Source organism: Bartonella sp. AP9QHHD (genome assembly GCF_042195625.1).
Lineage (GTDB): Bacteria > Pseudomonadota > Alphaproteobacteria > Rhizobiales > Rhizobiaceae > Bartonella.
Genome location: NZ_JBHIOP010000093.1, coordinates 57,672 through 115,342, shown reverse-complemented (window position 1 = coordinate 115,342; position 57,671 = coordinate 57,672). Strand labels below are relative to the sequence as shown.

46 protein-coding genes and 1 pseudogene (2 of these 47 cut by a window edge) are annotated in these 57,671 nt (G+C 37.3%); 27 read left to right on the top strand and 20 right to left on the bottom strand.

The features are described from left to right. The 5 genes from ACFIK4_RS08635 to ACFIK4_RS08615 form a co-directional block, all read left to right on the top strand. Positions 1 to 53: the end of a S41 family peptidase gene (locus tag ACFIK4_RS08635; protein WP_375675757.1), read on the top strand. The gene continues 1,258 nt to the left of window position 1, outside the view; only the last 53 of its 1,311 coding nucleotides appear in the window; its start codon lies beyond the left edge, outside the window; it ends in the stop codon at positions 51 to 53. 39 nt (positions 54 to 92) lie between these two features. Further along, on the top strand, positions 93 to 620 hold the full coding sequence (locus tag ACFIK4_RS08630) for an RNA pyrophosphohydrolase (RefSeq protein WP_375675756.1): 528 nt from the start codon (positions 93 to 95) through the stop codon (positions 618 to 620). 99 nt (positions 621 to 719) lie between these two features. Continuing rightward, positions 720 to 1,280, top strand: coding sequence for an invasion associated locus B family protein (locus tag ACFIK4_RS08625; RefSeq protein WP_273790632.1), 561 nt, complete (start codon positions 720 to 722; stop codon positions 1,278 to 1,280). A 326-nt stretch (positions 1,281 to 1,606) separates the two neighbouring features. Next, positions 1,607 to 1,900 carry a YggT family protein gene (locus ACFIK4_RS08620; protein WP_375611859.1) on the top strand — a complete coding sequence of 98 codons (294 nt, stop codon included), beginning with the start codon at positions 1,607 to 1,609 and terminating at the stop codon, positions 1,898 to 1,900. A 22-nt stretch (positions 1,901 to 1,922) separates the two neighbouring features. Next, a complete protein-coding gene (locus tag ACFIK4_RS08615; RefSeq protein WP_375611858.1) occupies positions 1,923 to 2,237 on the top strand; it encodes a DUF167 domain-containing protein in 315 nt (104 codons plus the stop codon). Positions 2,238 to 2,289: 52 nt separating this feature from the next. Here ACFIK4_RS08615 and ppa read toward each other — a convergent pair whose 3' ends face one another. The 3 genes from ppa to mgtE all read right to left on the bottom strand — a co-directional run bounded on the left by ppa (position 2,290) and on the right by mgtE (position 7,352). Further along, positions 2,290 to 2,820, bottom strand: a complete 531-nt coding sequence (gene ppa / locus ACFIK4_RS08610) for an inorganic diphosphatase (RefSeq protein ID WP_273790629.1) — start codon at positions 2,818 to 2,820, stop codon at positions 2,290 to 2,292. Between the two features lie 68 nt (positions 2,821 to 2,888). Next, positions 2,889 to 4,715 (bottom strand): translational GTPase TypA, encoded by a 1,827-nt coding sequence (gene typA / locus ACFIK4_RS08605; protein ID WP_375675755.1) that lies wholly within the window; start codon positions 4,713 to 4,715, stop codon positions 2,889 to 2,891. 1,260 nt (positions 4,716 to 5,975) lie between these two features. Further along, entirely contained in the window at positions 5,976 to 7,352 is a 1,377-nt protein-coding gene (gene mgtE / locus ACFIK4_RS08600) for a magnesium transporter (RefSeq protein ID WP_375606748.1), read from the bottom strand. 549 nt (positions 7,353 to 7,901) lie between these two features. Here mgtE and ACFIK4_RS08595 point away from each other — a divergent pair. Then, positions 7,902 to 9,926 (top strand): M3 family metallopeptidase, encoded by a 2,025-nt coding sequence (locus ACFIK4_RS08595; RefSeq protein WP_375675754.1) that lies wholly within the window; start codon positions 7,902 to 7,904, stop codon positions 9,924 to 9,926. Between the two features lie 162 nt (positions 9,927 to 10,088). Here the strand turns inward: ACFIK4_RS08595 and ACFIK4_RS08590 are convergent, their stop codons facing one another. Then, positions 10,089 to 11,165 carry an SGNH family hydrolase gene (locus tag ACFIK4_RS08590; RefSeq protein ID WP_375675753.1) on the bottom strand — a complete coding sequence of 359 codons (1,077 nt, stop codon included), beginning with the start codon at positions 11,163 to 11,165 and terminating at the stop codon, positions 10,089 to 10,091. A gap of 14 nt (positions 11,166 to 11,179) precedes the next feature. Continuing rightward, on the bottom strand, positions 11,180 to 12,433 hold the full coding sequence (locus ACFIK4_RS08585; protein ID WP_375675752.1) for a lytic murein transglycosylase: 1,254 nt from the start codon (positions 12,431 to 12,433) through the stop codon (positions 11,180 to 11,182). 265 nt (positions 12,434 to 12,698) lie between these two features. Between ACFIK4_RS08585 and ACFIK4_RS08580 the strand changes: the two genes are divergently transcribed. Beyond that, on the top strand, positions 12,699 to 13,589 hold the full coding sequence (locus ACFIK4_RS08580) for a UTP--glucose-1-phosphate uridylyltransferase (protein ID WP_375638353.1): 891 nt from the start codon (positions 12,699 to 12,701) through the stop codon (positions 13,587 to 13,589). Between the two features lie 39 nt (positions 13,590 to 13,628). Next, a complete protein-coding gene (locus tag ACFIK4_RS08575; protein WP_375613282.1) occupies positions 13,629 to 14,621 on the top strand; it encodes an SIS domain-containing protein in 993 nt (330 codons plus the stop codon). A 277-nt stretch (positions 14,622 to 14,898) separates the two neighbouring features. On the opposite strand, the gene ACFIK4_RS08570 is transcribed toward ACFIK4_RS08575, so the two are convergent. Then, positions 14,899 to 15,258 carry a hypothetical protein gene (locus ACFIK4_RS08570; RefSeq protein ID WP_375611849.1) on the bottom strand — a complete coding sequence of 120 codons (360 nt, stop codon included), beginning with the start codon at positions 15,256 to 15,258 and terminating at the stop codon, positions 14,899 to 14,901. 253 nt (positions 15,259 to 15,511) lie between these two features. Here ACFIK4_RS08570 and ACFIK4_RS08565 point away from each other — a divergent pair, with 253 nt between their 5' ends. From ACFIK4_RS08565 to guaB, 3 genes and pseudogenes are all read left to right on the top strand, one after another. After that, positions 15,512 to 16,897: a sigma-54-dependent transcriptional regulator gene (locus tag ACFIK4_RS08565; RefSeq protein WP_375611848.1), complete on the top strand. Its 1,386-nt coding sequence runs from the start codon at positions 15,512 to 15,514 to the stop codon at positions 16,895 to 16,897. Positions 16,898 to 17,299: 402 nt separating this feature from the next. Next, positions 17,300 to 18,870: pseudogene (locus ACFIK4_RS08560) on the top strand (phospholipase D family protein). Between the two features lie 150 nt (positions 18,871 to 19,020). Then, positions 19,021 to 20,520: an IMP dehydrogenase gene (guaB, locus tag ACFIK4_RS08555; RefSeq protein ID WP_375675751.1), complete on the top strand. Its 1,500-nt coding sequence runs from the start codon at positions 19,021 to 19,023 to the stop codon at positions 20,518 to 20,520. A 178-nt stretch (positions 20,521 to 20,698) separates the two neighbouring features. Here the strand turns inward: guaB and ACFIK4_RS08550 are convergent, their stop codons facing one another. Beyond that, complete coding sequence (locus tag ACFIK4_RS08550; protein WP_273722522.1) at positions 20,699 to 20,845, bottom strand: hypothetical protein; 147 nt, start codon at positions 20,843 to 20,845, stop codon at positions 20,699 to 20,701. Between the two features lie 466 nt (positions 20,846 to 21,311). Here ACFIK4_RS08550 and ACFIK4_RS08545 point away from each other — a divergent pair, with 466 nt between their 5' ends. From ACFIK4_RS08545 to ACFIK4_RS08515, 7 genes are all read left to right on the top strand, one after another. After that, positions 21,312 to 22,598: an RsmB/NOP family class I SAM-dependent RNA methyltransferase gene (locus tag ACFIK4_RS08545; RefSeq protein WP_375627664.1), complete on the top strand. Its 1,287-nt coding sequence runs from the start codon at positions 21,312 to 21,314 to the stop codon at positions 22,596 to 22,598. Positions 22,599 to 22,730: 132 nt separating this feature from the next. After that, positions 22,731 to 24,287: a glutamine-hydrolyzing GMP synthase gene (gene guaA / locus ACFIK4_RS08540; protein WP_375675763.1), complete on the top strand. Its 1,557-nt coding sequence runs from the start codon at positions 22,731 to 22,733 to the stop codon at positions 24,285 to 24,287. Between the two features lie 169 nt (positions 24,288 to 24,456). Continuing rightward, positions 24,457 to 25,179, top strand: a complete 723-nt coding sequence (locus ACFIK4_RS08535; RefSeq protein WP_375611843.1) for a glycerophosphodiester phosphodiesterase — start codon at positions 24,457 to 24,459, stop codon at positions 25,177 to 25,179. A 965-nt stretch (positions 25,180 to 26,144) separates the two neighbouring features. After that, positions 26,145 to 27,479, top strand: coding sequence for a sn-glycerol-3-phosphate ABC transporter substrate-binding protein UgpB (gene ugpB, locus ACFIK4_RS08530; RefSeq protein ID WP_375618067.1), 1,335 nt, complete (start codon positions 26,145 to 26,147; stop codon positions 27,477 to 27,479). 95 nt (positions 27,480 to 27,574) lie between these two features. Next, positions 27,575 to 28,459 carry a sn-glycerol-3-phosphate ABC transporter permease UgpA gene (gene ugpA, locus ACFIK4_RS08525; RefSeq protein ID WP_375627662.1) on the top strand — a complete coding sequence of 295 codons (885 nt, stop codon included), beginning with the start codon at positions 27,575 to 27,577 and terminating at the stop codon, positions 28,457 to 28,459. 10 nt (positions 28,460 to 28,469) lie between these two features. Further along, positions 28,470 to 29,321, top strand: coding sequence for a sn-glycerol-3-phosphate ABC transporter permease UgpE (gene ugpE, locus ACFIK4_RS08520; RefSeq protein ID WP_375613289.1), 852 nt, complete (start codon positions 28,470 to 28,472; stop codon positions 29,319 to 29,321). Between the two features lie 2 nt (positions 29,322 to 29,323). Beyond that, positions 29,324 to 30,370 carry a sn-glycerol-3-phosphate import ATP-binding protein UgpC gene (locus ACFIK4_RS08515; protein WP_375613290.1) on the top strand — a complete coding sequence of 349 codons (1,047 nt, stop codon included), beginning with the start codon at positions 29,324 to 29,326 and terminating at the stop codon, positions 30,368 to 30,370. A 1,923-nt stretch (positions 30,371 to 32,293) separates the two neighbouring features. On the opposite strand, the gene ACFIK4_RS08510 is transcribed toward ACFIK4_RS08515, so the two are convergent. Genes ACFIK4_RS08510 through ACFIK4_RS08500 form a run of 3 tightly spaced genes read right to left on the bottom strand, consistent with a single transcriptional unit; the run spans position 32,294 to position 34,847 of the window. Further along, positions 32,294 to 33,211 carry a metal ABC transporter solute-binding protein, Zn/Mn family gene (locus tag ACFIK4_RS08510; RefSeq protein ID WP_375613291.1) on the bottom strand — a complete coding sequence of 306 codons (918 nt, stop codon included), beginning with the start codon at positions 33,209 to 33,211 and terminating at the stop codon, positions 32,294 to 32,296. A gap of 10 nt (positions 33,212 to 33,221) precedes the next feature. After that, on the bottom strand, positions 33,222 to 34,091 hold the full coding sequence (locus ACFIK4_RS08505; RefSeq protein ID WP_375613292.1) for a metal ABC transporter permease: 870 nt from the start codon (positions 34,089 to 34,091) through the stop codon (positions 33,222 to 33,224). 3 nt (positions 34,092 to 34,094) lie between these two features. Then, positions 34,095 to 34,847 carry an ABC transporter ATP-binding protein gene (locus tag ACFIK4_RS08500; RefSeq protein WP_375613293.1) on the bottom strand — a complete coding sequence of 251 codons (753 nt, stop codon included), beginning with the start codon at positions 34,845 to 34,847 and terminating at the stop codon, positions 34,095 to 34,097. Between the two features lie 680 nt (positions 34,848 to 35,527). Between ACFIK4_RS08500 and nrdH the strand changes: the two genes are divergently transcribed. The 4 genes from nrdH to nrdF are packed head-to-tail and all read left to right on the top strand — an operon-like array spanning position 35,528 to position 39,268. Continuing rightward, positions 35,528 to 35,752: a glutaredoxin-like protein NrdH gene (nrdH, locus tag ACFIK4_RS08495; RefSeq protein WP_005774163.1), complete on the top strand. Its 225-nt coding sequence runs from the start codon at positions 35,528 to 35,530 to the stop codon at positions 35,750 to 35,752. Further along, positions 35,752 to 36,150 carry a class Ib ribonucleoside-diphosphate reductase assembly flavoprotein NrdI gene (nrdI, locus tag ACFIK4_RS08490; protein WP_375613294.1) on the top strand — a complete coding sequence of 133 codons (399 nt, stop codon included), beginning with the start codon at positions 35,752 to 35,754 and terminating at the stop codon, positions 36,148 to 36,150. The genes nrdH and nrdI overlap by 1 nt, the downstream gene beginning before the upstream one ends. Beyond that, entirely contained in the window at positions 36,132 to 38,282 is a 2,151-nt protein-coding gene (gene nrdE / locus ACFIK4_RS08485) for a class 1b ribonucleoside-diphosphate reductase subunit alpha (protein WP_375638354.1), read from the top strand. The genes nrdI and nrdE overlap by 19 nt, the downstream gene beginning before the upstream one ends. An 11-nt stretch (positions 38,283 to 38,293) precedes the next feature. Then, positions 38,294 to 39,268 (top strand): class 1b ribonucleoside-diphosphate reductase subunit beta, encoded by a 975-nt coding sequence (gene nrdF, locus ACFIK4_RS08480; RefSeq protein ID WP_273722534.1) that lies wholly within the window; start codon positions 38,294 to 38,296, stop codon positions 39,266 to 39,268. Here nrdF and prmC read toward each other — a convergent pair. The 4 genes from prmC to secA all read right to left on the bottom strand — a co-directional run bounded on the left by prmC (position 39,265) and on the right by secA (position 44,574). After that, positions 39,265 to 40,131 carry a peptide chain release factor N(5)-glutamine methyltransferase gene (gene prmC, locus ACFIK4_RS08475; RefSeq protein ID WP_375613295.1) on the bottom strand — a complete coding sequence of 289 codons (867 nt, stop codon included), beginning with the start codon at positions 40,129 to 40,131 and terminating at the stop codon, positions 39,265 to 39,267. The genes nrdF and prmC overlap by 4 nt on opposite strands. After that, positions 40,128 to 41,204: a peptide chain release factor 1 gene (prfA, locus tag ACFIK4_RS08470; protein ID WP_375668321.1), complete on the bottom strand. Its 1,077-nt coding sequence runs from the start codon at positions 41,202 to 41,204 to the stop codon at positions 40,128 to 40,130. Before prfA ends, prmC begins: the two co-directional genes overlap by 4 nt. A 222-nt stretch (positions 41,205 to 41,426) precedes the next feature. Next, complete coding sequence (locus tag ACFIK4_RS08465) at positions 41,427 to 41,918, bottom strand: Fur family transcriptional regulator (RefSeq protein WP_375611830.1); 492 nt, start codon at positions 41,916 to 41,918, stop codon at positions 41,427 to 41,429. Continuing rightward, on the bottom strand, positions 41,857 to 44,574 hold the full coding sequence (gene secA / locus ACFIK4_RS08460) for a preprotein translocase subunit SecA (RefSeq protein WP_375675750.1): 2,718 nt from the start codon (positions 44,572 to 44,574) through the stop codon (positions 41,857 to 41,859). Before secA ends, ACFIK4_RS08465 begins: the two co-directional genes overlap by 62 nt. Positions 44,575 to 45,009: 435 nt before the next feature. Here secA and ACFIK4_RS08455 point away from each other — a divergent pair, with 435 nt between their 5' ends. From ACFIK4_RS08455 to mutT, 3 genes are all read left to right on the top strand, one after another. Next, entirely contained in the window at positions 45,010 to 45,963 is a 954-nt protein-coding gene (locus ACFIK4_RS08455; protein WP_375611828.1) for a peptidylprolyl isomerase, read from the top strand. A 129-nt stretch (positions 45,964 to 46,092) separates the two neighbouring features. Then, the gene (gene argJ / locus ACFIK4_RS08450) at positions 46,093 to 47,325 is read left to right on the top strand and encodes a bifunctional glutamate N-acetyltransferase/amino-acid acetyltransferase ArgJ (protein ID WP_375613298.1); all 1,233 of its coding nucleotides are present in this window, start codon (positions 46,093 to 46,095) and stop codon (positions 47,323 to 47,325) included. Positions 47,326 to 47,450: 125 nt separating this feature from the next. After that, complete coding sequence (gene mutT / locus ACFIK4_RS08445; protein WP_375627652.1) at positions 47,451 to 47,864, top strand: 8-oxo-dGTP diphosphatase MutT; 414 nt, start codon at positions 47,451 to 47,453, stop codon at positions 47,862 to 47,864. An 898-nt stretch (positions 47,865 to 48,762) separates the two neighbouring features. Here mutT and ACFIK4_RS08440 read toward each other — a convergent pair. The 4 genes from ACFIK4_RS08440 to ACFIK4_RS08425 all read right to left on the bottom strand — a co-directional run bounded on the left by ACFIK4_RS08440 (position 48,763) and on the right by ACFIK4_RS08425 (position 53,278). Beyond that, positions 48,763 to 49,626, bottom strand: coding sequence for an NlpC/P60 family protein (locus tag ACFIK4_RS08440; RefSeq protein ID WP_375611871.1), 864 nt, complete (start codon positions 49,624 to 49,626; stop codon positions 48,763 to 48,765). A gap of 159 nt (positions 49,627 to 49,785) precedes the next feature. Beyond that, positions 49,786 to 51,153 (bottom strand): M17 family metallopeptidase, encoded by a 1,368-nt coding sequence (locus ACFIK4_RS08435; protein ID WP_375675749.1) that lies wholly within the window; start codon positions 51,151 to 51,153, stop codon positions 49,786 to 49,788. Positions 51,154 to 51,166: 13 nt separating this feature from the next. Further along, complete coding sequence (gene coaA / locus ACFIK4_RS08430; RefSeq protein WP_375627680.1) at positions 51,167 to 52,165, bottom strand: type I pantothenate kinase; 999 nt, start codon at positions 52,163 to 52,165, stop codon at positions 51,167 to 51,169. 123 nt (positions 52,166 to 52,288) lie between these two features. Next, on the bottom strand, positions 52,289 to 53,278 hold the full coding sequence (locus tag ACFIK4_RS08425; protein ID WP_375627650.1) for an asparaginase: 990 nt from the start codon (positions 53,276 to 53,278) through the stop codon (positions 52,289 to 52,291). Between the two features lie 220 nt (positions 53,279 to 53,498). On the opposite strand from ACFIK4_RS08425, the gene hslV reads away from it, so the two are divergent. Together hslV and hslU are read left to right on the top strand one after the other, a co-directional pair. Then, positions 53,499 to 54,080 carry an ATP-dependent protease subunit HslV gene (hslV, locus tag ACFIK4_RS08420; RefSeq protein ID WP_012754621.1) on the top strand — a complete coding sequence of 194 codons (582 nt, stop codon included), beginning with the start codon at positions 53,499 to 53,501 and terminating at the stop codon, positions 54,078 to 54,080. After that, positions 54,081 to 55,391 (top strand): ATP-dependent protease ATPase subunit HslU, encoded by a 1,311-nt coding sequence (gene hslU / locus ACFIK4_RS08415; protein ID WP_375611822.1) that lies wholly within the window; start codon positions 54,081 to 54,083, stop codon positions 55,389 to 55,391. A gap of 19 nt (positions 55,392 to 55,410) precedes the next feature. Here the strand turns inward: hslU and ACFIK4_RS08410 are convergent, their stop codons facing one another. Together ACFIK4_RS08410 and pnp are read right to left on the bottom strand one after the other, a co-directional pair. Next, a complete protein-coding gene (locus tag ACFIK4_RS08410; RefSeq protein ID WP_375668317.1) occupies positions 55,411 to 56,406 on the bottom strand; it encodes a class I SAM-dependent methyltransferase in 996 nt (331 codons plus the stop codon). Between the two features lie 72 nt (positions 56,407 to 56,478). After that, positions 56,479 to 57,671, bottom strand: partial view of a polyribonucleotide nucleotidyltransferase gene (pnp, locus tag ACFIK4_RS08405; protein ID WP_375638359.1) — the 3' portion only. 1,000 nt of this gene lie beyond the right edge of the window; 1,193 of the gene's 2,193 nt are visible here — the last part of the coding sequence; its start codon lies off the right edge, out of view — the gene reads right to left on this strand; the stop codon is at positions 56,479 to 56,481.

Here is a 57,671-nt window from a genome sequence, read left to right as displayed (position 1 = left end):
AAATGTCAAATGCAGCATTTCCACCAGATCCCAATAAGGATGTATTACAGTGAGAATTGATATCTATAGCTTGCGATTTTGAGGAATATTAAATGGATGCAGGTATTAATTTGAAGATTCTTCCATATCGCAAATGTGTTGGGATTGTTGTCTTTAATCATGAGGGGAAAGTGTGGGTTGGGCGTCGTTTAATGATGCCCATTCATGCAGATGCAGATATTGACATATCTCATCGTTGGCAGCTTCCTCAAGGAGGGATTGATGAAGATGAAAAACCATTAGATGCGGCATATCGTGAACTTTATGAAGAAACGGGTATTCGATCTGTAAAGTTGATTAAAGAAGCACAAAATTGGTTCCATTATGATTTTCCACAAGAACTTATTGGGTGCACATTAACAAATAAATATCGTGGGCAAATACAAAAATGGTTTGCTTTCCAGTTTACAGGAAAGCTTTCTGAAATTGCGATTAATCCGCCACCAGATGGCAATAAAGCGGAATTCGATCAATGGAAATGGATTGATCTAGAAACCCTTCCGTTGATTGCTGTTTCTTTTAAAAAGCACGTTTATACGAAAGTTGTCAGCGAATTTCGAGGTAGCCTTAGACCATTATAAAAGCTATATGATTATGAGAAAGCTTTTTTTATTAAGATGCTTTATATTATAATAAATAATAAACATGTTTATCTTTTATGTAAAGAACAGGAATATAAAATGAAAAAGTTATTTAATTTACTTATAGTTTTTACTCTCTTGAGTATTTCATCTGTTGCATTTGCAACAAGTTCAAAGCCTCCTGCATCAAAAGATGCGGCAGCGACATTGCCAAATGGAGCTTCTTCTTTGACTGAAACCTACGGTTTGTGGACTATTAACTGTGGTATACAAGAAGGGAAAAGAATTTGTTTTATGCACCGTCAAGAAGTAAATGAGCAGGGGCGTGTTGTTGTGGCTATGGGCCTTACTCTCGATGCTGAGGGTGTTGTATCTGGTAATTTAACAGTTCCTTTTGGCATTTTGGTTTCTAAACCTGTTCGTTTACAAGTTGATGAGGGAAAAGCTGTTATCGAAACCGGTATCCGGACTTGTGTACCAGCAGGTTGTGTGGTTCCTGTCGTTTTTGACAAAAATCACGTAGCAGCTTTACGTTCTGGAAAACAGTTAAAGTTGGCGATGACAATTGCTGCTGCAGGTGAACCAGCTTTGAATGATTTATTTGTTCAGCTAGATGGTTTTAGCAGTGCTCTTAATCGTTTGACTGCTTTGCAGAAATAATTTTAAAACTAAAAGCGGCCTTTAAAAGGCCGTTTTTAGTTTGTTTGTTTTTTATAATTAATAATTAAAACGATGAGATTTAAGATTAATCCTATAAGGGATATTCAGATTTTTTGCCGTTTCTTCTATTTTATGTGCTATTTTTAATTTTGATATTTGTTTTCTAACTGCATCGTCATTAAATAGAGAGATGAAGAATTTAGATGTCTGGTTTTTATTCAAGAAAAAAGAGTATTGAAATATAAAACCATTTTTTGATACACAGACCTGCTTTAATGAAGGTTTTCTATACGCTCTTCTGTTTCCTTGATTGAAAGGGATGACGCATGATTTATGCATTGCTTCGAACGATTGATTTGATTTTTGAGATTTATATTGATATTTTAATCGCGAGTGTCATTTTTTCTTGGCTTTATGTCTTTAATATCATAAATTCGCGCAATCGCTTTGTTGTTTTGATAGGAAGCTTTCTATATCGTCTTACAAATCCCGTTCTAAGCCGTATCCGGCAAATTTTACCAAATTTTGGAACGATTGATATTTCACCTATTGTAGTGTTCATTATTATTTATTTTATTCGTACTTTTATGTGGCGCGTTTACGCAAACATGTATGTATAGAAATATTACTTGAGGCGAATACATGTTTTATCAAGTTGATAAAAATAACTTGATTTTGTTTGTATATCTCATTCCAAAATCATCTGTTGACAAAATAATAGGGGTTGAATGTAGGGATGGTGAAAAACAATATCTGGTTATACGCCTTCGTGCTGTTCCTGAAGATGGAAAAGCGAATAAAGCTCTCATTAAATTTCTTGCGAAGCAGTGGAGAATCCCATCTTCTTCTATTTCTCTGAAAAACGGTGCAATATCTCGCTACAAACAACTTTACTTTTCAACACATTTAGAAGAGCTAAAACAGATATGGCAATCCTTTAGAGATTACATCTCGTAGAAAAAATAAATAACAAAGCCTATAAAAAATAGGCTTTATTCTATTAAAATCGTTATATTTTTTTATTGCGCTCAACAGCTTGCTTAATTAATTCATGCGCAAAGTTTTTATCACGCCATCCTTCAATTTTAGCCCATTTTCCAGGTTCCAGATCTTTGTAATGTTTGAAGAAATGTTCAATTTGTTTGAGTGTAATCTCGGGCAGGTCTGTATAGTCATGAATATTGATATAGCGTTTTGTTAATTTTGTAGTGGGAATGGCAATAATTTTTTCATCTTTACCACCATCATCTTCCATCATTAGAGCTCCGATGGGGCGAACATTGATAACACAACCAGGCATAAGTGGACGGGTATTACAGATAAGGACATCAATAGGATCACCATCATCTGAAAGCGTATGAGGGACAAAACCGTAATTTCCAGGATAAACCATTGATGTATGAAGAAAACGGTCAACAAATAATGCACCCGACTTTTTATCCATCTCATATTTTATTGGTTGACCACCAAGGGAGACTTCCACAATAACGTTAATATCTTCTGGTGGATTTTTGCCTACGGGTATTTCCTTAATATTCATAGAGACATCCTTTCTGGAATATAGTGAGGCTCAATACAATTAAATATTTTACCAAAGAGATTATGAAATTAACTTGAAATTGATGTACGTGTTTTTTCAAAACGTTTACGTTCATTAGGATCAAGATAGAGTTTGCGGAGACGAATATTTTTAGGGGTTACTTCCACAAGTTCATCATCTTGTATCCACGATAAGGCGCGTTCTAATGTCATTTTAATGGGAGGCGTTAACTTTACGGCCTCATCTTTTCCAGAAGCGCGCATATTGGTGAGTTTTTTCCCTTTTAAGACATTGACTTCTAAGTCATTATCTCGTGAGTGGATGCCAATAATCATACCTTGATAGACTTTCACACCCGCATCGATGATCATAGGTCCACGATCTTCAAGATTAAAAAGAGCATAAGCGACAGATTCACCGTTGTCATTTGAAATCATAACACCATTAACACGACCAGCAATGTCTCCTTTATAAGGTTCATAAGCATGGAAAAGGCGATTCATAATTGCTGTACCACGTGTGTCCGTTAAAAGTTCAGATTGATAACCAATGAGTCCTCGGGTTGGTGCATAAAAGACAAGGCGGACACGATTACCTCCAGAAGGACGTAACTCCACCATTTCGCCTTTACGTTCAGACATTTTTTGTACAACAATACCGGAATATTCTTCATCAACATCGATAACAACTTCTTCGATTGGCTCAAGAGTTATTCCATTTTCATCTTTTTGCATAACAACACGTGGGCGTGAAACACTAAGTTCAAATCCTTCACGGCGCATATTTTCAATGAGAACTGCAAGCTGTAATTCTCCTCGTCCTGAAACGTAGAAAGAATCTTTATCGGCTGATTCTTCAATTTTAAGAGCGACATTGCCTTCTGCTTCTTTTAACAATCGGTCACGAATGACACGGCTTGTTACTTTATCGCCTTCAGTTCCAGCAAGGGGACTATCGTTGACGAGAAAACTCATAGTAACAGTAGGAGGATCAATTGGTTGGGCAGTAAGGGGTTCATTGACAGTAGGATCACAGAAAGTATCAGCTACGGTACCTTTTTGCAGACCTGCAATCGCAACAATATCACCAGCACTTCCTTCTTCAATAGGTTGCCGTTCTAAGCCACGAAACGCTAAAATTTTTGAAATACGCCCAGTTTCTAAAAGTTTTCCATCTTGTCCAAGAACCTTGACATTTTGATTGGGTTTCAAAGAGCCAGAATGAATCCGTCCTGTAATAATTCGTCCCAAAAACGGATCCGCTTCAAGAATAGTTCCAATCATGCGAAACGGTCCTTCTGCTACACTAGGAGAAGGGACATGCTGCGTCACAAGATCAAATAAAGGACCTAATCCCTGATCTTTTGGTCCTTCAGGGGCTTCCGCCATCCATCCATCGCGTCCAGATCCATAAAGAATAGGAAAATCAAGCTGTTCATCGGTTGCGTCAAGAGCAGCGAAAAGGTCAAAAACCTCATTAATGACTTCATCAACGCGTGCATCCGGTCGGTCAATTTTATTAATAGCAACAATAGGGCGCAATCCTACTTTCAATGCTTTGCCAACGACAAATTTTGTTTGTGGCATCGGTCCTTCAGCAGCATCAACAAGTACAATGGCTCCATCAACCATATTGAGGATGCGTTCAACTTCTCCACCAAAGTCGGCGTGTCCTGGTGTATCAACAATATTAATTCGAGTATCTTTCCAAACAACAGATGTCACTTTCGCTAGGATTGTAATTCCGCGTTCTTTCTCAATATCGTTTGAATCCATCATACGTTCGCTTGTACGCTGATTATCACGGAAGTTTCCTGATTGCTTGAGAAGCCCGTCTACAAGCGTTGTTTTCCCATGGTCAACGTGGGCAATGATGGCAATGTTACGCAATTGCATAAATTTTCTTCTTTTCGTTTAATGAAATTTCATTTGAGGTAAAGTCTTTACATTCTTTGCCTGACTATTAGAAAACCTTTTACATGTTTTTTTATAATTTTGGAAGATGGAGGCAATATTTTTATGGCAAAACTATTTATCCAAGTCTTTAAGGCTCTATTAAGCTTCAATTTCTGAAGCTTCGTAAAAGTTTTTATAGTACGTATGTTCTATTCTCGAGCTAAGAATTATCCAAAAAATCACCGTCAACTTGATTTTTATCAATATGACACAAGGAATTTATATGAGCTCTTGTAAGAGTAAGTATAAAGCTAGCCATATTATTGTTGTTGTTTTGCAAAGAGATTAATAAAAATCCGGAATATCTCTCAATCCATAGCCAATTTATTGACAACTGTACAACATTCTTATTCTAAATAAAGCTTTTTCTTATTCTATAACTTGTCAATCAAAATCCAGATTTAATGCAATCGTGTATTTGAGGTAAATATTGAGACGATTAAGAATTTTATAAGAAGTTCTAACTTTTGTATGCCAGATTAGGGCAAGAGTTATATCTGTTTGATTTATTTATGAACCCGGAATACAGTCTTATTTAGAAAGAATATGAAGGCATCCAAAGAAAATTCCCATCTTTGCTGTTAATCCAATTTATAATTTCAAAAGCATCTAAAGTAATATCTTTTAAACCATGGAGATAGTGCATTGCCTTACTTTTGTTAATTGCACTCTCTAATAGGAGTATGCTTTTCATGCCAAACAGAACACTTTAAACAGAATATACTTTTTGTTGCATATTCATGTACTTAAGAGAGATTGCTTAACGTACACTACATCCATTCCATGATAGAGCTCATAAATGATATAATATACGCGAATAGTATACTATTAACGCCTTTGTGAAGAAATATAAAGCCTGTTGAGTATCATCATGATTATTCTTTCTCAGCTGTCAATATTGCGCCAGTTTTTGATACGAGAGAGAGAGGATATAAGAAGTATTTTATTTTTTCTTGAATAGTTTTTAGACATACACCGATCTCGTTTGTGACTGGCAAGAAGATGACTTTAATCGATTTAATATGAGAAGCTTTATGATGAGGTAAAATTACGTTATTCGGAGCTGTTATTCAAAAAAATAATAAATTATCTATAGAGCGGTGCGCTAGAAAATAAATAATAAAGCTTATTCTCTTATGGAAAGAATCTTAGGTTACATGACAAGATTTTTCCATAAGTAAGAGTTTTTACTTTACATGTTTAAAGAAGAGTTCCTGACAAAATGAGAGAAGCTACAGAAAAATAGATTATAATGCCCATGACATCTACTAAAGTTGCCACAAAAGGAGCAGAAGCACTTGCTGGATCAAATTTTAAACCTTTAAGAATAAAAGGCAACATAGATCCAGAAAGAGAACCAAAGGTAACGATTCCAACTAAAGCTGTACCCACTGTTGTCGAAATAGCAATCCAATGTTGGCCATAGTCGTAGATACCTAGTTTTTGCCAAAGAGCAATGCGCGTAACACCAATAATTCCTAGTAAGAGACCAAGGGATAGTCCTGTTGGAATTTCACGAATGATCACTTTCCACCAGTCTTTCAACGTGAGTTCACGTAAAGCCAATGCACGGATAATAAGGGATGTAGCCTGTGAGCCGGAATTTCCTCCTGAGCTCATAATGAGAGGTATGAACAGTGTAAGAATAATCGCTTTTTCGAGTTCTGTTTCGAAATGTTGCATAGCGCTTGCTGTCAGCATTTCACCGATAAAGAGTAAAGCGAGCCAGCCTCCGCGTTTTTTCATCATTTCAGGAAACTTAATTTGCATATAGGGCTTATTAAGTGCTTCCATACCCCCAAATTTATAGGCATCTTCATTCATTTCATCGACCATAGTATCAAGCACGTCATCAACGGTTACAATGCCAATGACATGGTTACTTTCATCAACTACAGGCACAGAGAGAAGATCATGGCGCTGGAAAAGGCGTGCGATATCTTCATGATGTGTGAAAGGTGATATTGTAATGGGCGAGTCATGGGTAGGGACATTAAGAATTTGTTCATCAGGTGAGGCAAGAATAAGGTTACGCAGGGAAACAGCTTTGAGAAGAGTACCTGTTTTGGGGTCAATTACATAGCTGGTATAAACTGTTTCACGTGTTCGCTCGACCTCACGAATGTGATCCAAAGTTTTTTGTATGGTCCAGTTTGAAGGAACGGCTATAAACTCTGTTGTCATCAGTGCTCCTGCTGTATGATCAGGATAACTGGTGAGTTTTTTAAGTTCAGCGCGCGTTAAGGGGTTAAGCAAGGCATAAAGTCGTGTGCGGGTTTCCTTATCCATTTCTTGAAAGACGTCTGCAGCAGCATCGGCAGACATGCCATCAAGAATTTCAACAGCACGATTTATAGGGAGAAGTTCTAGGATGGCAGCAGGTTGCTCAAGCTCTGGTTTATCAAAAAGTTCGATAACATAATCAAGAGGCAGAAGACTAAGAATAGTTACACGTTCCATGATATCGAGGTCATTGATGATATCAATAGAGTCTGCAAAATGCTGGTTCTTTAACTTTTCAGCGAGAGCTTCAGGAGAAAAATTTTTGAAGTCGAAGGCCGTTTTGATTTCAGTCATGATAAAGTACCTCCTGAAGAGTTGGAGAGTTGTAAATCTAGATAATAGATGAGATAAAAACAAAAGTTTATGGAAGATTTAAAAAAAACTCCCCAGCTATATTCCCAATTGTTAATATTTGAAGTAAAGTCAAGGGTAAATTATAAGTTATAAACAAGTTTCTGAATCACTAAAACGAGAATACAGCTTAATTTGAGGATAATATAAAAACGTAAATGTAAAAATCAGTTCTGATTTTACCATCATTTCTTTAATGTAGTTTGCGATTTTCAAAAGAATCTAAAGCAATATTTTATAAAGAGTGGAGATTATGCTTTTCTCCAAGTGTTTTTGTTAATATGCAATTCTATTGTGATGTGCGAGCGAATAATCTTTATTGCTTCAATATAATATGGTTTGAATGAAAGAACTTTACGATTTTCAGGTTTTTTATTCAATAGGGTTTTGAAAGGTAGTTTTGAAACTCACGAAATAGTTTTAGTATGTTATCAATTTGTGTCGTAAAGATAATTGTTACAGTTTAAATTTATAATGGAGACATAAAGTATTATGACAAAAGCAGCAGTGCTGGACTGGAAGGGATTTTTAGGTCTTCCTGATTTTTCTTCTATAAGTGACGAAGATTTTAAACCCGCTTTTGAACAGGCACTTCAAGAAGCAGAAGAAGAACTAGAGGCAATTGCGATGGTGCAAGAACCACCAACGCTTGAGAATTTTTTGCAGCCTTTTGAGCTTTGCGGCAAAGCGCTTGATCGTGTCTGTTCAATATTTTTCTTACGCACCAGTGCTCATACGAATGTATTAATTCAACAGCTAGAGCAAGAGTTCGTTGTAAAACTTTCTCGTTATTCTTCAAAAATGATGATGGATGCGCGGATATTTGCGAAAATAGATATGCTTTATAAACAGTCGCAGTTGGGCACATTTGAGAGTGAAACAACACGTGTTCTTGAATTATGGTGGAAAAAGTTTGTTTGTCATGGGGCAAAACTCGATGAAAAAGCTAAGAAACGGCTTTTGGAAATTAATGAAAGACTTGCTTTTTTAAATGCTACTTTTGGACAAAATGTCTTAAATGATGAAGCTGAATGGATTCTGTTTTTAAAACAAACAGACTTATCTGGTTTACCGCAAGATCTCATTGCTTCAATGAAGGAAATTGCGTGTGAAAGAGGCAATGAAGAAGCGTATGCATTAACACTAGCACGTTCGATTGTTAAACCTTTTTTAAAATTCTCTGATCGTCGTGATTTGCGTGAGGTTGTATTCCAAGCTTGGGCTAAACGTGGTGAAAATAATAACAAGAATGATAATAAAACAATTATTGTAGAGATTGTTGCGCTTCGAGATGAGCAGGCTAAATTATTGGGATATAAATCTTTCGCAGATTTGAAGCTCGATAATACTATGGCTAAAAGTGTTGATTCCGTTATGGATTTGCTTATGCCTGTATGGAAGCGCGCAAGAGCGAAAGCTTCTACTGAGCAAATTGACTTACAAAATTTTGCCAACAATCAGGGCAGCAATGAATCTTTAGCTGCTTGGGATTGGCGTTATTATGCTGAAAAGCTTCGCACTGAAAAACTTTCTTTCGATAGCGCTGAGATTAAATATTATTTTCAGCTTGATCTTATGATTAAAGCGGCTTTTGGGGTAGCCGAAAAACTCTTTAGCATTACATTTGAAGAAAAAAACGCTGTTACACTTTGGCATCCTGATGCACGTTTGTGGGAAGTAAAAAAGTCTGATGGAAGTCTACTTGGGCATTTTATTGGTGATTATTTTGCACGTTCTTCAAAACGCTCCGGTGCGTGGATGAGTAGTTTGCAATCACAACATAAATTGGATGGCGGACAAAAGCCTATTATCTACAATGTTTGTAATTTTGCTAAACCACCTAAAGGGGAAGTTGCTCTTTTATCACTTGATGATGCACGTACGCTTTTCCACGAATTTGGACATGCATTGCATGGTTTGCTTTCTGATGTCACATGGCCATCTGTGTCGGGAACATCTGTTTCACGTGATTTTGTTGAGCTACCTTCTCAACTTTACGAACATTGGTTAACAGTACCAGAGATATTAAAATCTTATGCTATACATACAAAAACAGGCCATCCTATGCCACAAGAGTTGATAGATAAAGTCTTAGTAGCACAGACATTTAATGCAGGATTTTCTGCCGTTGAATTTATCTCATCAGCTTTAGTGGATATGGCTTTTCATCAAGGCGAAACAGTCACTGATCCAACAGTGTTTGAACGCCAAGAATTAGAAAAGCTGCAAATGCCTGATACAATTATTATGCGTCATCGTCCCCCACATTTTATGCACGTGTTTGCGGGGGATGGTTATGCATCTGGTTACTATTCTTATATGTGGTCGGAAGTCCTTGATGCTGATGCTTTTCAAGCTTTTGAAGAAACGGGAGATGTTTTTAATTCAGAGCTTGCTGATAAGTTGAAACGTTTTATTTACTCCGCTGGAGGAAGTCGTGATCCAGAGGAGCTTTATAAAGCTTTTCGGGGACGAATGCCTTTACCAGAGGCAATGATTAACAAACGTGGACTATAAGATACAACGGTATGGTTAACACCCTGCCGTTTTCATATTATTCGAAAGGTACAGTTGCGATTTATGCAAATTTTCTCTTCATTATAGCTCTGTAAACAGAGTTTTTTATCTTATTCGCTTTTTGTTTATAGAGGAAAATAGATTTTGTATTTTAAATAGACATTATGGAAAAGAAAAATTATCAGCTCGATCTTTTTGATGCCCATTTGGTGGAAACCATGATTTTTTTATAAAACTTGACTTTCTTTTGCCTAAAAGGTGAGTGTTTTTTTGTGCCATATCATCGAGGCTCATTGGAGGCTGACGCATAATTTTACTCCGCTCTTGATACTCTGATTCTTGTATAAGTTTTTGAATAACTTGATCGGTTGAGTAAGAATTTTCATGAGAAAAGGCATAAAAATTTGAAATATTTTTCAATGTTTTTTCTAAATAAGAGGCAAGTTTTTTCTTTCCTTCAGGGGTGAAATGCATGCCATTATTGGTGCGTAATTTGGTTATTTTTCCATTAATATCATAGCCTGAAAAAGAAAAATTTCCTGTCTCATCACTAAAGCCGCTCCAGATATCGAGAAAATACCCTCCTGCTGTTTCTGTTTCTTGTTTATAGAGCGCATTAAAAATTCTCATTTTTTGTGTCAAAAGATCATTTCCAAAAGAAGGTTGACCTATCCATATCCATGATTTTCCAGAGGCGTGAAGACTTTCAGCAATTTCGATAATTCTTTGTTTGTAGATGCGCATCCATTCTGACTGATCTGTGTTAATCATGTTATGAGAGTCTGTGATGGGTTGATTATCATTTGCACCGATCATCATGATAATAACATCGGGGCTATTTTGATCAATGAGTTTAGAAATATTGCTTTGCCAAGAATAATAATCCGTTCGAACTAAGCCGGAAGCTGGCATCGTGTTGTTCATGATAACGATATCGCTATTATTTATAAAAAATTTCTTAAGTGCATCAGCAACAGCAGAAGCTGCAAAATCCCCTATGACAAGAATGCGCTTTGCATTCTCATTTTTTAGCTTTTGTATGTTTTTTTGTGTTACGATCTTTTTTTGCGGCTTGTCTATTTTTTGTTCTATAATTTGCGGTGGCTGCTGTGTCTGTTTGTTTTGTTGTGACAACCATTTGAAGAAGTTCGTTGCTTTACTTGGGGATGGCTGTAAGATCCCCACAATAGAAAGTGAAAACAGCAATAATGTCAAGTATATCAGGCGAGAAAGAGACAAAACCTTATTCTCCATTATTGTTTGCGAAGGAGAAAAAGCACTTGAGATGATGGATATCCATTTGCTTTTAGTCCGTGACGGAGTTGAAAAGCTTTAATTGCTTTGCGAGAAGCTGTTCCGATTTTTCCATCAACATTCCCTTTATAATAGCCCAGTGTCTTTAAGCGCGATTGCAGTTCTTTACATTCTTGGAAAGTAATAGATTGAAAAGGTCTTTGCCAATCATTTACCAATCCAGGATGTCCAGCAATGCGATCAGCAAGAAGGCCAACAGCAAACGCATAACGATCTGCATTATTATAATGTTTCAGAACAAGGAAATTTTTTGTGACTAAAAATATAGGTCCTTTTGCTCCATCTGGATATTTTAATATTGCTTGTTCAGCTGATGTAGGAAGAGGGTGCCCATTTGCGTGTTTTACACCTAATTTTTTCCATTGTTCAAAGGAATACCAGCCTTCAGGAAGGTTTTTCCCCTGCGGCACTTTTACCTCTACTCCCCAAATAAGATTAGGTTGCCAGCCATTTTTGTGGAGAAGGTTAGCAGCAGTAGCCAGAGCATCTGGAACAGAGTTCCAGATATCACGCCGTCCATCTTGGTCCATATCAACTGCATAGGCGAGATAACTGCTTGGAATAAATTGTGTATGCCCCAATGCACCGGCCCAAGATCCAGTGAGTTGAGAGCGTTTAATTTCGCCACTTTGTAGAATTTTCATAGCAGCAATCAGCTGTGTATATGCATATTTTGCACGTTTTTTATCAGCATAGGCTAAAGTTGCAAGAGAGCGAATGGTATCACGCATTACACTTTTATTAGCTAAAACCTTCCCATAGTTGCTTTCCATTGACCAAATAGCAAGCAGAATATTGCGATCAACACCAAAACGTTTTTCAATTTGAAGAAGCCATTTGTTCCATTTTTGAGTTTGGCGCCGTCCTTCCTCAATTGCAATATCATGGACACGATTATCGAAATAGTTCCATGAAGGAGCAACAAATTCCGGTTGGTATGCGGCGCTTTTTAGAACTTCTGGATCAATGGCATTAACACCTTTAAACGCCATATGAAACGTAGAAGGGGTAATATTGTGAGCAATAGCTATTTTTTTAAATTCTTTAATCCAGAGTTTAAATCCGCTATCAGCATATGAAAGGGGTGCAAAAAACATTAAAAAAGCAGAAAAAATAACGGCAGAGACAGTGAAAAGAGTTCTCCAAGCTATTGACTTCTCTAAAAAGAGAGTCTTCAATTCTGTTTTTTGCATTTTGAAATCCCCATTAATATTCAATTCATTAGATGTGCAATAACTTTATTTTGTATTTAGTTTAATCGATAATATGATCAAGAAGAGGAAAAAACTGGAATAAATAATACGTTTTAATCCTTTCAATAAATTCTCAGACTCTTTTTACATTTTTATTGCTCATTATAATGATAATCAAAACAATAAGATATCTTTTTTACCATTTCGTAAAAACATATGATAAATAAAACAAAAAAGTTATATGAATTCATTGAGGAGGGTGAGTGTGCGTAAAATCCGGAAAGCAGTATTCCCAGTAGCAGGTCTTGGGACGCGTTTCCTTCCTGCGACAAAAACGATTCCTAAAGAAATGCTAACAGTTGTTGATAAACCTGTTATTCAATATGTTGTGGATGAGGCGAGGGAAGCTGGTATTGAGCATTTTATTTTTGTGACTGGACGTAACAAAGCAGTCATTGAGGATTATTTTGATGCGCAAGTTGAATTATACACGATACTTGCTGAATGTGGAAAGAAAGAAGATCTTGCACACTTATACCGTTTACAGCCATTACCAGGGTCAACTTCTTTCACTCGGCAACAGCAACCTTTGGGATTAGGGCATGCTCTTTGGTGTGCACGTGAATTAGTTGCAGGGGAACCTTTTGCTTTGTTATTACCGGATATGTTGATACAAGCGAAAAAGGGCTGTCTTTCTGAAATGATGAGCCTTTATGAAAAGGTGGGTGGGGGAAATATTATAGCAGTTCAGGAATGCGATCCTAGAGAAACACATAAATATGGTATTGTTGGGAAAGGCAAACAGATTGCAAATGGTTTTGAAATCACAAAAATGGTAGAGAAACCAGCACAAGGTACGGCACCATCAAATTTGTACATCAATGGACGTTATATTTTGCAGCCAGAAATTTTTAATATTCTTTCCACTCAAGAACGGGGAACAGGAAATGAAATTCAATTAACAGATGCTATGATACGGCTTTCAAATGAGCAAGATTTTTGGGGTTTGCAAGTAAAAGGGCGCACTTTTGATTGCGGTTCTAAAGCTGGTTTTATTGAAGCCAACGTTGCATTTTCTTTGGCACGCGCTGATATGCACAGCCACGTTTCTGCTTCATTGAAAAATTTACTAGAAACCATTAATGTCGAAAAGTGATATAGATCTCTCACTTAATTTTATTGGTCGAATTTGATTATGACAATATCGTCTCCTCATATGGCTTTGCAAGGTGCAGTAGCATCAGCGCTTAAAACACTTGCTAGTGAAAAGCAGGGGCTTGAAGCTCTTGAAAAAGCTCTTCTGGAAAGTCTTTCTTCTTCTTTTGAAGCGGCTGTTCAAACTATTAGAAATGCTCGTGGACATGTGGTTATTACTGGTCTTGGAAAAAGTGGTCATATAGGGACAAAAATTGCAGCAACCTTAGCCTCAACTGGAACACCTGCCTTTTTTGTTCACGCTGCAGAAGCCAATCATGGTGATCTTGGTATGATTGGCTCTGATGACGTTATTCTTGCTTTATCATGGTCTGGTGAAACTCAAGAGTTAAGTGGTATTATAAGTTATGCGGCGCGTTTTCGTATCCCCCTTATTGCGATGACATCAAGTAAGCACTCTGTGTTAGGACGACAAGCTGATATTGTACTATTATTACCAAAGATAGAAGAGGCTTGCCCCCATGGTTTAGCCCCTACAACTTCAACAATTATGCAATTGGCAATGGGAGATGCATTAGCGGTTTCTCTTTTAGAAATGCGTGGTTTTACCGCAACGGATTTCAAAATATATCATCCTGGTGGTTCTCTTGGTGCAAGCCTTAAATACGTGTGTGATATTATGCATGAGGGTGATAATATTCCTTTGGTTATGCAGGGAACAGCTATGACTGAAGCGATGAATGTTTTGGTGGAAAAACATTTTGGTTGTGTTGGTGTTGTGAATCAAGAAGGTGAACTAATCGGAATTGTAACTGATGGCGATCTTGCACGTAACATTCATTTTAATTTATCAAAATTTAATGTTGACGAGGTGATGACCAAAGCTCCTAAAGTTGTAAAGCCAAATACACTTGTTGGTGCAGCAACAGCTTTTATTAATGATCATCAGATTGGTGCATTTTTTGTGGTTGAAGATAAAAAACCGATAGGAATTGTTCATTTTCATGATCTTTTGCGCATTGGCGCTGCTTAGATTAAAGTTCCCTATCAAATAAAATGTTATTTTAGGTTGAAATAGATTGAATGATACAAAGTTACAATTTTATTGTGAGGTGGCTTTACTGATATTTTGTGGAAGAAAATGATTATTTTACGCATTTCATAATGTTTAGAAAATTTTCAGGGTAAAGATTATACCAGCCTCTTTGCGTATTTTAGAGAGGATTTTCTATCAGGAGGAGAAAGGATATCGCCTCCTGCTTAATGTGTGTGCTCCCTCTGTTCTTAAGAGAGGTTTCCCTTGTACTTTGTTAAGATTTCCGCTTAAGGAAAAACTGTGCTCCTGTATGTGAGGTGCAGAGAAGTTGTGTGGCGTCATATGACATTGTACAATTGACTCTAGAAATTGTTCCACGGAGAATAGAGCGTATTTCAATTTCTATATTTTGGGCATTGAGATAATTATATGCTCCTTCTGATAGTTTTTCTTCTGTATCTGCTGCATGCGTTTCAAAAACACCATTGTGGAAAGAAGAAATAATACCATTCTCATCAACCCATTTTCCATCAATTCCAGTTGGCATATTTGAGTTATAATATCGCGAAAAGTTACAGGCACTTAACAGCAAGGCGGTAATTGTAAGACATAAAATATGATAGGTATGTTTCATTTATTGCACTCTATTTAGATTATTTTGCTCTCTAGTTTCTATAACATTATTAAATTACCCCATGAGTCAATATGAAAAATTTGATAAAAATCAATGAAAAAGCAAAAAAATGGAAAAAAATGCCTTAATGTTGTATTTAATTGACAGCTTGATGAATTTCGTAAGTGAAACACAAGAGGTAAAATATTTCTTATGGTTTACAACAATTTTTATATTAAGCTGCTAAGTAGTCTCAAAGGAGATTATTGACATTATGGTTGGTCCCATTCTTGTTGCGAGTGAAGATTATGGAAGACGTATAGAACTTTCTTCTATGCTGCGAGGTTTTGGTTATCGTGTCATTGAAGCAGAAAATGGTCTCCGTACGATTGATCTTTTACACAGGCGTAAAAACATTGTGCTTGCACTCCTTGATGTCGTTATGAGTGATTTGAGTGTGAGCGATTTGATTAAAATGATTAGAGTTGCTGGTGTTTCTGTTCCTATTGTCGTTATAGCACAACAAGAGAATCAGCATTTACTCCAGAAAGCTTTAACAGCTGGAGCTATTGATTATTGGATCCATCCAGTAACATTATTACGTGTAAGAGTTACTTTGGATATCCTTGCTCTTATTTCTGCCTTGGAGCATGAGGTTCGAGATATTCGGCGAAAAAAAGAGAATCATTTACGGTTTTCTGATCTTTGCGTAAAAAGTAGAGCTATGCAGATAGTATTAGAACAATCGAGACAAGCAGCAACTTCTTTACAGAATCTTTTGATAGAGGGAGAAGCTGGAACAGGACGTGAGACATTAGCTCGGATTATTCATCATGAGGGATTATTTTCGGAGGGTGTTTTTGTTCGCTTTCAATGTTCAGCCATCGTTGATCCAGAAGAAGAAAATCAGCAGTGGTTTAAAGAATTCCTACCATTGGTTTCTTCTCTTGAAAAAGGGACACTTTGCCTTTGTGATATTGATCGACTTGAGCCCATACAGCAAAAACGGTTTGCTCATTACCTTAAAGAAAGGGAAAGGGATACAAAAGGAGATTTTTTTCCTTTTCGGATCATCGCTATTTCAACATCGCGTTTAAAGGACTTGGTTAATGAGAACTTTTTTTTGCATAGTTTGTTTGAACAATTTTCTCACTTGTCTATTAGCGTTCCTGCTTTACGAGAATTAAGGGATGATTTTCCAGAGATCACACAACGTTTGATTGATCGCATTATCACAGAAACAGGGCGATCACATGTCCATGGTTTAGCAGGCTCTGCTCTTTCCTTGCTTATGCAGTATGATTGGCCTGGCAATAGAAATGAGCTTGAAACCTTTTTATTTCGTGCGATTTTACTCAGTGAAGGACCGTTATTAACTGTTCGAGATTTTCCGCAATTAATGGGAAATTCATTAATGAATGTTCCCAATATCATTGAGGGTAATATGCAAGAAGATAATGAGCAAGAATCGATAAAATTTTTGAATACTGATGGGCATGTACGTACTTTTGCAGAAATGGAGCATGATATTATAGAGAAAGCGATTAAACATTATAAAGGACATATGAGTGAGATTGCGCGTCGCCTTCATATTGGTCGCTCTACACTTTATAGAAAAATGGAAGAATTGAGAGCAATAAGAAATCAAGAACGAAAGTAAATTCATAACAAATTTCTCTTCATGACAAGCAAGCGTTTCAAAAAATAGAGTGAATTTTGATAAAGTCCGTGGGGGAAAGCTGAAGAAAACAATCATTTATTGTAAAATTTATCTATAGTGGATGATTTTGTTGATTTAAATCAAATATAAATTTTATGTGACTATTTTAATCGTTTGTTTCAATTTATACAATTTTAGTTAAGTTTACATTTATTAAAACAGAGAAGCATTTTTAAAAACTTTTAAATACTACCGCTAAAATTTTTGTATCATCAATATTAAATTTATACTCTCTTAAGCAAGAAGTGGCATTTTATCTGCTATACGATTAAGATAAAGTGATTAGTGTTATCGTTTGCATTACTGATGATGTGATAGTTTAAAATAGAAAGTTTGCCCTCTTTGACTCTTTTACAGATTGTTATTGGTTTTGTCCTCTTTTTTTTATTGCATCTATGTTGGCAATCTACACCTATGGGCGTTTTGTGAAAAATGCTAGGGGGAAATGTTCTTATGCGTTACCTCTTCAGAAAGATGAAACTAAGCTTGATCGTATCGTCAGTCAATTAGCTGAGAAAGAAAATGGATTGGGGATTGATAAAGATGCCCTTTCCCTCATTATCAGCAATTTGGATGCGTTTTGTGTTCGGGCAATAGGAGCTGCAGAGGCTGGGCGTAGCCTTGATCTGATGTATTATATTTGGGATGATGATTTAACGGGGCGCCTATTATTAAGTGAAATAGTTGAGGCAGCTGATCGAGGGGTTCGGGTACGGCTTCTTTTGGATGATATTAATGCTCAGGCACGTGATCCAGCTTATATTGCGCTAGATAAACATCCTCACATTGAGGTGAGAATGTTTAATCCAGGGCGATCGCGTAAAGGTGGTTTACGCCGTGGTTTAGAAATTATATTACGGGCAATTACTGTAACACGTAGAATGCATAATAAAGCTTTTATTGTTGATGGCAGGGTCGCTTTTGTAGGAGGACGTAATCTTGCAGATTCTTATTTTGATGCTGGTAAAGAATCCCATTTTCGAGATTTAGATTTGATGTTAATCGGTCCTTCTGTTAAAAAGGTAGAAAGTATCTTTGATGATTTTTGGAATAGTGCTGTTGTTTTGCCAATTCATACTTTGGTTGTTCCTAAAAGCGCAAGTGATCTTAGCTATTGGAAAGATAAATTACGAAAGTTTCGTGATTCCAAAGTTGCAAAAGTTTATTTAGATTATGTCAAAGAGCACATTAACTTTAATTGTTTTATCCAAACAGGAAAGCGGTTATTTTTAGCAGACAAAGTTGTTGTTCTTTCTGACCCTCCAGAAAAAGCATTGCGTAAAAAAGCAAGTAATTGGCTTATGAAGGCACTTTCAAAGGTTATTGGAAATGCCCAAAAAACGGTTCAGATTACGTCACCTTATTTTGTTCCTGGTAAGGTTGGCACGCAGAATTTTAGTAATTTGGTTTCAAAAGGTGTTGATGTCAAAATTCTGACAAATTCTTTAGCAGCTACTGATGTAGCATTAGTGCATGGTGGTTATGTACCTTATCGTAAGGCATTGTTGAAAAGTGGTGTTAATCTTTATGAATTAAAAGCGGAAGGCAATACTCATAGGTTACGATTGTTTCGATCGAGTAAGGCAAGTCTACATGCCAAAGCTTTTTTAATTGATCGTAAAACAGCTTTTATTGGATCTTTAAATTTTGATCCAAGATCAGCATCATTAAATACAGAAATGGGCATTCTTTTTGAATGTGCTCCCATTACAGCAAGATTAGATTTGTTGTTTTCTGAAGAAACCACAGGGGAAATGAGCTATCATCTGCGTCTTGGTGATAATAATCGTATTTATTGGGATTTTATTGAAAATGAAAAAAAATATAGCATTGACTATGAGCCAGAAAGCAATTTTTGGCGTCGCGCATTTGCAAAAATAATAAGTTGGTTACCTATTGAATCACAATTGTAAATTTTTATAAACCACACTTAAAAAAAATATTTATTTTTCTTTTCATTTTGTTTGTAGCATGGCATAATTTTTTGCCAATCTACCATGTATGAGAACCGCAGTTGTATTTTAAAGCTTCTTGCGGTGTTTTATTATAAAAGGAATTTTGATATGGCAAAGATTGTTGAAACGGGGACAGGTGCATTGGCACTGACTTTTGATGATGTACTTTTACAACCCGGTCATTCTCTTGTTATGCCTAGTCAAGTGGATCTCAGTACGCGCATTGCAGCGGATATTAAGCTCAATTTGCCATTGCTTTCTGCGGCAATGGATACGGTAACAGAATCGCGTTTGGCAATTGCTATGGCTCAAGCTGGTGGTCTTGGGGTTATTCATCGTAATATGTCTCCTGCAGAGCAGGCAGAAGAAGTTCGCCAAGTAAAAAAGTTTGAATCTGGTATGGTTGTTAATCCAGTCACCATTGGACCAGATGCAACACTTGAAGAAGCAAAATCTTTGATGCGCTCTCATGGTATTTCCGGTATTCCGGTTGTTGAAAATGGTGCTAAAGGTGAAACTGCTGGACGGCTTGTTGGCATTTTGACAAATAGGGATGTGCGTTTTGCATCGGATCCTAAACAAAAAATTTATGAATTAATGACGCATGAAAATTTAATCACAGTGCGTGAAAATGTTCAACTCAATGAAGCGAAGTATCTTTTACATCATCATCGTATTGAAAAATTATTAGTTGTGGATGAACAGAATCGTTGTGTCGGACTGATAACAGTTAAGGATATTGAAAAAGCAAAATTAAATCCAAACGCTGCCAAAGATTCACAAGGTCGCTTGCGTGTTGCAGCTGCAAGTAGTGTAGGGAACGATGGGTTTGAGCGGGCTGAACGATTAATTGATGCAGGCGTTGATATTCTAGTAATTGATACTGCACATGGACATTCTCAGCGTGTATTAGACACTGTTGAGCGTATTAAAAAAATGATGTTTTCTCCAGCTATTATTGCTGGTAATGTGGCGACTGCTCAAGCAACACAGGCTTTGATTGACAGTGGTGCGGATGCTATAAAAGTTGGGATTGGTCCTGGTTCTATTTGCACAACGCGAATTGTTGCAGGTGTTGGTGTTCCTCAGCTTGCAGCCATTATGAATGCTGCAGAAGTTGCTGAAAAAGCGGGCATTCCCGTTATTGCTGATGGGGGGATAAAAGCTTCGGGTGATTTTGCTAAAGCCTTAGCAGGTGGGGCTTGTGCTGCTATGATTGGCTCTCTTTTAGCGGGTACAGAAGAAAGTCCTGGCGAAGTCTATCTTTATCAAGGACGATCCTTTAAAGCTTATCGCGGCATGGGATCTGTTGGTGCTATGGCACGAGGATCGGCAGATCGCTATTTTCAAGATGATGTTCGTGATGAACTTAAGTTGGTTCCTGAGGGTGTGGAGGGGCAGGTGGCTTATAAAGGTCCTATAGCATCAGTTCTACATCAGCTTGCTGGTGGACTTCGTGCTTCGATGGGGTATGTTGGAGCAAAAGATCTCGTAGAGTTTCGTGAAAAAGCAACGTTTGTACGTATTACGAATGCGGGACTCCATGAAAGTCATACGCATGATGTTTCTATCACACGAGAGAGTCCAAATTATCGTGGGCCAGTTTAAAGATACAAGAGCCTAATATCATATTGCATAAATATAAAATTTGCCGAGAACAAGAAAGAGAGACTGCGCTTTTTCTGTTTGTAATTTGGTGTAATAATCCCAAAAAGGAAAGAATTAGAGGTTAAAACTCTAATTCTTTCTGTTAAGACTATATGAAATAAGTTATATAAAATTAGAATTAACTTTTTGTTGTCTTCCGTCCAGTCTTTGACGCACGTTGGCGAGTGTTTGTCTGATCACTTTGAACGGATTTCTTTCCGTTGTTTGAGGGCATTGTATTATGACGGCTTTTAGACGAAGTTGTTTTTCCATTATTATAAGTCATTATTTTCTCCTTTAAAATTGTCTGGCAGTTGCCATTAGAGTAAAAACGGTCATGCCAAATAGTGGTTCCAAGCATTTTCTAAAAAGTTAATTTTTTGTTGAACGTAAGATGAGCTTGTTTAATTTTATGAGAAGATTTTTTCTATTGTTCAGACAATCCTCGTAAACTTTATTTTACGCCAATAAATTAAAGAGTTTGTTTTTTTCGTAATGCATGGCGGAAATAAGTTTTTTATGGATGGCTACGTATCTTTTAGTATAAGAGGTAGAAGGATAAAAAACGAATGGGCAGAAGATGAAAGGAAAAATTTAGATACTCTAAATTGGATCTTATAAAAAAGTATGATCAGATCGTTTTAAGATTGAATGTAATTTTTTTATGGCGTTGAGAAGGTTTCATTGGCAAGAAGGCGATAATATTATTTTTTAGATGATTTAAAATTTTATTATTTTAATGGGAGAAATGAATGCGATTAGGTGGGCGTTTGCAAGCAGCAATAGATGTTCTCACAGAGATAGAAATGAAGCATCGCCCAGTAGGAGAAGCTTTAAAGGATTGGGGTCTTTCTCATCGCTTTGCTGGAGCAGGTGATCGTGCAGCTATTGGTACAATCGTTTATGATGTTTTAAGACGACGTTATTCTTTACAATGGCGTATGGAGAGTGATGATATCCGAGATATCGTTTTTGGTGCCTTATTAGATTCTGGAAAAATGACGCTGGAGCAAATTGACGGTGAGTTGACAGAAGATCGGTTTGCACCGCAGTTATTAGGGGCTAAACAGCGTAAATCGTGGCAAGGTCAGCAATTAGTGGATGCTCCAGACTATATTCGTGGTGATATTCCGCAATGGTGTCAAGCGCATCTGCGTCCTTTATTTGGTGATAATTGGATCACTGAAGCGGCTGCGTTAGCAACGCGTCCTTCTTTAGACCTACGGGTAAATAACCTAAAGGCAACACCAGAAAAGGTGCTGAAAGAATTAGCAAAAACCAAACTTAAATCTTTTCCATGGTTTGGGCAAGCTTTAAGAATTGCACCGATTGAAAAGTTTAATCGTCATCCCAATGTTCAAGTGGAACCAGCTTTTCAAAAAGGACACTTTGAAATACAGGATTTAGGATCTCAAATTGTTGCTCACCTTGTGGAAGCGCAAGAGAGCATGCAGGTATTAGATTATTGTGCAGGTGCTGGTGGCAAAACATTAGCTTTAGCTTCCGATATGAACAATCGTGGGCAAATTTATGCTTATGATTCCGATAAAGCGCGCTTAGCTCCTATTTTTGATCGTCTTCGACGCGCTGGTGTTCGTAATGTACAAACACGAGCACAAAAAGAAGAATTGAAGCCATTAATAGGCCAGATGGATAGAGTTCTACTAGATGCACCATGTAGTGGGACAGGAACATGGCGTCGTCGTCCAGATGCGAAATGGCGTTTAACATTAGAACAAGTGAAACAACGCCAAACAGAACAGAGGGATATTTTGAATGAAGCGATAGCTTATCTTAAGCCAAATGGGCGCTTAATCTATATTACCTGTTCTCTTTTTACAGATGAAAATGAGGAACAAATTTCCCATTTCCTTCAACAACATTCTCATTTTTCTCCAATAGATATGCCAGCGCTTTGGCAGAAACATTTTAGTTTTTCTCCTGTGCAACCAGTTTTTTCAAATTATGGACTTACTTTGTCGCCAGCCACAACACAAACAGATGGGTTCTTTTTATCTGTGTTGCAAAAAAAACATTGATCCATATTTTTGCACTTTTTATCATAAACTTTACGAGAATAATCTTTTTCGTAAGAAAATAGGCTTGTGAAAAGAGAAAGATTAAATCATAACTCTCATGAGTTTTCTTTTACAATTGTTGATTGGTTTTCTATGAGCATATCACATCCAGACACTGTTCTTATTATTGACTTTGGTTCACAAGTTACACAACTTATTGCACGACGGGTACGAGCAATGGGGGTATATTGTGAAATTGCTCCTTTTCAATTGGCTTTAGAAGCTGTGCGCCGCATAAATCCTAAAGCTATTATTTTATCAGGGAGTCCTTATTCCGTTATTGATGAGGGCTCTCCGCGTGCTCCAATGGAAATTTTTGAGGCGGGTGTTCCGATTTTGGGTATTTGCTATGGTGAACAAGTCATGTGTGTTCAGCTTGGAGGAAAGGTTGAAGCTGGACATGAGCGTGAATTTGGGCGTGCTTTTTTGGAAGTTCAAGAAGAGAGTGCCCTTTTTGATGGAGTGTGGGAAAAAGGTTCTCGTTATCAAGTATGGATGAGCCATGGTGACCGTGTGGCAGCTTTACCAGAAGGTTTTCGTGTCATAGGAACCTCAAAAGGAGCTCCCTATGCGGCTATTGCGGATGAAAAAAGACATTTTTATGCGGTACAGTTTCATCCTGAAGTTATCCATACACCGGATGGTACAAAACTTTTGCAAAATTTTGTTCATAAGATCTCTGCTATTAAAGGCAATTGGTCAATGGCTTCTTATCGTGAGCAGGCAATTGCTACGATACGACAAAAAGTTGGGAAAAGTCGTGTGATTTGTGGTCTTTCAGGGGGAGTGGATTCATCTGTTGTAGCGGTACTCCTTCATGAAGCTATAGGAGATCAACTGACATGTATTTTGGTAGACCATGGGCTGATGCGCAAGAATGAAGCTGAAGAAGTTCTCACGCTCTTTCGTGATCATTATAATATAGAGCTTATTCACGTTAATGCTGCTGATGTGTTTCTTAATGCTTTAAAAGGTGAGACAGATCCAGAAAAAAAACGCAAAACAATTGGTCGCCTTTTTATTGAAGTTTTTGAAGAAGAAACGAAAAAAATAGGAGGTGCAGAGTTTTTAGCACAAGGAACACTTTATCCAGATGTGATTGAGAGTGTGTCTGCTATTGGTGAAACGGTAACCATTAAAAGCCATCATAATGTGGGTGGGCTACCAGAACAGATGAAGATGAAACTTGTAGAACCGTTACGTGAGCTCTTTAAGGATGAGGTTCGCTTGCTAGGGCGAGAGTTAGGATTACCAGAGCAGTTTATTGGGCGCCATCCTTTTCCAGGTCCCGGTCTTGCAATTCGCTGTCCAGGTGCTGTAACACGTGAAAAATTAGAAATTTTACGCGAAGCAGATGCTATTTATCTTGAGGAAATCCGTAAGGCCGGTCTTTATGATGAAATTTGGCAAGCTTTTGCTGTTCTTCTTCCAGTTCAAACTGTTGGTGTTATGGGGGATGGTCGCACTTATGAATTTGTTTGTGCTCTTCGCGCCGTCACATCTGTAGATGGAATGACTGCTGATTTTTATCCTTATGATATGGCGTTTTTAAGTAAGACAGCAGCACGTATTATTAACGAAGTTAGAGGGATTAATCGTGTTGTATATGATGTAACCTCAAAGCCTCCTAGTACTATTGAATGGGAATAATTAAAATGAAGGATAAGTCTTTTAAGAATAAAATATGACTGAGGGTTTGATATTCGAAAAGTGTAGAAAAAATCATTTAAAAATGATTGTGTATTTTCATATGATATAAGCTTTTATCTGGCAATCTGTACGTCAATATCGTTTAAAATTGAGAAGTGTGGGATTTTGCATGTCTGAGAAAAAAATTGTTGCACACCGTGGAGGAGCTCATCTTTATCCTGAAAATACCCTTTCGGCATTTAATAATGCTATAGCGTTAGGTGTTGATGAAGTTGAATGCGACGTTCATTTGCTAAAAAGCGGTGAAGTGGTTGTCTTTCACGACTTCCGTCTAGACCAATTGGTTGGAAAAAAGGGGTATATTCACGACATTGATAATGAAACACGCAAACAACTCTGCGTAAAAGGAAGCCAAGAAGCACCTCCCTTATTAGAAGAAGTGCTTGATCTTTTAGCACCAACGAATGTTGCATTGCATCTTGAAATCAAGACATGTGGTGAAGTGGAGCGCGAAACAATATTATCCCAAAAAGCGCTTGCGCTAATAAAAAGCCGAAATTTATCAGAACGGGTTTCTGCTATTAGTTTTGATCCTTTTATCCTTCGTCCTTTTATTGAAGCAGGAATACCATCTGGTCCATGTGTTGATAATTTCGAAGGTGATATGTACCGTCATTTTTCTGAATGGAAGCAATTAGGTTATTCTGATCTAAGTTTAGATGGCTCTATTGTTTCACAGAACTTTATTGAATCAGCTCTTGAGGCTGGTTTTACTGTAGGGGTATGGACAATTAATGGAAAAGCTCGGTTATCATATTGGCTTGATATGCCTGTACATTATATTACGACAGATCAACCTGATCTCGCATTGCAATTGTGTGCACAAAGGTAAAAATACATCAACACAAAAGGAACTATATATCTTCATAAAGTTAGCGTAATGAAAGAAGAAAAATTATCTAATATACGACAATAATACATTGATTTATAATCATAATTAATATTTTATTCATGTGAGTAAGAGACCTTAATACGTAAGATTCTCTTATTTCAAATATTTTTACAATGAATCAATCAAAATCATTCGTTTGCACATTACAAGCAGGGTTGGTGTGTGGATAAAAAATGATTGAGAAAAGAATAAAAATATTCATTTAACGTATTTTAAATGCAAGATTTGTTGAAGCATTAGGATCGCACATGATGATGTCGTTTTGCACTTTTATGAAGTGTAAAAATGATGGCATACAAAAAGTCTTATATACTTTAATGGAGAGGCTTTAGGGCTTATTTTATAGGTGCTATCATGAAATGTAGATGTATTGAAAGATTTTTTAACAGCATGGAAATTGGTTATACAGTGTCATTTTGTTTTGCGTGAGGGGTGTGATCTTGTTACAGGGAAAGAGACTATTAAGCGCTTCAAAATGATTTTCTTAATTTTAAAAAAATTCTATTTGTCTCTTCTTTAAATTCAGTAGCAACATCGTGTTAAAGTTATAAGCCGAAAGTTATAAGACAAATAATAAAAGAATAAACAATTCTTTTTAAAAAAGTAAATCCAGATATTAAAATAGTCATTGAAATGATATTTACGATCTATATCTTTTTACCAAGTGACTTTTCTTATTTAAGCCATCTCACTTTTTTCAGATAGTTACAAACGCGTATTTCGTGAATACATAAGAAAGCTTATAAAAGAAAATAAATAAATTTAAACAAATTCATTTGACCTTTAGGTGGTTCCTGTTTAAATGAGAGAATATGTTTCTGAAATAAAACTGTCATAGCATGTTCATGTGTAATACTATAAATTTAGGGGTAGTTTGTATTCCATCACTTCAGAAAGGGTGAAGCATGAGTCGTTTTTATCTTTCCATAGCGGCCACGGTTGCTATCATAATGTCCACAGCGGGGATGACAGAAAGTTTTGCACAGACAAAAATCAGCTTTTGGCATTCTATGAGTGGTGAATTAGGAAAGCAAACTGAAAGTCTCATTAACGATTTTAATGCAAGTCAATCTGAGTATAAAGTTGTTTCTTCATTTCGCGGTGAATATGAAGAGGGATTGATTTCACTCATTGCAGCATTTCGTGGAAAGAAACAGCCAGTACTTGCTCAAATTTATGACGTTGGTACTGGAACTATGATGGCTGCAAAAGGTGCAATCTACCCATTTTATCAACTTATGGCTGATACAAAACAAGAATTTGATCCTACAGATTATTTCCCTGCTATTAGTGGTTATTACTCCGATGAACAGGGACGTATCGTCTCTATGCCATTTAATATTTCAACACCCATCCTTTATTATAACAAAGATATCTTTAAAAAAGCAGGGCTTGATCCAGAACAGCCTCCTAGAACGTGGCAAGATATAGAAAACTTTTCCAAGAAAATTCTTGAGACTAAAGCGGCAACTTGTGGTTTTACAATGGCTTATGCCGCTCAATGGATTGGTATAGAAAATTTTTCAGCGTTGCATAATGTTCCTTTTGGAACGAAGGAAAATGGCTTTAAAGGACTTGATTCAGAACTTACATTTAATGGACCTTTACAAGTGCGTATGTGGACTGACCTGAAAAAGTGGTCTGATCAAGGTATTTTCCGTTATGGTGGTCCAGCAGGTGCATTAGATTCAACACCAATGTTTATGGCACAAAATTGTGCAATTTTTATGCAATCTTCAGGATCACATGCTGGAATTGTTTCTGAAGCTCAGTTTAATGTGGGGGTTGGTATGCTACCGTACTATAAGGATACAGAAGGAGCACCACAAAATTCAGTTATTGGGGGAGCTTCTATTTGGGCGTTTAAGGGCCATACTCCAAAGGAATATGCAGGGGCAGCCGCTTTTCTTAAATTTCTTTCAAAAACAGAAAATCAAGCAAAATGGCATCAGGAAACAGGTTATCTCCCAACCACAAAAGCGACTTATGAATTGAGCAAAAAACAACATTTCTATGAAAAAACGCCAGGTGCGGATATAGCTATCAAACAGATTAATCTTAATCCACCAACAGTTAACTCAAAAGGGATAAGATTTGGTAATTTACCACAAATTCGTGCCATTCTTGATCAAGAGTTGGAAGCTGTTCTTAGTGGTTCAAAAACGCCGAAAGATGGTTTAGATGAGACCGTTGAACGTGGAAATAAACTCTTGCGTGAATTTGAAAGATCTAATCATTAATTTCGTTTTATTGTTAAACATTAAAGACTCAACAAAAACGGTTGAGTCCTTTTTGTTTACTTTTTTAAAGTCTCTACATTTAAAGAGCCCTATGAATGCAAGAAAAACATGCATATTTTAAAAATAGTCTACTTTCTTACGGACTGCTTTTTCCTCAGCTTCTTGTGACTTTTTTGTTTTTCTTTTGGCCTGCTGCTCAAGCAATAAAATCATCTTTTGAGCGTGAAGACCCTTTTGGCTTTACAACAACCTTTATTGGTTTTGAGAATTATCTAACCGTTCTTTCTGATCCTACTTATCGGCAATCGCTTTTTACAACCGCAGTATTTTCCATCTCAGTTACTGTCGCTTCAATGACAATATCACTTCTCTTAGCTGTCTGTGTTGATCGTGTCATCCGTGCAAAAAAGGCTTATACAATGCTTTTGCTCTGGCCCTATGCTGTTGCTCCAGTATTGGCAGGTATATTGTGGCTGTTTATCTTTCATCCCACCATCGGAATTATCCCTTTTTTTCTCGAGAAAATAGGGGTGCTATGGAATTATCGTATTAATGGCACTCAAGCAATGATTCTTATTGTCATTGCGGCTAGTTGGAAACAAATTTCTTACAATTTTCTCTTTTTTCTTACAGGTCTTCAATCTGTTCCGCGTTCTCAAATAGAAGCAGCCGCCATTGATGGTGCTGGTCCCTTTAAACGATTTTGGACAGTGGTTTTCCCGCAAATTTCACCAACGACGTTTTTCCTTCTTATTGTCAATGTCAATTATGTTATGTTTGATACTTTTGGTATTATTGATAATACAACTTCTGGAGGTCCTGCGCGTGCAACGAGCATCCTCGTCTATAAAGTATATGACGATGGCTTTAGAAATCAAATAATCGGTGCATCAGCAGCACAATCAACAATATTGATGTTGATGGTTATTGTCTTAACGTTTATCCAGTTTCGCTGGATTGAGCGCCGTGTACAATATTAGGAAACAAATTATGGTTGAAAATCGCCCTGTTTTGAAATTTCTAACCCATATTATTCTCATTGTTGGTATTATCATTATTTGCTTTCCAGTTTATGTTGCTATCATTGCATCAACTCATAGTTCAGCAGCATTTAACTCAGGAACACTTCCTCTTTTGCCTGGGAAATATGCTCTGGAAAATTATAAAACAATCTTTGGTGATGGCCTTGCACAGCTGGGTTTGCCCAACCTCTGGCCACTCTTAATGAATTCATTCATTATGGCTCTTGGGATTAGCGTTGGAAAAATTATTATTTCACTTTTGTCTGCTTATGCAATTATTTACATGCGCTTTCCCTTCCGAAAAACTGCTTTTGTTCTTATTTTTGTTACATTGATGCTCCCTGTCGAAGTTCGTATTCTTCCAACCTATGAGATTGTTGCAAAATTGGGGATGGTCAACACCTATAGTGGAATGATTATTCCACTTATTGCATCTGCGACCGCTACATTTTTATTTCGCCAGTTTTTTTTGACTGTTCCAGATGAACTCTTAGAGGCGGCACGTGTTGATGGTGCAGGTCCAGTTAAATTTTTTAAGGATATTCTTCTTCCTCTTAGTAAAAGCAATATTGCTGCTTTATTTATCATTATGTTCATTTATGGATGGATACAATATCTCTGGCCTCTTATCATCACAACGGATCAAAATCATCAAACGATCCTTATTATTTTAAAACAGCTTATTGTCGAATCACTTCAACATGATCCTCAATGGAATATACTCATGGCAGTATCGGTTGTTGCCATGGTTCCCCCTGTTCTTGTTGTTATCTTCATGCAGCGGCTTTTTATCAAAGGCCTTATTGAAACGGAGAAGTAATTGTGGCCATAATCCAGTTATCAAATATAAAAAAACAGTATGACAACGGCATTCTGGTCATTGATGATTTAAACTTAACTGTTGCCGATAAAGAACTTCTTGTTCTTGTCGGTCCTTCAGGGTGCGGAAAATCGACCTTATTACGTATTATAGCAGGACTTGAACAAGTTACCTCAGGTGAATTATGCATTGATAACGAATGTATCAATGATCGTGAACCAGCTGATCGTGATATCGCTATGGTTTTTCAAAATTATGCCCTTTATCCCCATATGACAGTTCGTGGAAATTTAGAATATGGTCTTAAAAATCGTAAAACTCCTAAAGAAGAAATTAAAAAACGTATCGCACATGCTGCAAAGCTTTTGGAGATAGAACCATTTCTTGATCGTAAACCACGACAATTATCAGGAGGACAACGTCAGCGTGTTGCAATGGGGCGTGTGATTGTACGTCAACCCCGTGTTTTTCTCTTTGATGAACCTCTTTCAAATCTTGATGCAAAATTACGGGCGCAAATGTGTATTGAAATAAAAACACTACAGCGTTCATTAGGAACAACGAGCCTCTATGTTACCCATGATCAACTAGAAGCTATGACATTAGCTGATAGAATAGTCGTTTTGAATAAAGGAGCTATCGAGCAAATTGGAACACCAATGGAAATTTACGATACTCCAGCAACAACATTTGTTGCTGATTTTATTGGTTCTCCTCCTATGAATTTTCTTGATCGCTATGTCTTAGAACAACATTTAGGGCATTCATTTTCTTATGGTGAAGAAACTGATCTTTTAGCATTCAGACCTGAAATAATCTTATTGGGCGAACATCCAGATAAAGGGCCTGTCTTTCACACAAAAATTGAGCTTATCAAGCTTATTGGAACAGGTTGCCATGTTTTAACGCGTTGGAATGGTATCATCTTTACGATTGAAATAAAAGAACGCTTGACACACGACTATGGTCAAAAACTAAGTTTCACTGTTGCTCATCAGAATTTTCATACTTTTAATAAAAACACAGGAAAGCGCACAAATAATAAGTAAGCATTAATTGATGTGATACGACTCTCTTTTATGCTGCGTCATGATAATGGTGTGTTTTGACTTGCTCAATTACATTTACAAACTCAGGTTGTAACCGATGGGATTAAAAACAAAATTTTAACAGTTTTGGTAATGATCTATTGTCCCATAGCGCTGAGAATGTCAAAACATTTATATGAAGAAATTTTGCATTTTCACGGTCTGTAAGAAGAATATAATTTTCAAACATCATTTTCATTATAAAAAAATATCAATATAGAATAAATCTTTATTAACCATATTTTTACTCATTTATAATTTTGTTATAAAAAACAACATATTATAATATGTTTCTTGATGTAATAATTTATGTGTATTATAAAAGCAAATGAGAGAAATAGAGAGAAAAAATGAGTTACAGATAAGGAAGGATGCGCCCCATATCTGAGCTTTGATCCCTAACATAAGAAGTCTATTTGATGCACAAAATACGACGCTGTTCTAAATAATCTCTACGAGAATAGGCGCATTCTATCTTACCGCTGGCCATATGATCTAAAATAGTTTCAGAGCTCCTATAAGAAGCATTTGTTTTTTTTACCAATCACATAAATTAGAGAGAAACCTATGCGCGCATGCTGCAAGTTTATTTTTTCTCATGTAAATCACTATGCAATTCTCAGCAAGGGTATCTGATAAGTTGCAAAAAATCACTGAGAGATAGAAGGCGTGCTTGTTTTAGAATTTTCATTACTTTTAGCGATAAAAGCAGATGAAACACATCTGTAACATCTCATCGATCTTTTCTATATTCTTGAGTTAAAAATTGCCTGTAGATCATCCTCAAACAGATCTTTATGAATATAACATAAGGGATCGATGCGAATACCTATAAGAATCAGCAGGGACAAAGGCAGTTATGTTATTGTTTTACAAAGCATTCTATAAAAGCTGGTATATTTTTTCAATATATTGCCAGTTTATTAATGGTTTTATGATATTACTTTCTTATAAAGCGCGTGCTTTTTGTTGCTTATAAATCAACCTAAACTTTATACAGCAGTATGTTTGAGACAAATATGAAGACGGTTCAGTGCTGTATTCAGTTTTGTATGCCAAAGTAGAATAAGCTTATCTGCTTGTGTAATTTCTAAAATGAGGAGACAGCTTAATTTAGGGAGAATATGAAAGCATCAAATAAAAAATAGATTCTGTCTTTAGCATCATCTTTTAATTTAGTATTGCAATTTTCAAAAACATCTGAGCCAGTGTCTCTTACATAATGGCGATTAAGTATTGCCGAACACATTTTTTTACGTAATAGAATTGCATCTCTCATACAAAACAGAATACCTAAACAGAAGGCTATTGGGTTGCCAATTTACGCACTTTTTTTAAAAAATATCTTGCAAGGTTGTTCCAACTATTTTTTCACGCAGTCGTTTATAAGTAGTATAACATAAAATCCATTGTGTATCGCCATCTTTATGCTTATAAAAATGCAAGCTGGGGCCATTATCATACTCTCTTTCAGTCTCCAACATTGCAACAATTATTGTGTTGAGACTCTTCATAAGAGGTATTTTTTCTTCAAGTGGTTTTTATTCATACACTAATTCTACTTGCATGTTATAAATGAAGTTGGATAGATAAAAATACTTTAAGAAAGAGACACCAAATTCTTCTTATGAATCGTTTCAAGTGTCGAGAGTTATTGTAAAAAAAGCATTGAAAAATAGAATGCTACTGCTGACAGTTTGGGCACCATGAGGCAATAAATCCACTTACTTTATCTATCTTAGAATCTATAGAGTATAAATTTCTCTGTAAAAGTAACTTTATTTCATATCAATGTTATCAATTATAGCTGTTGGGGCATCATTAGTAACATAATCATAGACTTACGATTTTATGAACTCTTTTTTATCTCTTTTATAGAAGATCTTAATGTTTTGTGATAGCATCAATGATGGTATTCACATTATGTTCCATCATATCGAGATAAGTTGCTGCAGGGCCATTTTTGTTTGACAATGCATCAGAATAAAGTGTTCCACCAATTGTTAAGCCTGTTTCTTTTGCAATCTGTTTTATGAGACGGGGATTAGAGATATTTTCAACGAATAGGGCAGTTGCTTTATTCGCTTTAATTTGTTTTATAAGTTTAGCAACATCGGCTGCGGTTGCTTCAGTTTCTGTTGAAGCACTTTGAGGGGCAAGGATAGTAAAACCATATTCCTTGGCAAAATAGCCAAAGGCATCATGAGATGTGATAATGATACGTTTATCTTTAGGAATGGTAGCAATTTTTGTTTTCAGGGTATCTTGTGCTATTTTAAGTTTTTGGATGTAGGTTTCGGCATTTTTTTTGTAGCTGGTACAGGATTGTGGATCGATTTTACAAAAAGCAGCAGCGATATTCTTCACATAGATTTTGACATTGGGAATTGTTTGCCAAGCGTGTGGATCAATAACGCTGTGGTGGTGATGGGCATTATGTTCTTGATTTTTCATTTTGAGGGAGGGAATGTTAGCGCTAACTTCGACAAGAAGTGCTTTTGTACCACTTGCTGTAATGAGGCGATCAATAAATCCTTCTAAATGAAGCCCGTTGATGAAAATAATTTGAGCATTTCTAAGAGCCTGAGCATCATGGGGGGTAGGTTCATAAGTGTGAGTATTCGCATTGGGACCTACAAAAGTGGTCATAGAGATATGGTTGTCTCCTACATTTTTTACGAGATCTGCAAGAATAGAAAAGCTCGCAACAACTTTGATTTTATTGTGTGCAGAAGCAGAAAATGGAGAAAGGGCAAGCAATAAAGCTCCAAGAAGAACAAATTTTTGAGCAAACTTAGGCACATTTTTTTCCTTAAAGTGAGGAGGTATAAAAGAGGTGGGGAAACCATGTTACAATAAAGCCACGTGGACTTATCAAACAGGAAACAAGATAAATAAATCCTGCGGCAATGATGATAGCAGGGCCGGAGGGAAGTGAAAGATGAAAAGAAAGCAGGAGACCACATACGCTAGAAATGATTCCAAAAAGAGTGGAAAGCGCGCAAATAGGGCCTAGCCGTGAAAACCAAAAACGGGCTGTAATGGCTGGAATCATCATAATACCAACGGAAAGTAATGTTCCTAGTGATTGAAAGCCTCCAACCAGATTCAGCACCACAAGTCCAAGCAATGAAATATGAATATATTTACTCAATGGAGAGAGTGATTTAAAAAAGAGGGGGTCAAAGCTTTCTAAAACGAGTGCACGCCAAAAAATACAAAGGCTGCAGAGTGTAATCAGCATTATAGTAGTGATTAACCAAAGGGCTTGTGCATCAAGTGCAAGAACCGATCCGAATAAGAGATGAAGCAGCTCAATTGTTGAGTCTTTCAGTGAGATAATAATAACACCTGCCGCGAGTGCAATAAGATAAAAGACGGTCATGGATGCATCTTCTTTCTGAAAGCTGTTTCGTGAAATCAAAATGGTTGCTAAAGCAACAATAAGACCAGCGAAGATACCACCAAGTGTCATAGATATGAGGGAAAAGCCACAAATCAGAAAAGCAATTGCAACACCAGGAAGAATGGCATGAGAGATAGCATCTCCTGTCAAGCTCATTCCTCGGAGCATCAAAAACACACCAACAGGACAAGCGCTAATAGACAGAAAAATAGAACCGATAAGGGCGTTTTGCATAAATTGGAAATCAACAAAGGGGGCAAGAAAAAATGCATACACGTCTTATAACCTAAGAAAGAGAGGATCATTGATGAGAAGATTTTGTTTTTGTGCGCTAATAGGGAAAGAATTGGATGTGAGAGGTGGCATAACGTGATGAAGGGTGTTGTTTAAAAACTGTGTTGTTTCTCCATAAAAGGCGTTTTGTTGATCAATTTGAATCATTTGGGGGAAAAATTCTTGCACGATGAGAGGGTTATGGAGTGCGGTGAGAATTGTGCGTCCTTGCTGTTGCCAGTATGTGATCAGAGCAAGAAGGTCTTTTTGGGTATTATGATCTACACCATTGAAAGGTTCATCAAGTAAAATAATATTGGCATCTTGTACAATGATACGTGCAAAAAGAGCGCGTTGTAATTGCCCGCCTGATAATGTTTCAAGCGAACGGGGTGCGAGTTCTGTAAGCCCAACCATTTTAAGAGCATTTTGAATCTTAGAATCATAAGGGCGCTGATTCTTCCATAATCCACAAAAAGACCACAGTCCTGTTTTTACAAGCGTTTTCACATCAATTGGAAATGTTTGATCTATATTACATTGCTGAGCAAGATAAGCAATGCGGCTTTTTTTTGGTTTTGTAATTTTTCCTTTAAGAGGTTTAATCAATCCGGCGATGGCTTTTAGCAGTGTCGATTTTCCAGCGCCATTATCACCTGTTATTGCAACCAATGAACCAGCTTTTAACTTTGCTGAAAAGTTCTTTATTGCTATTCTATTCCTATAGCCTAATGTTGTTTTATTGAAGTGCAGATCCATATTTTTTACCATCGTTGCTTATTATTTTGGAAACTATGTAATAATATAACGTTTGTCAACAAAATGTTATATTATTACATAGTTTTGAGTACTGAAAATTTTAGTGGGAAGATCGTGGAAAATTAAAAATAATAATTGAATTCACCTTGACGAAAGAGAGAGAGTATATACTATATATAGTATCAAAATGATTGGTGATTCTAAATAAGCACAAAAGAGGGTGTTAGTGTGTTTCGTTTGGTATCTAAGTTATTTCCATTATTGTAAAGAGTTTATTGGCCAAAGGTATAGCAGTATTTTTACTGAAGGGTCTCTTTTGGAAGGATTTCCTTTCGTTTTTGTAATTGATTTTTGCCGTAAAAGAGCAAACAGAGCTCTTGAAAAACGGTAGTTTAGAACATTAGTTTTTTAGACAGCAGGAGGGAATTGTAATGCAAGCAAAAGATTGTTTTATAACTAGGGGGCTTTGCCATTTAAGTTGTAGAATAATCGCTTATTCTCATCATAGTTTTTGAAGTTATTTGATGAGGAATTCTGTTATGTTCAGGAAGCTGTGTATTATTTGAAAATAACCACATGTTTTGCGTACAATTTCTATTTTTTGTTATTCTTGAGTACCTATAAAATTATTAGATTGACCTTTCAGGGTTGATTGTTTGGAATTGTGAAAGTTGAAGAAAATGTCGATCACTATTTATAGCAAACCATCTTGTGTCCAATGTGATGCTACACGCCGCGCTTTTGATGCAAAAGGCATTCATTATCGTGTTGTTGATATTTCCTGTGATGAACAAGCATACAGTTTTGTTCAATCTCTGGGGTATCGTCAGGTTCCTGTCGTTGTTTGTGGTGAAAATCATTGGTCTGGTTTTAGACCAGATATGATTAGTGGTCTTTGTGCTTAATGGGGCTTATTGTTTATTATTCGAGTGCAACGGGTAATACAGAACATTTTGTCTCGCAGCTTGGGCAAAGACTCTTCAAAATTGATAAAAGAAAGCCTTCTGCATTGGTTGGTGAACCTTATGTATTGGTTGTTCCTACATATGCAGATGGTGAAGGAAGAGGGGCCGTGCCGAAAGCCGTTGTCCAGTTTCTTAATGAAGCTGAGAACCGAAAATTAATTTGTGGTGTTATTGGCGGTGGGAATCGTAATTTTGGTCGCTATTATAATCTAGCAAGTAAAATTATTGCTGAAAAATGTTGTGTACCTTGCCTTTATCGTTTTGAGCTGCGTGGAACTGATGAAGACGTTATTTATGTAAAAAAGGGATTGGAAAGATTTTGGAAACAATTGGTATAGGACAATCGCAGAAATCGGATCAGATTACTGATTATCATGCGTTGAATGCAATGCTTAATCTTTATGATGAAAATGGTCATATTCAATTTGATATGGATCGGCTTGCTGCGCGGCAATATTTTCTTCAGCATGTTAATCAAAATACAGTTTTTTTTCATAACCTGAAGGAAAAAGTAGATTACTTAATAGAGGAAGGTTATTATGAAAAAGCTTTATTTGAGCTTTATGATTTTTCTTTTATTAAAAAGCTTTTTAAACGTGCTTATGCATTTAAATTTCGTTTTCCTACCTTTTTAGGCGCATTTAAGTATTATACCAGCTATACACTGAAGACTTTTGATGGGAAACGTTATCTTGAACGTTATGAAGATCGCGTTTGTCTTGTAGCTTTATATTTGGCACAAGGGAATAAAGCTCTTGCTGAAAGTTTTGTGGATGAAATTATTACAGGACGTTTTCAACCGGCAACACCAACATTTTTAAATGCTGGGAAAAAACAACGAGGTGAATTGGTTTCGTGTTTTTTGCTACGTGTTGAAGATAATATGGAATCGATAGGTCGTTCGGTTAATTCGGCTTTGCAGCTTTCAAAACGTGGTGGAGGTGTGGCGCTTTGTTTAACGAATTTGCGGGAAGCAGGGGCGCCAATTAAGCAAATAGAAAATCAGTCCTCAGGTGTTTTACCGGTGATGAAACTCTTGGAAGATTCTTTTTCTTACGCCAATCAGCTTGGGGCACGACAGGGGGCTGGAGCTGTTTATTTGCATGCTCATCATTTAGATATTATGAAGTTTTTGGATACAAAGCGTGAAAATGCTGATGAAAAAGTTAGAATTAAAACGCTTTCGCTTGGTGTCGTTATTCCTGATATTACTTTTGAGCTTGCACGGAATAATGAGGATATGTATCTCTTCTCATCGTATGACATCGAGCGTGTGACAGGTAAGCCCTTTAGCGATATTTCTTTAACGGAGCATTATCGTTCTTTTGTTGATAATGCAAAGATTCGTAAAAAGAAAATAAGTGCACGCGTTTTTTTCCAGACATTAGCGGAAATTCAATTTGAGTCGGGTTATCCCTATATTTTATTTGAGGATACTGCTAATCGATCGAATCCGATAGCTGGGCGCATAAGTATGAGCAATTTATGTTCAGAAATTTTGCAGGTGAGTGAGGCGAGTGAACTGGAGACAGATTTAACTTATCGCACGATTGGAAGTGATATATCCTGTAATCTTGGATCCATGAATATTGCCAAAGCAATGGAAAGTCCTGATTTTGGACAGACCGTGGAATCTGCTGTTCGCGCTCTGACTGCTGTTTCGGATATGAGCAATATTGATTGTGTGCCTTCCATTGCGAAAGGCAATGCTGAAAGTCATGCGATTGGTTTGGGACAAATGAATTTGCATGGGTTTCTAGCGCGTGAGCAGATCTATTATGGGTCTCCAGAAGCGATTGATTTTACCAATATCTATTTTTATATTGTGACATATCACGCCATACGTGCTTCCAATTTAATTGCGCACGAACGTCAAGAAATGTTTGCAGGGTTTGAAAAATCAGCTTATGCAGATGGACGTTTTTTCGAGAAATATATTGAAAAAGAATGGAAACCGCAATTTGCGCTTGTGCAAGAGCTTTTTGCACGGAATAATATTGTTATTCCAGATCAAAAGGATTGGCAGGAACTCAAAAAATTAGTTATTGAGTACGGGCTTTATAATCGCAATCTACAGGCAGTTCCTCCCACGGGATCTATTTCCTATATTAATCATGCCACTTCCTCCATTCATCCGATTGCTTCAAAAATCGAAATTCGCAAAGAGGGAAAAATTGGGCGCGTTTATTATCCTGCTCCTTATATGGATAATACGAATTTGAATTTTTACCAAGATGCTTATGAGATTGGCCCTGAAAAAATTATAGATACCTATGCTGCGGCAACACAGCATGTTGATCAAGGTCTTTCATTAACATTATTTTTTCCTGATACGGCTACTACACGTGATATTAATCGCGCACAAATTTATGCCTGGAAAAAGGGGATAAAAAGTATTTACTATGTACGATTACGGCAAGTAGCATTGAGTGGAACAGAAGTAGATGGCTGTGTTTCGTGCAGTTTATAGGAGATCATCATATGACAAAGATTACAACCAAAAATCCTGTTGTGTGCGCTGTTAATTGGAATAGATTACATGATGAGAAAGATCTTGAAGTATGGAACCGCTTAACTGGGAATTTTTGGTTACCTGAGAAGGTTCCACTTTCCAATGACATTCCCTCATGGTCAAGCTTAACGGATGAAGAACGCAAGCTAACGATTCGTGTTTTTACAGGACTAACGCTTCTTGATACAATTCAAAACACTGTAGGAGCCATTTCGCTTCTGGCTGATGCGATAACAGAGCATGAGGAGGCAGTTTTGACGAATATTGCCTTCATGGAAGCGGTTCATGCACGTTCTTATTCCTCTATTTTTTCAACCCTTTGTTCGACGGTAGAAGTTGATGATGCGTTTAGATGGTCAGAAGAAAATATTCATTTGCAGAAAAAGGCTAGATTAGTACTTGAGCGTTATGAAGCAAATGATCCACTTAAGAAAAAAATTGCTTCGACTTTGCTGGAAAGCTTTTTATTTTATTCTGGTTTTTATTTGCCCATGTATTGGGCCAGTCGCGCTAAGTTGACCAATACAGCAGACCTCATTCGACTAATCATTCGTGATGAAGCAGTCCATGGTTATTATATAGGTTATAAATTCCAATTGGGCTTTGCAAAGCTTGATGAAGCCAAAAGACAAGAAATTAAAGATTTTGCTTTTAACCTGCTCTTTGATCTTTATAACATCGAGTGCAAATATACTGAAGATCTTTATGATGCGCTTGGATTGACAGAAGATGTTAAAATTTTTCTTCATTATAACGCTAACAAGGCTTTAATGAATTTAGGTTTTGAAGCTCTTTTCCCCCCTGAGGTTTGTCGTGTTAATCCCGCTATTTTGGCAGCTTTATCACCAAACTCTGACGAAAATCATGACTTTTTTTCAGGGGCAGGTTCTTCTTATGTCATTGGCAAGGCGGTTGCTACCACGGATGATGATTGGGAATTTTAATGTTTGCATGCAAATAGAAGTGCGCGGGGTATTCCACTGAGGTCTTTGCGCATTTCTAAACATTGGAAGCCATTTGTTTCAAACAAATTGCAAACTTCTTTTTCTTGAGAGTAACCAATTTCAACAGCGATAGTGCCGTTTTCTTTTAAGTAGTTGGCTGCTTCATGGGCGAGCTTTCGATAAAAATCAAGACCATCTTTTCCACCGACAAGAGCGCGCAATGGATCATGTAAGCGCACTTCTTTTGCAAGTTTTTTGATATCTTTTGCGGGGATATAAGGTGGATTGGAAACAATAAAATCAAAGCGATCTGTGACAGAATCAAACCAGTCGCTAAGAAGGGGTGTGAAGCGGTGTGCTACTTCAGCATTTTTTGCATTTTTTGTCGCTGTTTTAAGGGCATCTTCAGAAATATCGACAGCGACTGCATAGGATTGGGGAATTTGTTTAAGAATGGCAATGGCAATGGCGCCACTTCCTGTTCCCATATCAAGGAATGTTGTTCTTCTCGAATTTTCGATCTGTTTTTGGAGAAAAGGGAGAACAAGATCTATCAGCGTTTCTGTATCAGGGCGTGGTTCTAACGTCTCTTGAGATAATGTAAAAGATATACCATAAAATTCTCGTGCTCCTATAATACGGTAAACGGGTTCGCCTGCAATACGCCGTTGTAAAGCCTGTTCTATTTGTATAATATGCTCAGAAGATAGATGCATATCTGGTTTAGAAACTCTTTCAGCAGCATTTATTCCTGTTATCCATTCAATGAGTATTTTCGCATCGAGATTGGCTTCAGAAATTCCTTTCATGCGCAATTTTTCTTGAGTTTGTTGGATGACATTTTTGAAAGAATATTTGTTCAATTATTGTCCATTTCCATCAGGAGTGCTGTTTGGTGATCTGAGATGAGTGCATGAATAAGCTCATCAAGATCTCCCTCTAGAATGCGATCAAGCTTATACAAGGTTAGATTAATACGGTGATCCGTGACACGTCCTTGTGGAAAATTATAGGTACGAATACGTTCTGAGCGATCACCAGAACCAACTTGGCTTTTACGAGAAGCTGAACGTTCACTTTCCGCTTTTTGTCGTTCGATATCGAATAAGCGTGCCCGTAAAATTTGAAGGGCTCGTGCTCGGTTTTGATGTTGTGATTTTTCTGCTTGTACGACCATAATTCCTGTTGGAATATGCGTGATACGAACAGCTGAATCCGTTGTATTAACATGCTGTCCTCCTGCTCCAGATGCACGCATTGTGTCGATACGAATATCTTCAGGACGAATATCAATATCAATATCTTCAGCTTCTGGAAGCACAGCAACGGTAGCAGCAGATGTATGGATACGCCCACCTGTCTCTGTTTCTGGGATACGTTGCACACGATGAACCCCTGATTCATATTTCAATTTAGAAAAGACACCTTTTCCTGAAATGGTAGCAATAATCTCTTTATATCCGCCAACTTCCCCCTCACTAAGTGAAATAACTTCTACTTTCCAATTGTGAGCATGGGCATAACGTTCATACATGCGGAAAAGATCACCGGAAAAAAGTGCTGCTTCTGAGCCACCCGTTCCTGCTCGAATTTCAACAATAGCGTTTTTTTCATCAGCAACATCTTTAGGTAAAAGCAGAATCTGGAGTTCTTTTTCAAATTGCTCTACTTTTTTATATAACGATGGTAGCTCTTCCTGGGCAAGATTACGCATCTCTATATCTGTTTGTTTATCGTTGATAATCGTTTCTAATTCTGTAATCTCTTCGTAAAGAGCATTTAATGCGCGTATAGAGGTAATAACGGGTTGTAGTTCTGCATATTCAGAAGCTAATTTGACATATGTTTCAGCATTTGGATTCGTCGTCATTTGGTTTTCAATTATTTCAAAGCGCTTTTCAAGCTGTCTCATACGATCTTGTGGCAAGGAAACCATGATAATATTGGCCTAATTTTTCATAATACAATTTTTATAATATTTTGTTGCAATGATTGTTTGTTATAATATTGGCAATGAATTACCGTATAGCATCATACAAAGAGGGGTAATAAAGCAATTCTTTTTTTTTGCCAATGAAAACTATTATATTTTAAAGGTAAATTTTTATAAAATTTGATTTGCCTGAGGTATTTTATCTAATGATATATGATCACTTTTTTAAGAGTTTTTTTTTCCGTAAAGTTCAAGGCGGTGATGAATAATATCATAGCCAAGGGATTTTGCAATTTCCTCTTGCAGCTTTTCAATAACATCAGAATGAAACTCGATAACTTGTCCTGTTTCTATATCAATTAGATGATCATGATGTTGCCCATCTGCTTGCTCAAAACGAGATGGACCACCACTAAAGCTATGGCGATGAATTGTTCCATTTCCTTCTAATATTTTCATGGTTCGATAAACAGTTGAGAGTGAAATATTCGAATCTATTTTGTTTGCACGCTGAAAAATTTCAAATGCATTAGGATGATCATTTGTATCAGTCAAAATATCAAGAATAACTCGTCGTTGACGTGTTACTCTTAAACCAGCTGTGCGCAATTCTTGCTCATAATTTCGCTTTTTATTCATTTGCATAGTTTGCTTTTCAAACAAAGGCTCCATGACAGTGTTTGTATTTTTTCTCTGAACCGCAAGGACAACGCTCATTACGTCCAACTTTTCCCCATGTGGTTATATCGTTAGGGTCACGATCTTGTGGATTAACAAATCTATTTTCTTGTGATCGTGCCCATAAGGTGGGAGCATTTTCTTGACTTTGATCATTAAAGACAGAAGAAGCAGCATCAGTTTGCTCAGGTATGGTCGGTTCTGTGGGGTGTTGAATGATTTCAAAGCGCATAAGCTTAGAAGTGACAATTCGGCGCAAATTTTTCAACATACTTTGAAAGAGTTCAAATGATTCTGTCTTATATTCATTGAGCGGATCCCGCTGCGCATAACCACGAAAACCAACAACAGAACGCAAATGGTCTAAACTCACCAGATGTTCACGCCATAACGTGTCAATAGTTTCGAGCAATACTGCTTTGTGAAAATAAGCCATAACTTCTGGAGAATATCGTTCAGTACGCTCATTTTCAAGTTTTGTAACAGCATTTGATACACGCTCTAGAATTTGCTCCTCGGCAATTCCATCTTCTTTTGCCCATTCTTCCACTGGAAGCTCAAGATTAAAGAGTTGTTGAAGCTCTTCTTCGAGAGTTTTTGCATCCCATTTTTCAGAATATGTCCCTGATGGAATATAAGCCTCTACGAGATCCTCTACGACTTCATTACGCATTTCAAGGATCATTTCTGATAAATCATCTGCATTCATGACCTCCATACGCTGTTCAAAAATAACCTTGCGTTGATCATTCATGACATCATCATATTTTAGCAGATTTTTACGAATTTCAAAGTTTCGTGCTTCGACCTTTTTTTGTGCTTTTTCAAGGGCTTTATTAATCCATGGATGGATAATAGCTTCATTTTCTTTCAATCCAAGTTTTTGCAGCATACCATCCATACGGTTAGAGCCAAAGATACGCATAAGATCATCTTGAAGAGAGAGAAAGAATTTTGAGCGACCAGGATCGCCTTGGCGACCAGAACGTCCACGAAGCTGGTTATCAATACGACGGCTTTCATGACGTTCAGTAGCGATAACGTAAAGCCCTCCAGCCGCTAAAGCTTTTTCTTTAAGCTTCTGAACATCTCTTTTTATTTCTTCAATTTTAGCTGTCCGCTCTGGACCTTCCGGGATATCCTGTAACTCTTGTCGGATGCGCATTTCAACATTACCACCAAGCTGTATATCCGTACCGCGTCCTGCCATGTTGGTTGCAATGGTGAGAGCTCTAGGAACTCCTGCTTGCGCAATGATATATGCTTCTTGTTCGTGATAGCGAGCATTTAAGACTCTAAAATCGGTAATGCCTTCTTTTCGCAAACGCTCTGCCAATTGTTCTGACTTTTCAATAGAGGTTGTTCCAACAAGAATAGGCTGTTCTTTTTCATGAGCTTGACGGATATCACGCACAATTGCCCGATATTTCTCTTCTGCTGTTCGATAAATCTCATCATCTTCATCAATACGTTGTATTGGCAAATTTGTAGGGACTTCGACAACGTCAAGACCATAAATATTTCTGAATTCTTCGGCTTCTGTTGTTGCAGTTCCAGTCATGCCAGATAATTTTCTATACATACGGAAGTAATTTTGGAAAGTGATGGAAGCAAGTGTCTGGTTTTCTGGTTGAATAGCAACATGCTCTTTAGCTTCTAACGCTTGATGAAGTCCTTCAGAATAACGCCGCCCAGGCATCATTCGCCCTGTAAATTCGTCAATAATAACGATTTCATCATTGCGAACAATATAATCTTTATCGCGAGCAAACAGTTTATGAGCTTTTAGAGCATTATTGACATGATGAACGATAGCGACATTTTCTATGTCATAAAGACTCTCACCTTTAAGATGTCCAGCTTGTTCGAGCATTTTTTCAATTTTTTCAGTACCAACTTCGGTAAAGGTCGTTGTTTTTTGTTTTTCGTCTATTTCATAGTCTTCTGGAGTTAAGGCAGGAATAAATGTATCAATAAGGTTATAGAAGTCAGTACGATCTTCTAGAGGACCAGAAATAATAAGGGGGGTACGGGCTTCATCAATAAGAATCGAATCAACTTCATCAACAATTGCGTAATGATGTCCACGTTGGACCATTTGACTATGATCGAAGGCCATATTATCACGCAAATAATCAAAACCTAGTTCATTATTTGTGGCATAGGTGATGTCGCATGCATAGGCCTCTCGGCGGGCATCACTATCAAGATCATGAAGAATCACGCCTGTTGTAAGCCCTAGAAAACTAAAAATTTTCCCCATTGTTTCAGCATCACGACTGGCGAGATAATCGTTTACTGTCACAACATGAACGCCTTTACCTTCCAATGCATTGAGATAAATTGGTAGAGTTGCCATTAATGTTTTACCTTCACCAGTACGCATTTCAGCTATGCCGCAGTCGTGAAGGACCATTCCACCAATAAGTTGCACGTCAAAAGGACGCATGTCATAAACACGTTTTGCGGCTTCACGAACAGTCGCGAAAGCTTCTGGTAAGAGCAAATCAACACTCTCACCTTCACTAAGACGTTTACGAAAGGCATCTGTTTTTTGGCAAAGCTGCTCATCACTTAATTTTACGAATTGTTCTTCCAAAGCATTAATTTGTGCAACTTTTTGGCGGAGTGCTTTGAGATGTCGCTCATGAGCTGAACCAAAAAACTTACGGGCAAAAACACCTAAACTGACCATCTCTGGCCCTTTCTTTTAATTGTTGTCACTCTTGTTGGGTAATTCATACGCTCTCCCCATACTCTACATTTTCTTCAAATTATCTGATATCATTAGTGACATCATGAAATGCAGATGGTACCATTATACTTGCTGGTGTGCAATTTTTCACTCTAATTGTAAAGTAGAGATAAGAGGCTAAGCGCTTTATGTCAACTTTAAGTATGCTATTTAACTGATACAATACAAAGTAATTTAAGATACAATATGTCATTTTTCTCTATTATCATGTTTTTCATCTGCATTAGATAGGATTGGAGAAACTGAGATAAAAGGATAATTTTATACTTTTTTTAAATAAAATTACTAATTTATTTCTCTATGTTTAAAGATTAAAGTGTTATGGTAAAGAAAATTGGAATCTTGAACCTGCCTTCATTTTTAAGGAGTATATTTATGAAATTTAACTTTATCACGCTTTTTTTAGCATCAACTTTATTGGCAAGTACAAGTTTAGGGGTGAGTGCTCAAGAAGGTTTGAATTCATCGTCGAGTGATTTAAAGACTTTAGAGAAAGCTTCTGAAAAAGCCGTTTCTCCTTCTCATGTTATGGCGGTTATTGATGGGAAAAATATTACAGCAGGCCAATTGGATGATTTAGCGCTTGAAATAAATCCTAATTTAGCACGTTTTCCTGATGAACAACGCCGTATGATGGTTCTAAAAGCTTATTTAGATATGCAGGCCCTCGCAAAAGCAGCAAGAAGCAAAGGTCTTGATAAGACAGAAGCTTACGATAAACGTATGGCAGTCATGCGTGACAATGTTCTTCAACAGCTTTATTTTAAACAGGCGATTGTTGATAAAATATCGGATACTGATTTGGAAGCTCTTTATAAGCAAGAAGTTGCTGCTTTACCTAAAGAGGATGAGGTTAAAGCGCGTCATATTTTGGTCAAAACGAGAAAAGAAGCAGAAGCTATCATTAAGCATTTAAATAAAGGCGAAAATTTTGAAGAGATTGCAAAGAAAAGTTCAACAGATGGTTCTGCTGCCGTTGGGGGTGATCTTGGTTATTTTAGCCATGGTCAAATGGTCAAGCCTTTTGAAGATGCCGCATTTGGTTTGAAAGTTGGCGAATACACAAAACAACCCGTTGAAAGTCCTTTTGGTTGGCATATTATTAAATTAGAAGATCGTCGTGTAAAACAACCGCCTGCATTTGATGATGTTAAAGAGATGTTGCGGACACAGCTGATAAAAAAGCGCTATCAAGAACTGATTGTTGATTTGCGTAGCAAGATAGATGTGAAATACCCTGATCCTAATGTTACAAAAATCATGGAATCGCTTCATCAAAATGGGACGCTACTTCCCGATGAGACATCTGATGAAGAAGATACGGAATAGCTAGTAAAAATAAGTAGATAGCCTCTTTAATAGATAATTTGCTAGGTTAGTTTTGTTCAAAAAGCCTAGCAGTTTTCTATGAGAGGTTATTGATCTGCAATCATTTCATTTTTTTATAGAAAGCATATTGTGGTTTTGAAAATCTCTCCTTTGTCGCCTCAAAAGATCCAAGAGCTTTCTCCATTATCTGGTGTACGGATAGCAACAGCTGAAGCTGGGATTAAATATAAAGATCGTACAGATCTTCTTTTCATCATATTCGATAAGCCAGTGAGTGTGGCCGGTGTTTTTACCCGTTCAAAATGTCCATCTTCCCCTGTAGAGCATTGTCGTGCATCGCTTCCTCATGGGGTTGCGAGGGGTGTTGTTGTGAATTCTGGAAATGCAAATGCTTTTACAGGAAGCAAAGGAAAGCACACAACCGATGCAATTATTTGTGCAGCAGCGAACGCTTTAAAGGTTAGAGAAGATGAAATTTTTATAGCTTCTACGGGTGTTATTGGTGAGCCAATGGATGCATCGGGTATTGTCAATCTTTTACCAAGTATGACAGAGACAGCAGAAGAGGGAAATTGGTTGGAAGCTGCAAAAGCCATAATGACAACGGACACATTTCCAAAACTTGCGACCCGCACTTTTGACTGTGGGGGAGAGCGTGTTACCATTAATGGAATTGCAAAAGGTGCTGGTATGATTGCACCCGATATGGCGACAATGCTGTCATTTGTGGTTAGTGATGCTACCATTTCTTCGGATGCACTCCAATCCATGTTATCAGAGGCAGTTGAGGGTTCTTTCAATTCAATTACTGTTGATAGCGATACCTCAACTTCAGATACGCTTATGTTGTTTGCGACAGGAAAAGAACATTTTCCATGTCTTACAAGTAAATCTGATCCGCGTTATGGGGTTTTTGTGAAACAATTGAGTGCACTTCTGCATGAACTTGCACTACAAGTTGTTTGTGATGGTGAAGGTGCTCGTCATTTAATTGAGGTTAATGTGGTGGGTGCTACAACAAATAATGCAGCTAAAACTATTGCTTTATCAATTGCAAATTCACCGCTCGTAAAAACGGCTATTGCCGGTGAAGATGCGAATTGGGGGCGGGTCGTTATGGCAGTTGGGAAGGCCGGTGTTGAAGTCGATCGTGATCTATTGACGATTTGGTTTGGTGAGCATCGTGTGGCCGTGAATGGCGTACGAGATCCTGAGTATTGTGAAGAGACAATAGGTACTTATATGCAAGGTAAACACATCACGATTCGTGTTGATATCGGTTTGGGTAAGAGTACGGCGACGGTTTGGTCTTGCGATTTAACAAAAGAGTACGTTATGATCAATAGCGATTACAGAAGTTAATGGATGCACTTTATATTTAACAGTTTATTATTTTTCAGAGCAAATGGGGTATGTGAGCTCTTTTAGGAGCAGAGGGGATATGATAGAAAAGTCAGTTATCTTTATGTTCCCTATTGGGGAGTGATATGTGTATGAAAAGTTCCATTCTTCTTGTTGTTGCATGTGCACTGTTAGATCAGAATAATCGTGTTTTGCTTACACAGCGTCCTGAAGGAAAATCATTGGCTGGTTTATGGGAGTTCCCTGGTGGCAAGGTTGAGCAAGGTGAAACTCCGGAAGCATCATTGATTCGTGAATTAGAGGAAGAGCTTGGTATTTATGTTCAACCAAATAATTTACACCCTTTAACATTTGCAAGTCATAGCTATAAAACATTTCATCTCTTAATGCCATTGTATCTTTGTGACCATTATGAGGGCGTTGCGCAAGGACGAGAGGGCCAAAATTTAGAATGGGTTTTTATTAATGATCTTGATAAATACCCTATGCCTGATGCTGATAAACCATTGGTTCAGGTATTGAAAAATCATCTTCTTTAATGTGTTATAAGAAGAAAATATAATTCAATATATTGATTTAAAATAATAATTTATATTTTTTATGTTGAATGGGAAAGTCCAGGGTCATAAAAATTTTCTCATTTCAAATCTGTTTTATGTTAAATTAGTCAAAACCATTCTTTTGCACGTTCCAAGCGGGGCGGGTCATGTGGATAAAATTATTTAAGAAAGAAATAAAATACGTGTTGAAAGAATACTCTCCAATAGCCAAGGGTTATCGCAACATTGAGAATTGGCAAAGTGTATAATGATGCCTTTGCACGCTTCATAAGCATAAAAATGGTGGTAGATAATGGATTTATACTTTTCGCGATTATTATTGAGAGATTGTCTTGGATGCACCGAGAGATATTAGGAGTATTTCTTTCATAAGATATCGATAATAGGAAAAATTTCAAAAAATGTTGCTTTTGATTAAGAGGGGCATATCCCTTACGTAATATAGAACGCCATTGTGTTGCATATTTGCGGGGTTGTTTAAAAGAGGCATCTCGCAATATTCCAAAGCCCATTTCGTGCCGGCACTCGTGAATGGTATAATGGTAGAGCTTTATAAGATAAAATCTATTGAGCGCCACTATCTTTACGCTTGTGAAGGAGTAAGCTGGTTCCAATGTTAGTTATGATAGCTCTTGGCATTTGAGAGCATTCAGAAGGGATATTTTTCTTTTCGTAATCATTTTTACTTATACATCAATTTCGCTTGTGATGAACAAGCAAGCGATTTTGATTGATTCAACATAAAAACAGATTTGAAATAAGAGAATTTTACGATATTTAGAATGCTTGATGCAGAGTGAATGATGGATAATTATCCTTATAAATCAATCTATTGCATAATAAAAACATTCAATTAATTTTTTATAGGAGGCATGTATTAAGTTTCTTGAATTGGACGGCGTTTTGCGATAGGATATTGATTTTTTTTAGCGATACGCGTAATTGCTTTTTCCAATGGCTCAATCATAACGTCCATAGAAAAACCATTTGCGTGAATAATATTTGCGTGATCGACCATAATAGCAACATGATCTTTCCAAAAAATTAAATCACCTCGTTGAAGTTTATCAGTATCTGTAAGAAGACTGCCTATAGTTTCTTGCTGCATATCGGTATCACGTAAGACTATTTGATCGGTCATCATCATAGAGAGCTGAATGAGTCCCGAACAATCAATTCCAAAACCGCTGACACCACCCCAAAGATAAGGTGTACGGATAAAGGTTTCTGCAACTGTGACATAATCTTCATATACGCGTCCAATGGGGCTGAGATGGCTCGTAATGATTGCTGTTCCATTTTCAAGAATAGAATACATTGTGTCACGGACTTCAATTTCATCAACAACACTGACTTTGCTTCCCATAGATAATGGGGATACTATTGGTCCACGTAAGTCAGCGTGTAAATATTTAAATGTGCGTGGTACTGAAACCACATGTGTTTGTTTTATGGTTGATGTACAAAGAACTTTTGTATCAATATAACCGACATAACCATCTTTGAGTGATTGTCCCCACGACAATGTTTCCCCTTGTTCAAAAATGAGAAGTTCTTCTCCCAATAAGCATTCTGTTTGTCTTTCACTTTTTTTACTATTTTCTTTAAAAAGTCCAGCGACCGCTGTATTAACACGTCTTTTTTCACCTTGAACAAAGCGTTGAGCTGTAATTTCTGTTTCAAGACGTTGATCTGCTAGATCATCTCTGAATGCATGAAGTCTTGGGTCTTTAGAGATCATCTTTTTGCTTTCCATTTTGTTACTCCTTACCTTTAAACAAACTCATGAAAACTGTATTGGTAAGGTTTTTATCCTCAAACAAAACTAAGAACACAGTGTAAGACCAATTATTCTTTAAGCTGCAAAATTGTCCATTTTTGTGGATATTTGTGTCAAAATTCATTTTTTAAAAATATTATAAAGGGCACGAATAGTTTGTGCTGATCCACCAATAGGGTATCCTGGTTTTTCTTTTGGAACCCATCCATAAAGGTCAAAATGCGCAAAATGTTCAGCTTTTTCAACAAAAGAATTAAGAAATAAAGCAGCCGTTATAGAACCAGCAAAGCTATTTCCAGTTACATTGTTAAGATCGGCAATTGGTGATGATAACATCTCTTGGTAAGGTTTCCAAAGGGGCATTTGCCAAAGAGGATCAAAGACAGCGTGAGCAGATTCAGAAATTTGTTGTGCCCATATTGAATCATTACAATAAAATGCGGGAAGATCTGGTCCTAATGCTATACGCGCTGCCCCTGTTAAAGTAGCCATACAAAGCATGAATTGTGGACTTTCTTCATCACCATAGGCGAGTGCATCGGCAAGGACAAGGCGCCCTTCAGCATCTGTATTACCTACTTCAACACTTAAACCTTTACGACTTTTAAGAATATCACCTGGTCGGTAAGCATTCGCAGAAATTGCATTTTCTACAGCTGGAATCAAAACGCGTAAACGGAAAGGCAATTTTGCATCCATGATAAGTTTAGCCAATCCCAAAACGTTTGCTCCACCCCCCATGTCTTTTTTCATAAGCAACATGTTATTGGCTGATTTAATATCGAGGCCTCCAGTATCAAAAGTTACGCCTTTGCCCACCAACGTTATTTTAGGATGATGTTCTTGCCCCCAGAGTAACTCAATCAGTCGTGGTGCAGTGCTGCCTGCTCGTCCTACAGCATGAATCATCGGAAAGTTATGGGTTAAGAGATCGTCTCCACAAATACTTTTGATATGAGCACCATAGGTTTTTCCTAGTTTTCGAGCTTCTTTTTCGAGAGTATCAGGGTTCATATCATTGGCTGGAATATTAATGAGATCACGGACGAAAAAGACAGCTTCATAAATTCGTTGGAGTTCATTAAGATCAATAGCCTCATTGACATGGATAGATAATGATTTGAAAGAAGAATTTTGACGATAGCGATTAAATTGATAGCTACCGAATGCTAATCCAAGATAGGTATTTATTTCATCAGAGGTTGTACCTTCTAAATGCCATTGACCAGCAGGAAGTTTTTGAGCAAGAACTCCTGTGATAAAAGGATCGTTACCATTGCCAATTCCAAATAAAACTTTTTTTAAATGCCCCGTTTCGTGAGGAATAAAGAGTATTTGTCCCGCTTTACCAGTAAAGTCATTAACTTTTATCCATGCTGTTGTTGACGCATCAAGTGATAAGTTGGCAAGAGTTCTTTGGTTTACCAAGATGATAGGGCAACTGTTATCGATACGTATTGAGGTAAAATGAATGTGGTGGTGCTGCATAGTTATGAGATCCTTATAGTCGTCTAAGTGCGACATATTCGACCAAATGATTTTTTCCCTTTCGTAGAATGAGATTGGACCGTGGTCGTGTTGGCAATATATTTTCCTGTAAATTTTTTAAATTAATCGTTTGCCAAAGATCCTCAGCGATTTTTGAAGCTTCTTTTTCATTGAGATGGGCATAACGATGAAAATAGGATTCAGGATTTTGAAAAGCTGTTTTACGCAAACGTTTAAAGCGCTCCAAATACCAGTGACGAATGACTTCTGTTTCAGCATCGACATAGATTGAAAAATCAAAAAAATCTGATACGAAAGGAATAGCTTTTCCATCTTTAGGAAGATCACTGACCTGTAATACATTAATACCTTCAACAATTAAAATATCAGGACGATCAATGGTAATAGTCTGATTTTCTAGAACATCATAGATCATATGTGAGTAAAGCGGGGCACGGACATTTCCGATACCTGCTTTTATAGCCGAAAGAAAGCACAGCAACTTTTTAATGTCATAGGAATCAGGAAATCCTTTGCGATTCATTCGATTTTTTTGCTGTAAGATTGCGTTAGGATAGAGAAAACCATCCGTTGTGATTAGATCAACTTTAAGGCTAGATGTCCATCTTTTCAACAGTTCTTGAAGAATGCGAGCCGTGGTTGATTTTCCTACAGCTACAGAACCAGCAATTCCAATAATAAAGGGCGTTTTTCTACTCTCTTCTTGATGGAGAAACTGCTGACGTTTGTGAAAAAGTTCCTGTACTGCTTCAACATGGCATGATAATAGACGCGATAAAGAAAGATAAATGCGTTGGACTTCTTTAAGATCAATAGGATCATCAATAGAGCGTAAACGCTTAATTTCATCAAAAGTCAAAGTAAGAGGTGTGTCTGCACGAAACTCTGACCATTCTTGTGCAGTAAAAACGCGATAGGGTGAATATCGGTCAGAAACGGATTTGATCAGATTATCTTTCTGATTAATTTTTTGTATAGTCGTATCAATCATTTGTATTGGTCGAGAATTTTTTGCAGCAGCAATTGATTTAAGAGTAGACAGATGAGCGGCTTCATTTTCAAGTAAATTTTGTTTTGCATGCTCTCTTCTTTTAAGATAGTAGATCATTTTTCATTAACTTATAGTCCAGTCATTCCAGTTTGCACGGATTTGTGCTAATGAGTGCCCTTGCGCCAAAAAAGTCCATAAAAGTAGACGCGCTTTTACGGCTGATAAATAACCAGACATGAGAGCACCAGAAGCAATCATATCGATTTCGGAGCCTTTATAGCCATAAGTTATACGAGTTGTTGAGCCATTACAACAACGACTAGCAATAATGATTGGTATTTTTTGTGCATATTGTTGTACAAGGTCTGCTTCTTGAAAACTACAGTGTCCTGCACCAAAACCAGCAATAACAACTCCAGCATAATACCCACTTTCAAGGCATAGTTTCATTAATTTTGCATCAGATGATAAAGAGGAATAGAGGAGTGCAATTTGATGATCATGGTTTTGGGGAAGATCAAACGTTTTTGGGAAAAATTTTCGATCATTGAAATAAATAAGTTTTCCCTCTAAAATAGTTCCTAAAACACCTGCAAGACCTGATTGAAATGTTTCGACTTTGACGGTATGGCTTTTATAGAGCCAATAAGGTGAATGAATTGCATCATTTATGACAACGAGAACGCCCCTGTTACGACTTTGTGTGGCTGCTGCGACACGAGTGGCTGCTAAAATGTTGGCGGGGCCATCGGCGCCTGCTTCATGAGGCATGCGCATAGCACCGGTTATGATGAGTGGTTCGGCTTCTTTCCAATAAAGAGAAAGAAAAAAAGCTGTTTCTTCCAGAGTATCAGTCCCTTGTGTTAAAACAATACCTTCTGCACCAGCGTTTATTTGTTGTTTTGCCCACTTAATTATTTCAAAAAGCATTTGAAACGATAAAGATCCACTTGGTATTTGCATCAATGTTTGTGCATGAATATCAGCAACGTTATTTAAATCAGGAACACTTTTTATGAGGTTATCTGAAGTTAAAGTCGGTTGCATGTGACCAAAACTATCAGCAGTCATTGCAATTGTTCCACCTAAGGTCCCTATGGCTATTTTTTTCATAATTTTCCTCTAAAAAGCACAAACTGTTTATATAAAGCTATTTAGCAGTAATTTACATTGACAACAATGATATCATTTTTCCATTTTCAACAAATTGAGTTATGCTGAATCATTGTGTTTTGCTGTATATGTTCTTAAATAGGACAATAGTAATTGAGTTTTACATTGTATGAAAAGAAATCAATATTAAAAAGTAAAGTTAATATTAAGGAGTTTCCTTATGACAGAACATAAGCCAGACATAATGTATGGTACAACAATTATTACGGTACGAAAAGGTGGAAAAGTCGTGATGGCCGGTGATGGTCAGGTCTCTCTTGGACAGACAATTATGAAAGGCAATGCACGTAAAGTGCGTCGTCTTGGAAAGAACGGAGTGGTTATTGCTGGTTTTGCAGGTGCTACGGCAGATGCTTTTACATTACTGGAGAGATTGGAAACAAAGCTTGAACAATATCCTGATCAGCTTATGCGTGCTTGTGTGGAACTTGCAAAAGATTGGAGAACAGATCGCTATTTGCGTCGTCTCGAAGCAATGATGCTCGTGGCTGATAAGAAAGTAACTTTGGCTCTAACAGGGCTTGGTGATGTCTTAGAGCCAGAAGATGGGGTTATGGCAATTGGCTCTGGAGGAAATTTTGCTCTTTCAGCAGCGCGTGCACTCATGGATTTGGATTTGGATGCAGAAACTATTGCTCGTAAAGCTATGGCTATTGCCGCTAAAATTTGTGTTTACACCAATGATCATTTTACGATTGAAACATTGGATGCAGAATTATCTTCTTTAGAGAAAGCTATTTAAATGTGTGTTGTATTTTCCCCTCGTGAGACTGTTTCTGAACTTGATCGTTTTATTATTGGCCAAAATGATGCCAAACGCTCTGTAGCTATTGCATTGCGCAATCGGTGGCGTAGGCAACAGCTTGATGAGCCGATGCGTGAAGAAGTTATGCCAAAAAATATTTTAATGATAGGGCCAACAGGAGTTGGTAAAACTGGTATTGCACGTCGATTAGCAAAACTTTCTGGAGCACCCTTCGTTAAAGTAGAAGCGACTAAATTTACTGAAGTTGGTTATGTGGGACGTGATGTTGAGCAAATTATTCGAGATCTTGTTGAAATTGCCATTTCTCTTGTGCGTGAAAAGAAACGGGATGAAATAAAAGAAAAGGCTCACGTGAATGCTGAAGAGCGCGTTTTAGACGCCCTTGTTGGTAAAACAGCAAGTCCTGCTACCCGTGATAGTTTTCGTAAAAAATTGCGTGAAGGTGAATTGGATGAGAAAGAGATTGAAATTGAAGTCGCCGATAATAATAGCAATAGTGCTTCAACCTTTGATATTCCTGGTATGCCTGGGGCACAAATGGGTATTATGAATTTATCAGATATTTTGGGCAAAATGGGCAGTCGTACAAAAGTCCGTAAGACGACAGTAAAGGATTCTTTTAAACCGCTCATTGATGATGAATCTGAAAAACTCCTTGATCAGGAGCAAATTATTCAAGAGGCGCTTCGTGTTGCTGAAAATGACGGTATTGTTTTTATCGACGAAATTGATAAAATTGCAACCAGGGATGGTGGAGCAAGTGTTGCGGTTTCGCGTGAGGGCGTTCAACGGGATCTTTTGCCTTTGGTTGAAGGAACAACAATTGCTACAAAATATGGGCAAATCAAAACAGATCATATTCTTTTTATTGCCTCAGGTGCATTTCATGTTTCCAAGCCATCTGATTTATTACCGGAACTTCAAGGACGTTTGCCCATCCGTGTGGAGCTGAACCCTTTAACAAGGGAAGATTTACGGCGCATTCTAACGGAACCAGAAGCTAGTTTGATTAAACAATATATCGCTCTTATGGCAACGGAAGAGGTTCATTTGGAAATTACCGATGATGCAATTGATGCTTTAGCAGATATTGCTGTAGATTTAAATGCAAGGATTGAAAATATAGGGGCACGTCGTTTGCAAACAGTGATGGAGCGCGTTTTGGATGAGATTTCTTTCACTGCACCTGATAAAGCTGGAACATCGTTTAAAATTGATGCTGCTTATGTGAGAAAATCTATTGGCGAGCTTGCTGCTGATATCGATCTTTCACGTTTTATTCTTTGAAAGTTATTGCTTGTTCTGTTTATCTGCGTGCTTCGATAATTTTGAAACCATGGGCTTGTTCATGTATCAACACTGTGCGGAAAATATTTTTTAATAATGTTTCATAAGGCAGGTGGCGGTTTGCAACAAAAAGCAGACTGCCGCTTGGCTTTAAGCACTTTGCAGCATTTATAATAAAATTTTTTCCTAATGAAACATCTGTTGTTTGTTGTGTGTGAAACGGTGGATTTGAAATGATTGTGTCATATAGATTTGTGACAGGTTCATGTACAAGGTCATGCCAATAAAAATGAATTGGAAAAGGAGCTGTTATGGATTTAAGGTGCTGTTTTGCTGCTCTCAAAGCATTGTAGTCTGCTTCATAAAGGTCGAGAGCGGTGAGTTTTTCACTTCTTTCAAGCGCAACGTGAGAAAGATAACCCCATCCAGCACCAAAATCAGCCGTTTTTCCAGAAATAATTTTGAGCATATAAGAAGCAAGCGCAGCAGATCCTGGATCAATACGTCCGTGTGAGAACATACCAGAAGTGGTTTGAAATTTACCAAAAGTGAGCGGTGGTGAGCGCAATTGCGCAATGTTATGTCTCTCAATTTGTTGAGGAACTTGCAACCAAAATACAAGACCATGATTTTTAGACAATTTATTGGTGATGGGAACAATTGTTTTGACCCATTTCATCATTGAAGCAGCACCAGCAGTTTTATCCCCACTAATTACAATCCATCTATTGGGTTTAACGCATTCTAATAAATCAAGAAAACAATTTTGGTTCAAACCACGATATTTGCTCAAATGTAAAAATGCACCATCATAGCTGAAAGTTTTATCTATTTGAGGAGAGCAGTGAAATTGAGTATCGACAAATTTTAAAAAATCTGGTCGCCAAGGCGTAATAACTTTTAAATTTTGTGCCCATTCTGGAGCTGGGATTTCTGTTAAACCAAAACTTAGCCAACACTGGTTTGGATCAGGATACGGGAGTTCATGATTTTCAAAAGGCAAAAATAATAACACATATGACTCTTTCAAAGAAAAATGCCACTCCAATGTTGGGATGGCATTTCATGATACGATAAGAGGAAAAACTTACTCTTCTTTCTTACGGCGGCGCTTATTTTCAGGTTGTTTTTTTTCATCCACGCACTTTTCTTCATTCATCGCTTTATCACTGGTGATTTCCTTTCCGGTTGTTTGATCAACGACCTTCATTGATAACCGAACTTTTCCACGCTCATCAAAGCCCATTAATTTAACCCAAACTTTGTCACCTTCTTTTACAATATCTGTTGTTTTGGTGACGCGTTCTGATGCAAGCTGAGAGATATGAACGAGTCCATCACGAGAACCAAAGAAGTTTATAAATGCACCAAATTCTGCAGTTTTTACAACTGTTCCTTGGTAGATAGCACCAACTTCAGGCTCATCGACAATAGAATGGATCCAACGTTTTGCTGCTTCAATGGTTTTAGCATCAGCAGAAGCAATTTTAATGGTACCATCATCTTCAATATTAATTTTTGCTCCAGTTTGTTCCACGATTTCCCGAATAACTTTACCACCAGAGCCGATAACATCACGGATTTTATCGACAGAAATATTCATAACTTCGATTCGTGGAGAAAATTCACTCAGCTCAGCACGTGCACTGGTTAAAGCTTTCGCCATCTCATTAAGGATATGGATTCGTCCACCTTTGGCTTGTTCAAGCGCGATTTTCATAATCTCTTCGGTAATACCATCAATTTTGATATCCATTTGCAAGGCAGTAATACCATTTTCTGTTCCTGCGACTTTAAAATCCATATCTCCAAGATGATCTTCATCCCCTAAAATATCAGAAAGAACAGCAAAGCGTTCTCCTTCTTTAATCAAGCCCATAGCAATACCAGCAACAGGGCGTGCTAGAGGAACACCAGCATCCATAAGAGCAAGTGAGGTTCCACAAACCGTTGCCATAGAAGAAGAGCCATTGGATTCAGTGATTTCTGAGACAGCACGAATGGTATAAGGAAAAGATTCTTTCGTTGGTAACATGGGGTGAATTGCCCGCCATGCCAATTTGCCATGTCCAATTTCACGACGACCTGGAGAACCAAGGCGTCCCGTTTCACCCACTGAAAATGGTGGAAAATTGTAATGGAGAAGGAATGTTTCCTTATACATTCCTGTCAAAGAATCAACATATTGTTCATCTTCACCAGTTCCCAATGTTGCAACGACAATCGCTTGTGTTTCTCCGCGGGTAAAGAGTGCTGATCCATGTGTGCGGGGTAAAATAC

What these genes read in the sequence shown, in the direction of transcription:
- ACFIK4_RS08435 (WP_375675749.1), bottom strand. Translation starts at nt 51,153, where the DNA reads ATGCAGCACCACCACATTCATTTTACCTCAATACGTATCGATAACAGT.
- ACFIK4_RS08565 (WP_375611848.1), top strand. Translation starts at nt 15,512, where the DNA reads ATGGTTGGTCCCATTCTTGTTGCGAGTGAAGATTATGGAAGACGTATA.
- ugpE (WP_375613289.1), top strand. Translation starts at nt 28,470, where the DNA reads ATGGTTGAAAATCGCCCTGTTTTGAAATTTCTAACCCATATTATTCTC.
- nrdF (WP_273722534.1), top strand. Translation starts at nt 38,294, where the DNA reads ATGACAAAGATTACAACCAAAAATCCTGTTGTGTGCGCTGTTAATTGG.
- mgtE (WP_375606748.1), bottom strand. Translation starts at nt 7,352, where the DNA reads ATGACTGAAATCAAAACGGCCTTCGACTTCAAAAATTTTTCTCCTGAA.
- ACFIK4_RS08595 (WP_375675754.1), top strand. Translation starts at nt 7,902, where the DNA reads ATGACAAAAGCAGCAGTGCTGGACTGGAAGGGATTTTTAGGTCTTCCT.
- ugpB (WP_375618067.1), top strand. Translation starts at nt 26,145, where the DNA reads ATGAGTCGTTTTTATCTTTCCATAGCGGCCACGGTTGCTATCATAATG.
- ACFIK4_RS08620 (WP_375611859.1), top strand. Translation starts at nt 1,607, where the DNA reads ATGATTTATGCATTGCTTCGAACGATTGATTTGATTTTTGAGATTTAT.
- ACFIK4_RS08455 (WP_375611828.1), top strand. Translation starts at nt 45,010, where the DNA reads ATGAAATTTAACTTTATCACGCTTTTTTTAGCATCAACTTTATTGGCA.
- nrdH (WP_005774163.1), top strand. Translation starts at nt 35,528, where the DNA reads ATGTCGATCACTATTTATAGCAAACCATCTTGTGTCCAATGTGATGCT.
- ACFIK4_RS08465 (WP_375611830.1), bottom strand. Translation starts at nt 41,918, where the DNA reads ATGAGCGTTGTCCTTGCGGTTCAGAGAAAAAATACAAACACTGTCATG.
- hslV (WP_012754621.1), top strand. Translation starts at nt 53,499, where the DNA reads ATGACAGAACATAAGCCAGACATAATGTATGGTACAACAATTATTACG.
- ACFIK4_RS08615 (WP_375611858.1), top strand. Translation starts at nt 1,923, where the DNA reads ATGTTTTATCAAGTTGATAAAAATAACTTGATTTTGTTTGTATATCTC.
- typA (WP_375675755.1), bottom strand. Translation starts at nt 4,715, where the DNA reads ATGCAATTGCGTAACATTGCCATCATTGCCCACGTTGACCATGGGAAA.
- ACFIK4_RS08535 (WP_375611843.1), top strand. Translation starts at nt 24,457, where the DNA reads ATGTCTGAGAAAAAAATTGTTGCACACCGTGGAGGAGCTCATCTTTAT.
- ACFIK4_RS08575 (WP_375613282.1), top strand. Translation starts at nt 13,629, where the DNA reads ATGACAATATCGTCTCCTCATATGGCTTTGCAAGGTGCAGTAGCATCA.
- prfA (WP_375668321.1), bottom strand. Translation starts at nt 41,204, where the DNA reads ATGGTTTCCTTGCCACAAGATCGTATGAGACAGCTTGAAAAGCGCTTT.
- secA (WP_375675750.1), bottom strand. Translation starts at nt 44,574, where the DNA reads ATGGTCAGTTTAGGTGTTTTTGCCCGTAAGTTTTTTGGTTCAGCTCAT.
- ACFIK4_RS08550 (WP_273722522.1), bottom strand. Translation starts at nt 20,845, where the DNA reads ATGACTTATAATAATGGAAAAACAACTTCGTCTAAAAGCCGTCATAAT.
- ACFIK4_RS08625 (WP_273790632.1), top strand. Translation starts at nt 720, where the DNA reads ATGAAAAAGTTATTTAATTTACTTATAGTTTTTACTCTCTTGAGTATT.
- ACFIK4_RS08440 (WP_375611871.1), bottom strand. Translation starts at nt 49,626, where the DNA reads ATGATCTCTAAAGACCCAAGACTTCATGCATTCAGAGATGATCTAGCA.
- ACFIK4_RS08425 (WP_375627650.1), bottom strand. Translation starts at nt 53,278, where the DNA reads ATGAAAAAAATAGCCATAGGGACCTTAGGTGGAACAATTGCAATGACT.
- ACFIK4_RS08570 (WP_375611849.1), bottom strand. Translation starts at nt 15,258, where the DNA reads ATGAAACATACCTATCATATTTTATGTCTTACAATTACCGCCTTGCTG.
- guaA (WP_375675763.1), top strand. Translation starts at nt 22,731, where the DNA reads ATGAGCATATCACATCCAGACACTGTTCTTATTATTGACTTTGGTTCA.
- hslU (WP_375611822.1), top strand. Translation starts at nt 54,081, where the DNA reads ATGTGTGTTGTATTTTCCCCTCGTGAGACTGTTTCTGAACTTGATCGT.
- ACFIK4_RS08630 (WP_375675756.1), top strand. Translation starts at nt 93, where the DNA reads ATGGATGCAGGTATTAATTTGAAGATTCTTCCATATCGCAAATGTGTT.
- ACFIK4_RS08585 (WP_375675752.1), bottom strand. Translation starts at nt 12,433, where the DNA reads ATGCAAAAAACAGAATTGAAGACTCTCTTTTTAGAGAAGTCAATAGCT.
- coaA (WP_375627680.1), bottom strand. Translation starts at nt 52,165, where the DNA reads ATGATTGATACGACTATACAAAAAATTAATCAGAAAGATAATCTGATC.
- mutT (WP_375627652.1), top strand. Translation starts at nt 47,451, where the DNA reads ATGTGTATGAAAAGTTCCATTCTTCTTGTTGTTGCATGTGCACTGTTA.
- guaB (WP_375675751.1), top strand. Translation starts at nt 19,021, where the DNA reads ATGGCAAAGATTGTTGAAACGGGGACAGGTGCATTGGCACTGACTTTT.
- ugpA (WP_375627662.1), top strand. Translation starts at nt 27,575, where the DNA reads ATGCAAGAAAAACATGCATATTTTAAAAATAGTCTACTTTCTTACGGA.
- nrdI (WP_375613294.1), top strand. Translation starts at nt 35,752, where the DNA reads ATGGGGCTTATTGTTTATTATTCGAGTGCAACGGGTAATACAGAACAT.
- ACFIK4_RS08545 (WP_375627664.1), top strand. Translation starts at nt 21,312, where the DNA reads ATGCGATTAGGTGGGCGTTTGCAAGCAGCAATAGATGTTCTCACAGAG.
- ppa (WP_273790629.1), bottom strand. Translation starts at nt 2,820, where the DNA reads ATGAATATTAAGGAAATACCCGTAGGCAAAAATCCACCAGAAGATATT.
- ACFIK4_RS08500 (WP_375613293.1), bottom strand. Translation starts at nt 34,847, where the DNA reads ATGGATCTGCACTTCAATAAAACAACATTAGGCTATAGGAATAGAATA.